At 46.8% G+C, this 57,671-nt stretch carries 33 protein-coding genes (2 of these 33 only partly in view); 19 read left to right on the forward strand and 14 right to left on the reverse strand.

Translation table 11 applies throughout. The annotated features are described in order from the left end of the window. Together KXD37_RS16430 and KXD37_RS16435 are read left to right on the forward strand one after the other, a co-directional pair. A protein-coding gene (locus KXD37_RS16430; protein WP_188323512.1) for a bacteriocin-associated integral membrane family protein crosses the window boundary here: on the forward strand, positions 1 to 1,918 show its 3' portion. The gene continues 290 nt to the left of window position 1, outside the view; 1,918 of the gene's 2,208 nt are visible here — the last part of the coding sequence; its start codon lies beyond the left edge, outside the window; its stop codon occupies positions 1,916 to 1,918. 4 nt (positions 1,919 to 1,922) lie between these two features. Then, positions 1,923 to 2,567, forward strand: coding sequence for a putative bacteriocin export ABC transporter (locus tag KXD37_RS16435; protein ID WP_188323513.1), 645 nt, complete (start codon positions 1,923 to 1,925; stop codon positions 2,565 to 2,567). Between the two features lie 96 nt (positions 2,568 to 2,663). On the opposite strand, the gene KXD37_RS16440 is transcribed toward KXD37_RS16435, so the two are convergent. Then, positions 2,664 to 3,515: a TIGR03943 family putative permease subunit gene (locus tag KXD37_RS16440; RefSeq protein ID WP_106021082.1), complete on the reverse strand. Its 852-nt coding sequence runs from the start codon at positions 3,513 to 3,515 to the stop codon at positions 2,664 to 2,666. 4 nt (positions 3,516 to 3,519) lie between these two features. Beyond that, on the reverse strand, positions 3,520 to 4,404 hold the full coding sequence (locus KXD37_RS16445) for a permease (RefSeq protein ID WP_082687818.1): 885 nt from the start codon (positions 4,402 to 4,404) through the stop codon (positions 3,520 to 3,522). Between the two features lie 286 nt (positions 4,405 to 4,690). Between KXD37_RS16445 and KXD37_RS16450 the strand changes: the two genes are divergently transcribed. After that, the gene (locus KXD37_RS16450) at positions 4,691 to 5,701 is read left to right on the forward strand and encodes an NAD(P)/FAD-dependent oxidoreductase (RefSeq protein WP_188323514.1); all 1,011 of its coding nucleotides are present in this window, start codon (positions 4,691 to 4,693) and stop codon (positions 5,699 to 5,701) included. A gap of 29 nt (positions 5,702 to 5,730) precedes the next feature. Here the strand turns inward: KXD37_RS16450 and cobA are convergent, their stop codons facing one another. The 5 genes from cobA to nirB all read right to left on the reverse strand — a co-directional run bounded on the left by cobA (position 5,731) and on the right by nirB (position 14,589). Continuing rightward, positions 5,731 to 7,182 carry a uroporphyrinogen-III C-methyltransferase gene (gene cobA / locus KXD37_RS16455; protein ID WP_263463660.1) on the reverse strand — a complete coding sequence of 484 codons (1,452 nt, stop codon included), beginning with the start codon at positions 7,180 to 7,182 and terminating at the stop codon, positions 5,731 to 5,733. 59 nt (positions 7,183 to 7,241) lie between these two features. Continuing rightward, positions 7,242 to 7,562: a nitrite reductase small subunit NirD gene (gene nirD / locus KXD37_RS16460; protein WP_024120163.1), complete on the reverse strand. Its 321-nt coding sequence runs from the start codon at positions 7,560 to 7,562 to the stop codon at positions 7,242 to 7,244. 31 nt (positions 7,563 to 7,593) lie between these two features. Further along, positions 7,594 to 10,011, reverse strand: a complete 2,418-nt coding sequence (nasD, locus tag KXD37_RS16465) for an NADPH-nitrite reductase (RefSeq protein ID WP_188323516.1) — start codon at positions 10,009 to 10,011, stop codon at positions 7,594 to 7,596. Positions 10,012 to 10,131: 120 nt separating this feature from the next. Beyond that, positions 10,132 to 12,264, reverse strand: a complete 2,133-nt coding sequence (nasC, locus tag KXD37_RS16470; protein WP_263463661.1) for an assimilatory nitrate reductase catalytic subunit NasC — start codon at positions 12,262 to 12,264, stop codon at positions 10,132 to 10,134. A gap of 6 nt (positions 12,265 to 12,270) precedes the next feature. Beyond that, entirely contained in the window at positions 12,271 to 14,589 is a 2,319-nt protein-coding gene (nirB, locus tag KXD37_RS16475; RefSeq protein ID WP_127696020.1) for a nitrite reductase large subunit NirB, read from the reverse strand. A 181-nt stretch (positions 14,590 to 14,770) separates the two neighbouring features. Here nirB and KXD37_RS16480 point away from each other — a divergent pair, with 181 nt between their 5' ends. The 6 genes from KXD37_RS16480 to zinU all read left to right on the forward strand — a co-directional run bounded on the left by KXD37_RS16480 (position 14,771) and on the right by zinU (position 20,067). Continuing rightward, the gene (locus KXD37_RS16480) at positions 14,771 to 15,976 is read left to right on the forward strand and encodes an MFS transporter (protein WP_127696018.1); all 1,206 of its coding nucleotides are present in this window, start codon (positions 14,771 to 14,773) and stop codon (positions 15,974 to 15,976) included. 128 nt (positions 15,977 to 16,104) lie between these two features. Next, on the forward strand, positions 16,105 to 17,013 hold the full coding sequence (gene folE2 / locus KXD37_RS16485) for a GTP cyclohydrolase FolE2 (protein ID WP_038954144.1): 909 nt from the start codon (positions 16,105 to 16,107) through the stop codon (positions 17,011 to 17,013). A gap of 2 nt (positions 17,014 to 17,015) precedes the next feature. After that, entirely contained in the window at positions 17,016 to 17,591 is a 576-nt protein-coding gene (locus KXD37_RS16490; protein WP_106022567.1) for a L,D-transpeptidase, read from the forward strand. A gap of 84 nt (positions 17,592 to 17,675) precedes the next feature. Beyond that, positions 17,676 to 18,209 carry an FAD/NAD(P)-binding protein gene (locus KXD37_RS16495; protein WP_223203904.1) on the forward strand — a complete coding sequence of 178 codons (534 nt, stop codon included), beginning with the start codon at positions 17,676 to 17,678 and terminating at the stop codon, positions 18,207 to 18,209. Further along, a complete protein-coding gene (locus KXD37_RS16500) occupies positions 18,146 to 18,844 on the forward strand; it encodes a lysine N(6)-hydroxylase/L-ornithine N(5)-oxygenase family protein (RefSeq protein ID WP_223203905.1) in 699 nt (232 codons plus the stop codon). Before KXD37_RS16495 ends, KXD37_RS16500 begins: the two co-directional genes overlap by 64 nt. A gap of 29 nt (positions 18,845 to 18,873) precedes the next feature. After that, complete coding sequence (zinU, locus tag KXD37_RS16505; RefSeq protein WP_255004799.1) at positions 18,874 to 20,067, forward strand: zinc metallochaperone ZinU; 1,194 nt, start codon at positions 18,874 to 18,876, stop codon at positions 20,065 to 20,067. Positions 20,068 to 20,114: 47 nt separating this feature from the next. On the opposite strand, the gene KXD37_RS16510 is transcribed toward zinU, so the two are convergent. After that, entirely contained in the window at positions 20,115 to 20,795 is a 681-nt protein-coding gene (locus tag KXD37_RS16510) for an amino acid ABC transporter permease (RefSeq protein ID WP_026014657.1), read from the reverse strand. 9 nt (positions 20,796 to 20,804) lie between these two features. Further along, on the reverse strand, positions 20,805 to 21,668 hold the full coding sequence (locus tag KXD37_RS16515; RefSeq protein ID WP_127696010.1) for a transporter substrate-binding domain-containing protein: 864 nt from the start codon (positions 21,666 to 21,668) through the stop codon (positions 20,805 to 20,807). A gap of 167 nt (positions 21,669 to 21,835) precedes the next feature. Here KXD37_RS16515 and KXD37_RS16520 point away from each other — a divergent pair, with 167 nt between their 5' ends. The 5 genes from KXD37_RS16520 (at position 21,836) to KXD37_RS16540 (ending at position 26,243) form a co-directional block, all read left to right on the forward strand. Then, entirely contained in the window at positions 21,836 to 22,972 is a 1,137-nt protein-coding gene (locus KXD37_RS16520) for a zinc-dependent alcohol dehydrogenase (protein WP_255004798.1), read from the forward strand. 42 nt (positions 22,973 to 23,014) lie between these two features. Further along, complete coding sequence (locus KXD37_RS16525; RefSeq protein ID WP_198098571.1) at positions 23,015 to 23,440, forward strand: RDD family protein; 426 nt, start codon at positions 23,015 to 23,017, stop codon at positions 23,438 to 23,440. An 81-nt stretch (positions 23,441 to 23,521) separates the two neighbouring features. Beyond that, complete coding sequence (locus KXD37_RS16530; RefSeq protein ID WP_101863959.1) at positions 23,522 to 23,857, forward strand: YckD family protein; 336 nt, start codon at positions 23,522 to 23,524, stop codon at positions 23,855 to 23,857. A gap of 151 nt (positions 23,858 to 24,008) precedes the next feature. Further along, entirely contained in the window at positions 24,009 to 24,737 is a 729-nt protein-coding gene (locus KXD37_RS16535; protein ID WP_106021062.1) for an AAA family ATPase, read from the forward strand. 72 nt (positions 24,738 to 24,809) lie between these two features. Next, positions 24,810 to 26,243: a glycoside hydrolase family 1 protein gene (locus KXD37_RS16540; RefSeq protein WP_255004795.1), complete on the forward strand. Its 1,434-nt coding sequence runs from the start codon at positions 24,810 to 24,812 to the stop codon at positions 26,241 to 26,243. A gap of 35 nt (positions 26,244 to 26,278) precedes the next feature. Here KXD37_RS16540 and KXD37_RS16545 read toward each other — a convergent pair whose 3' ends face one another. The 5 genes from KXD37_RS16545 to hxlA all read right to left on the reverse strand — a co-directional run bounded on the left by KXD37_RS16545 (position 26,279) and on the right by hxlA (position 30,359). Beyond that, positions 26,279 to 26,677 carry a competence protein ComJ gene (locus tag KXD37_RS16545; RefSeq protein WP_255004793.1) on the reverse strand — a complete coding sequence of 133 codons (399 nt, stop codon included), beginning with the start codon at positions 26,675 to 26,677 and terminating at the stop codon, positions 26,279 to 26,281. A gap of 26 nt (positions 26,678 to 26,703) precedes the next feature. Further along, positions 26,704 to 27,141, reverse strand: coding sequence for a DNA-entry nuclease (gene nucA, locus KXD37_RS16550; protein ID WP_024120178.1), 438 nt, complete (start codon positions 27,139 to 27,141; stop codon positions 26,704 to 26,706). Between the two features lie 197 nt (positions 27,142 to 27,338). Then, positions 27,339 to 29,051, reverse strand: coding sequence for a methyl-accepting chemotaxis protein TlpC (tlpC, locus tag KXD37_RS16555; RefSeq protein ID WP_095714427.1), 1,713 nt, complete (start codon positions 29,049 to 29,051; stop codon positions 27,339 to 27,341). Between the two features lie 112 nt (positions 29,052 to 29,163). Next, positions 29,164 to 29,721: a 6-phospho-3-hexuloisomerase gene (hxlB, locus tag KXD37_RS16560; protein WP_101863966.1), complete on the reverse strand. Its 558-nt coding sequence runs from the start codon at positions 29,719 to 29,721 to the stop codon at positions 29,164 to 29,166. A 5-nt stretch (positions 29,722 to 29,726) separates the two neighbouring features. Next, complete coding sequence (gene hxlA, locus KXD37_RS16565) at positions 29,727 to 30,359, reverse strand: 3-hexulose-6-phosphate synthase (protein WP_003224929.1); 633 nt, start codon at positions 30,357 to 30,359, stop codon at positions 29,727 to 29,729. A gap of 231 nt (positions 30,360 to 30,590) precedes the next feature. Between hxlA and hxlR the strand changes: the two genes are divergently transcribed. The 5 genes from hxlR to srfAD all read left to right on the forward strand — a co-directional run. Beyond that, entirely contained in the window at positions 30,591 to 30,953 is a 363-nt protein-coding gene (gene hxlR / locus KXD37_RS16570) for a transcriptional activator HxlR (protein WP_003241118.1), read from the forward strand. Positions 30,954 to 31,528: 575 nt separating this feature from the next. Further along, positions 31,529 to 42,292, forward strand: coding sequence for a surfactin non-ribosomal peptide synthetase SrfAA (gene srfAA, locus KXD37_RS16575; RefSeq protein ID WP_263463662.1), 10,764 nt, complete (start codon positions 31,529 to 31,531; stop codon positions 42,290 to 42,292). Between the two features lie 12 nt (positions 42,293 to 42,304). Further along, on the forward strand, positions 42,305 to 53,059 hold the full coding sequence (gene srfAB / locus KXD37_RS24140; RefSeq protein WP_411910721.1) for a surfactin non-ribosomal peptide synthetase SrfAB: 10,755 nt from the start codon (positions 42,305 to 42,307) through the stop codon (positions 53,057 to 53,059). A gap of 37 nt (positions 53,060 to 53,096) precedes the next feature. Beyond that, positions 53,097 to 56,924, forward strand: coding sequence for a surfactin non-ribosomal peptide synthetase SrfAC (srfAC, locus tag KXD37_RS16600; protein ID WP_263463663.1), 3,828 nt, complete (start codon positions 53,097 to 53,099; stop codon positions 56,922 to 56,924). A gap of 27 nt (positions 56,925 to 56,951) precedes the next feature. Further along, on the forward strand, positions 56,952 to 57,671 hold the 5' portion of the coding sequence (srfAD, locus tag KXD37_RS16605) for a surfactin biosynthesis thioesterase SrfAD (protein ID WP_095714068.1). 9 nt of this gene lie beyond the right edge of the window; the window shows 720 of its 729 coding nt (coding positions 1-720); its start codon is at positions 56,952 to 56,954; the stop codon falls past the right edge of the window.

The raw sequence follows: 57,671 nt of genomic DNA on the forward strand, positions 1-57,671 counted from the left end.
TGACTATTTTAATGGCATTGAACTTTCAAAAGGGAAATTTTTAAGTAAGTTGGATACTCAATCTAAAAATTTTTACATAAGTACTCGTGATTCAAAGGATAAGAATCAGATAGGACAAATAGAAAAATTCGGTATCACTTCTGAAATAACAATTAAACCACTAAAAAAGTCATTTGATTATCTTCCTGTAAACGGTACATATTATGCTGAAACTAAAGGGAAGTATTCTTTTGAAGATTTTTTAAAAGGGTTTGTTAATGATATAAATGAAAAATTTGATTCGTCGTTTAAAGTAAATGACTTTTTACAAACTCGAGAAGTTAATGATAGTTATGCGGAAATCTCTACCTCATCATTACAACAGTATAACTATTTGATTCTTATTGTAACATTATTTCTTCTTATTTATTATATCGTTAATGAGTCAAAAACAATAGGTGTTTTAAAATTGCATGGGTATTCTAATTTAAGAATTTGGTTTCAAATAGTAGGGAAATTATTAATATTCACTTTTTGTTTTTCCTTGTTATTATCAATCATATGTACAATTTTCTTACCTGGTTCTACCTTATCTTTTTTTATGAATACCGTTATGAAACAAATTATTAATTATTTGATTATAGGCTCATTGTCAATACTTACTTATTTTTATATAAGAAAGGTAAAAGTTAATCTAGCAATAAAGAATAAGAAAGATACAAACAGCATCTTTATTTTTAATTCTATTTTAAAAATAGTTTGTTCGATCTTAATAATTGTGATAGGTAGTTCAACTTTAAATCAATATGGCGAAGTGAAAAAAAAACAATCCCATTTAGAAGATTGGAAGGTCAGTAAAGATTATGGGGTTTTCAATCCTTTGTATATAGGTCATGATATTGAGGATGTAAATAACGGGAAGCCGCAACTTACGAATGACATTGATAATATTTACCCTGTTTTAAACAAAATGGGAGCTCTCTTAGTAGATACAAGAGAATATGAAGAAGAATTTATTCGATTAAACTCCCGATATAAGGGAATCAGGTCTATCATTGTAAATGATAATTATTTAAAACAATTTCCTGTATACAACTCTGAGAAAAAAACAATATCAATCAATGAGAGAGAAAAAAGATTAATATTGCTTGTCCCGGAGACATATAAACAACAAAGAGAAAAAATAATAAAATTTTTTAAAGAAGATAGAAATGAATCTGCAGCAGCTTATGATGAGGAGTTTTTAGGGAGACATGTACCAAAGTATTTAAAAGAACCTGAAATACATATTATTTGGACGGCTAGTGGCCAGAAAATTTTTAGTTTTAACCCAGAAGTTTTTAAAGCTGAGGATAATTTAATTATAGATCCTATTATACAAGTTGTTACAGAGAATAATAGTTTGGTAGGTGATAGAAATACAATTCTAGGAAACGGAAGTCGAGATCCGCTTAAAATTAAATTAAATGATAGAGATTCAAAAAAGACAATGAATATATTAGAGCCTTATTTGAAAAAATATCATCTTGATGATAATTTGAAGTATTTGGTCTCTTTAAATCAATATGCATTGGATGAAATCAAGAAGTTACATAGCGAAATTAGCTCATTTTTAGCTTTAGCTGCTGTATTAGCTATCGCTTTGGTTCTTCTGATCGTGCAAAATTCTGTAATATACTTCAATAAAAAGCAACAAAAATTTGTAGTCTATAGATTGTTTGGTATTGGTTTTTTTAGAACATTTAAAGATTATATGACCTTGTTTTTCATACTATGGCTCATTCAATTTATATCTTGTATTGTTGTCAAAAGAGGAATAACTTTAAACCTATTAATTTGTATTTTATTTCTTTTAATTTTAGAATCGGTTACTTCGATAATTGCATTAATTATTATAGAACGAAGAAACAAGATTAAAGTTATGAAAGGAGGTTTCTGATTAATTGAGTTATGTTATGGAATTGCAAAATATAAGAAAAGCTTACGGGAAACATATTGTATTGGAAAACGTCAACATTGCTATAGAAAAAGGGGAAATGGTTGCAATTACAGGTAGCAGTGGTTCCGGAAAAACAACAATACTTAATATTATGGGTATGCTCGAAAAGCCAGATGGTGGAATTGTTAAAATACTTGGAGATGTTGCTCCGAGAATTGGTTCTGGAAGAGCCAATGAATTGTTGCGTTCTAGAATATCATATTTGTTCCAAAATTACGCCTTGATTGATAATGCCAGTATCAGTGCAAATTTAGATGTCCCATTAACTTATAAAAAGTTAAAGAGAGAAGAAAAGGAAAAATTGAAGGTTGAGGTTCTTGAAAAAGTGGGTTTGCAAAAAGTATCCTTAACCCAAAAAGTCCATGAGCTTTCTGGGGGCGAACAACAGAGATTAGCAATAGCAAGAATCATATTAAAACCATGTGATATTATTCTTGCAGATGAACCGACAGGATCTTTAGATGTAAATAATCGTAATGAAGTTATCACTCTATTAAAAGAATTAAATCAGATGAATAAAACAATAATAATAGTAACTCATGATCCTTATGTGTCAAATCAATGCAGTCGAGTGATCAAACTTAACTGACAAAAGAAACTGAATTAATATTAAAAGAGATAAAGTAATATATAAAATATGTAAGTAGATTTGAGGAACCAATATAGTTTGGTTCCTCAAATCTTTTTAAAATCCTCTGTAAACATACGGATCATCAGGTTTTTTAATGGTGTTCCAGTCCGTCACTTTCACGACAGGGAGGGTGGATTTGAATGGCTGATAGTATTCTGAGGACAAAGTGCCTTTGATATGAATCCATTCATCATCCTTAATATCCATGTCCTTCGGAAATTCCACTAGCATCCCGTAAACGCCGGAATCAGCGATACAGTGAATAATGCCAAACCGCAATACGAAGAGCTGGTTTTTGCTAATTGCGTTTCCTTTATACGCAAATCCATGAAATTCAATCGTACGGCCGAGAAATTCGCCCGGATAGTTATAAATGGTTTCCATACCCTTTAAGAAATCATCATCGGTCAGAGAAATCTCTTTTTTACCAGAATATTTTTTATACAGCTGTTTCATCTGCTTGTCATAGCTGTCTTGCGCATAATAAAGGCTGGCATCAGGCCGCAGATACTGGGTTTGGGAGTAGTGATCTCCGCTTTCCATGGCCTTAAACGAGAATCCTTTCGTTTTGACGATGGATGAGTCAAGCGTCGCAATCGGAAAAAAGATGCCTGACACCAAAGGGAAAATAAAAACAAGATAAATAAAATACCGCTGATAAAATGGTTTGTTTTGTTCATGGTCATGATCATGGCCGCAGCCGCAATCATCGTCATGATGATGCCCGCCTTTTTCAGGCGATTTGATAAATAAATACGCTTGAACAGCTGTCAAAATGGCCAGCAGGAAGATCGCAATAAAGGACAGATAGGCATATTTCATATTGATATATTTTGTTAGATTTCCTGAGGTGTGCAGATGATAAAAGAAAAACGTAAATCCCATCAGCACCAATAGACGAAACATCCAATCACCCCTTTACCAGTAGTGATCCCGCTAAGACGATCACGACAATATACGTAATCAGCAGGAAAACAAATCGTTTTTTGAAGGCCGCGAGCATCATCAAGAGATTCTTAATATCAACCATCGCACCGAAGACGAGAAAGGCGATGAGCGAGCCTAAAGAAAATGTGCTGCTGAAGGAAGACGCAATAAATGCATCCACTTCTGAACAAAGCGACAAGACAAACGCCAGGCCCATCATCACGAGGGAAGATGATACATCATTCTGTCCGATCGCAAGCAGAGTGGATGTTTTGACGTACGTCTGCATCGCAGCTGCGATAAAGGCGCCGATGATTAAATATTTCCCCACGGAGAAAAATTCATCAATGGCGTGACGCAAGGTCCCTCCCAGCTTTTGCAGCAGGGTGTGGTGATGATGATGGCGATGCCCGGGTTCATCAGGCTTTAAAAGCTGGTTATCCTTAAATTGATAGGATAAGATGATGCCGATGATCACCGAAACGGCGAGCGCCAGTCCGCCCCGGTAAAAGACAACGCTCCATCTATTCCCGAACGCAATATACGTAGAAAACAAAACAATGGGATTGATGATAGGAGCAGTCAGCATAAAAGCAACGCCTGCATGAAGAGGAACCCCTTTTAGCAGAAGCCGCCTCGTAATCGGGATAATGCCGCATTCGCAGGCGGGAAATAAGATGCCGGCAAGCGCACCAAATAAGACTGCGAGAAACCGGTTTTTCGGCATGATCCTTGCAATCATTTCTTCAGAAACAAACATTTGAATGATTCCGGACAAAATGACGCCAATCAGAATAAACGGAATGGCTTCTATTAAAATACTGATAAAAATAGAATTCAGCTGAAGAAAAGACGATTGTGCTGTCACAATAAAACCTCCGCTCATGGTAAGCTGCCTCTGATTATATCACGAAAAAAGGCACTGATTGTTTGACGGAAGAGGAGGAAGGATCGTTTCACCTTGTTTAGGATTCTAAGAAATCCAGTGGTGAACTGCGGCACCTTTGCGGCAAACATCATGCGCGGGAATTATTATTCAGGGCCGACGAAATGGTTGAACACAGGCTATTAAAATATGATATACTTTGTATTGATATTCATTCTCAATTAAATGATATAACGTTAATGATAGATTGGAACGGGAGGCAGGACGGATGGCTGAAAATCATGAGGTGTATGACGTCACGATTATAGGCGGGGGACCGATCGGGCTGTTTACGGCTTTTTACTGCGGCATGCGGGAGCTGAAAACGAAAGTGATCGAGTTTTTGCCGCGGCTCGGGGGAAAGGTGTCTTTATTTTTCCCTGAGAAAATCATTCGCGATATTGGCGGGATACCGGGGATTGCCGGGGAGCAGCTGATCGAACAGCTGAAGGAGCAGGCGGCGACGTTTGACCCTGATATTGTGCTGAATCAGCGAGTGACCGGATTTGAGCGTCTGGATGACGGAACCATGGTGCTGACTAGCTCTGAGGGGGAGAAGCACTATACAAGAACCGTTATTTTGGCTGTCGGAATGGGCACGCTGGAGGTCAATGAGTTTGACAGCCAGGATGCAAGCCGATATGCAGGAAAAAATCTTCATTATAAAGTGGAGAAGCTTGATGCGTTTAGAGGCAAACGGGTTGTGATTTCTGGCGGGGGAGATACTGCGGTCGATTGGGCTAATGAGCTGGAACCGATTGCGGCGTCTGTTACTGTCGTGCACCGCAGGGAGGAATTCGGCGGACTGGAAAGCAGCGTGACGAAAATGAAGCAGTCATCTGTGCGGGTGCTTACTCCTTATCGGCTGGAACATCTCAGCGGCACTGAAGAACGCATCGAAAGCGTCGCCGTTTGTCATGCTGAGTCTGGACATACCGAGGAAATCGAGCTTGATGAGCTCATTATAAATCACGGGTTTAAAATTGATCTCGGCCCGATGAAGGATTGGGGTCTCGAGATTGAAGAAGGCCGGATTAAAGCTGACAGACATATGCGGACGAATCTTCCGGGCGTGTTTGTTGCGGGGGACGCGGCGTATTATGAAAGCAAGCTCAGATTGATTGCCGGCGGCTTTACGGAAGGCCCGACTGCCGTCAACAGTGCGAAATCTTATCTGGACCCTCAGGCAGAAAATATGGCGATGTATTCCACCCACCACAAAAAATTGGTTCATAAATAAAAAAAGCCCTTTGGAAAAGGGCTGTATCATCAGCTGTGGAGGAGCTTTTTCTCCACTTGCTCATTTTGTATAAACGCAAATAATTGCTCTTGGTCTTGTACGGCAGTAAACCCGTATGCAGCGGCGGGCGCGCCATCGCCTATACAGATGACAGGGGGGCGGCTTGCTGACGGTTCTGGTGAAATGCCGATTTCTTCTCCTGCGCTGATCAATTGCTGAGCGGACTGCTTGCCGGGGCAAATGATCATGTGCAGAGGAGACTCACTGATCGTCCGTTCGGTCATTCTGGTGAATCGCTCATCTATGACGTTTTCATGGGTGATATAGCACAAACAGGACTCTGATTTCTGCATTTCTTCTACTGAATGACGGCTGCCGACATTCAGCTTTTTAGGTGAATTGTGATGGTGCTCGGATATGATGAAGCCGCGTTTTATAAGCTCTGCCTTTCCTGCTTCTGACGCTGCACTCAGGCGTGCGGTCAGCTGGCGAATGTCGATTCGTTTGGACGCGAGCGCTTCAAAAAATTCGCAAACCGCACGGCGTGATGTGAAGAAAATATCCTCAAAGGTGCTGATCTGTCCTAGAATATCCTCGTTGGCAGGCATTTTTTCAGTCCGCCATTTCGGCCATTCGATGACATCGGCACCATAATCGCGCAGCTTGTCTGCCAGCGTATGCTCATCTTCGCCATGAGTGACTATCATCATATGCTGCCCGATGAATGGTTTGCTTTCAAACCAGCTGTGTGTTTGAACGTTTACAATATCACCGATGACGATAATGGCGGGATTTGTGATTTGCTGTTCCTGTATTTTTTTTTGGATATCCTGCAGCGTTCCTTTTACGCTCCGCTGGCGGCCCCACGTTCCCCATTGAATCACGATGACAGGGACAGAAGGAGATTTTCCGTACGCGATGAGCTGCTGGCAAATAAATGGAAGGTTTTTGACACCCATGTAAAACACAAGCGTTTGAACGCTTCGGGCAAGCCCTTCCCAGTCAAGGTTCGGCGTTCCTTTTAAGGATTTATCATGTGCGGTAATCATGGCGAAAGACGAAGCGAAATCCCGATGCGTGACGGGGATTCCCGCATACAGCGGCGCTGCGATTCCCGAGGTGATGCCCGGCACCATTTCATAGCGGATGCCATGCTGGTGGAGAGCGTCTGCTTCCTCGCCGACTCTGCCAAACACGCTGGGATCTCCGCCCTTTAAACGGACAACAGTTAATCCCTCCGACGCTTTTTCAATCAGCAGGGCATTGATCTCTGCTTGTTTCATAAAATGGCGGTCCGGCAGTTTTCCGCAATAAATGAACTGGCAGTCTGGTGATGCGTATTCGAGCAGCTTTGGGTTTGCGAGCCGGTCATACAAAATGACATCCGCTACCTCCAGCGCCTGTTTTCCTTTTATGGTGATGAGCCCTGGATCCCCAGGTCCGGCGCCCACAAAATATACGATTCCGTTTTTCATGATCATGTCATCCTTCCGTCACTGTAAAAAATGAAGGATCACTTTGAAAGTGATCCGGTCTTTGATCAATATACGAGATAAACGTATTCTCCTTCGATCAGCGTTTCGTATGTTTTGACACAGCCGTGATCCGGCTCTTGAACGATTCCGTCTTCCAAGGAGATTTTCCAGTCGTGCATCGGACAGAAGACATATTCGCCGCTGACAATACCTTCTGCAAGGACGCCGCCCTTATGGGGACAGCGGTTTTCAATGGCGCGGATGCTCCCGTTTGAAAGCTTAAAGACCGCAAGCTCCTTATCTTCAATATACACTGTTTTTCCTAATTGTTCAGGCAATTCTTCGATTTTTCCGATACATACTTTTGTGACGTCTTTGTTCACCATGTCCATTCCTCCTCAATGTTTGTTTCTGTCATTATGATGTGGTCACGACATTTTCAAATAATTCTTTAGAGGTTTGTTTATCTTCCAGGAAGTCCTTCCACGGATCTTTGCGGACAGAGAGCGTTTCATTCATTCGGTCGTTCAGCTCCTGCCGTTTTTCCGGATCGTTTAAAATATCTTGGACATGGGATAAACCGACGCGCTCTAGCCATGCGGACGTGCGTTCTAAGTAGTTTGCCGTTTCCCGGTAGTATTGAAGATAAGCGCCTGCGTATTCCAAGACTTCTTCATTTGTTTTCACCTTCACCAGCAAGTCGCCGGCACGCAGATGGGTTCCGCCGTTTCCGCCGACGTAAAGCTCCCAGCCTCCGTCGATGCCGACAACGCCAAGATCTTTAATGCCGGACTCTGCACAGTTTCGCGGGCAGGCAGATACGGCCATTTTCACTTTATGAGGCGTGTTGAGTCCTTCAAATTTTTTCTCAAGGTCGATGCCTAAGGCCATGGAGTCTTGTGTGCCGAAGCGGCAGAATTGTTCGCCTACACATGTTTTTACCGTGCGGAGTGTTTTTCCGTACGCGTAGCCTGACGGCATATCAAGATCGGCCCATACCTTTGGCAGGTCTTCTTTTTTCACGCCGATCAAGTCAATTCGCTGGCCGCCTGTCATTTTGACGAGCGGGATCTCGTATTTGTCGACGACATCAGCGATTTTGCGAAGATCTTGAGAGTTGGTTACACCGCCGTACATCCGCGGTACGACAGAGTAGGTTCCGTCTTTTTGAATATTGGCGTGCATCCGTTCATTAACAAAGCGGGATGTTCTGTCATCCTCATATTTGGACGGATTGATCATGCCTAAGTAGTAGTTCAGAGCCGGACGGCATTTGGAACAGCCTTCTGGCGTTTTCCAGCCGAGCACGTTCATGACTTCTCTTGTATGTGACAGCCCTTTGGCTTTGATTTCTTCGACTACCTCGTCTCTCGACAATGAGGTACAGCCGCAAATCGCTTCTTTTTGGGCTGATGCGTCAAAGTCTGATCCCAGCGTATACTGAAGGATGTCTTCTACGAGCGGCTTACAGCCTCCGCATGAGCGGGACGCGCCGGTGCATGCTTTGATTTCATCTGTTGATGAACAGCCCTGTTCCTGGATGGCCTGAATAATTGCTCCTTTTGACACGCCGTTACAGCCGCAGATGATTTCATCATTGCTCATGGCAGCGGTCAGACTTGTGCCGGCTTCTTGGTTGAGAGGCTGTAAAATTGAGATTTTAGAGGTTTCAGAGATATCTGCTTCTTTTTGAATCATCGAAAACAGGCGGTTGCCCTCACTGCTGTCGCCGAATAAAACGGCTCCGACAATCTGATTGCCTCGCAGCACGACTTTTTTATAAATGCCATCCTGTTCATCAAAAACCTTAATCGCTTTTTTCTCGTCTGATTCGTTAAAGTCACCGGCAGAAAAGACCTCGACTCCTGATACTTTCAGTTGAGTGGAGAGAACGGAGCCTTCATAAGGTTTCGTTTCAACACCGCAGATATGTTTAGCGAGCACTTTCGCCTGTTCATAGAGCGGCGCCACGAGTCCGTATGCGATTCCTCGGTGCTCGGCGCATTCACCGACCGCATAAACGTGCGGGATTTCGGTTTGCATATAATCGTTGACAATGATGCCGCGGTTGACTGGAATTCCGCTTTCGGCCCCAAGCGCTGTATTCGGACGGATGCCGACGGCCATGACGACTAAATCGGCTTCAACACTTGTGCCGTCTTTGAATCTGACGCCCTCGACCCGGTCATCTCCGAGAATTTCTTCTGTTTGCTTTTCAAGCAGAAAGGTCATTCCTTGTTTTTCTAATTCGTTTTGCAGCAGGCGTCCGGCCGTTGCGTCAAGCTGGCGTTCCATCAGGAAGGGAGCGAGATGGATAACGGAGACTTCCATACCGAGATTCAGCAAACCGCGCGCAGCTTCTAAGCCAAGCAAGCCTCCGCCAATGACGGCTGCTTTTTTATATTGTTTTGACGCGGCGAGCATCGTGTCTGTGTCTTTTATGTCCCGGAAAGCTGTGACGCCTTTTTTGTCTGCACCTGGAATCGGCAGGATAAAAGGGACAGAACCCGTAGCCAGGATCAGTTCATCATAAGGCTGTATTCTGTCTGCATCGGTGATGACGGTTTTGTTTTCGGTGTCCACTTTAATAACTGTTTCATTGGTATACAATTGTATATTGTTTTCTTCGTACCAGTTCCAATCGTTTAACGTAATATCTTTGATATCTGTATCACCTTGCAGCACTTTTGACAAAAGGATTCGGTTGTAGTTGGGATGCGGTTCGGAACCAAAAATTGTGATTTGAAATTCGTCTTTTGAAACATTCAGTATCTCTTCAATGGCCCTTACCCCGGCCATTCCATTACCAACAAGAACTAGCTGTTTTTTTCCCATCAGATGATCCGCTCCTTATCAATGTTTTTTTCAGCGTAGCACAGCAAAAAGAAATATTTAAGATGCATGTTATAAAATGTAACAAAAAATACGAAAATTTCTAAAAATTTTATGAAAATTTTAAATAGGTCTGACTCGGACGGCGCATACCTTAAAACCGGGCATTTTACACGCTGGATCTAGGCTGTCGCCAATCAAATCATTTACGTTTTGGGCATTCGCCCAGTGGATGGGAACAAATACTGTGTCTTTTCTGATGTGTTCTGACCATTTGCTGCGGACGGTGATGCTTCCGCGAGGAGATTCGATGTTCACGAGAACGCGGTCTTCGATATTGTAGGCTGCTGCTGTTTTCGGATGGATTTCCATAAATGATTCAAAATGTCTTGCGGCCAAAGAGGCGCTTTTTCTCGTTTGGACACCTGTTAAATAATGAGACATGACCCTTCCGGTCGTTAAAAACAACGGATATTCGGCGGTCGGCTTATCTTTTGGAACAACGGGTTCGTTTGGGATCACACTTAATGCCGCTTTTTGATCCGGATGTGCAAATGAGTCCTCAAATAAGCGCCCGGTTCCGGGATGATCAGGCTCCGGACACGGCCAGTGAATCCCGCCTTCTTGTCTGAGCCTGTCATATGTGATGCCGGAATAATCGGCGATTCCGCCGCGGCTCGCTTCTCTCAATTCGTTAAAGATATCCTCCGCAGACGTGTAGGAAAAATAACGGCCTTTTCCGAGAACGGACGCGATTTCGCAAATGATCTGCCAATCATGCTTTGCTTCTCCCGGGCAGGGGCGGCTCGCTTCCCTCAATGTCACGCGTCCTTCGACATTTGTCATCGTGCCTTCGTCTTCTAAGTAAGAGGATGCGGGCAAAATGACATCAGCGAATTTCGCAGTTTCAGATAGAAACAAGTCGATCGCAACAAAGAATGTCAGTTTCGACAACGCCTGTTTGACAAGGTTGGCATTTGGGCTGGAGACTGCTGGATTGGAACACATTAGAAACAGTCCTTTAATGTCTCCATCGTTGATTTTTTCCATCATTTCATAGGCTGAGATGCCTTTTCGCGGGAGCTCATCCGGATTGACTCCCCACACTTTTGCAATATAAGCCCGATGTTCTTCGTTTTCGATGGAACGGTAGCCGGGAAGCTGATCTGCTTTTTGGCCATGCTCTCGGGCGCCTTGCCCATTGCCCTGTCCGGTGATCGCTCCGTAGCCCGAGTAAGGCTTGCCGATTTTTCCTGTGATCAGCACCACATTTAAGAAGCCTTTCACAGCTGCGGTTCCGTCGGTTTGCTGTTCAATGCCGCGGGCTGTAAACAGTATGCCGGACGTTTCCTTGGCAAACTTCATAGCGGCCTTTCGTATTTGCTCTAAAGGAACACTTGTCTGCTCGGCGATGTCTTCCAGATTTAAAGCGCCGGTATGCTGTTTGAGCTCATCAAATCCGTTTGTGCGCGTGCGAATGAAGTCTTCGTTTATCAGCTGTTCGTCTATGATGATTTTGACTAAACCGTTGGCAAGGGCTGCGTCTGTTCCGGGTTTGATTTTCAGATGAAGGTCAGCTATTTTTGTCGTCGCTGTTTCCCGGGGGTCAATAGCAATGAGATAAGCCCCGTTTTCTTTCGCTTGTTCAAAATACGGCATGATGGTCGGCTGGCATTCCGCGATATTGGTGCCGGCCAAAATGATCACTCGGGTGTGGGGGATTTCCGCTAAGGGATTCGTCAAGCCTCTGTCTGCTCCGAATGTTTGGTTGGCTCCGGTTGCTGCGGCGGACATACAGAGCCGGCCGTTGTAATCGATGTATTTTGTCTGTAAGCCGACTCGTGCGAACTTTCCTAACAGATAAGCCTCTTCATTCGTAATCGAGGCGCTTCCGTAGACAGCCATCGCATCATGACCGTGTTTGTCTTGGATCAGGGTGACTTGCTCTTTTATATAGTTCAGCGCTTCAGCCCAGGAAACAGGCACAAACTCACCGTTTTTTTTGAGCAGCGGCCGGGTGATGCGGGAGGAGTGCAGGGCATGCTGGTGGGCGTTCATCCCTTTCATGCATAAACGACCTTGTGTCGTGGGATTGTCGATGCCGATGGCTGTATACTTTTTCCGTGTGACGACGGTTTGTTCCACAAGCTGCATTTTGCATTGCATGCTGCAAAACGGACATTGGGTGTCGTATGTTTTTTCTGATTGGACGTCTTGCTGTTTTTCGCGGAAATATCTAAGCAGTCGTTCAGTCAAAATGCCTCATCCTTTCTTAAGTGCGCCAGCCTGTATAGGCTGATCTTGTATCAATGACAGGTCAGTTTGAAGGTTTTCCAGCAGCTGCGTACGCAAATCCTGTTCAAATAATACCTCTCTGATATGAATGATGCCGAGGCGGTCAATCCACTGATGAACCGCTTCCGCGTAGTGAGCCGTTTCGCGATAATATTGAAGAAGGCCTTTCATCATAATGGCAGTATTTTCTTCGCTATCCGTCACACAAAACAGCATTCCGGCACGGGCATGCGCTCCCCGGATGCCGCCAGTGTAAATGTCCCAGCCCTCTTGTGTTCGAATGGCGCCGATATCCTGTATAGCTGCGGCGGTGCAGTCTTTTTCACACGACAAGCTGATGGATATGTGATCAGGCATGGAAAGCACGTCAGTATGTCTTTCGATGTGGCTTGCCAGCTTTTGAATAGAGCGATCATCCCCGCACGTACATGCTATGACACTTTGCAGCGAGCGGCGGTGCTGATGAGTGAAAACTGGCATGTGCAGTTCTTTTCTGATGTTTGCAAGGTCATTCGGCCGGATTCCGGAAAGCTTCAGCCTCTGGCCGTGAGTTATTGAAACATTGGGGATGCCGTATGTCTCGATGATGTTTGCGATGTTTCTGAGTTCCTTTGCATTTGTCAGCCCGCCGTACATTTGCGGAATGAGGGTGCATGTATCCTTGGGCGATGTTTCAGGAGACTGGATATACCCAGGCTGCAACAATTCCATGTAATAGTGAAGCGCCGGAACACAAACGCGGCAGCCGTTTTTCGTTTTCCAGCCAAGCTGATTCATTGCCTCAGCAGGATCGGGGAAATGACATCGGTGCAGTTCGGCGATGACTTCATCTTCCGTCAAATCAGTGCAGCCGCAAAACGAAGGCTGGCCGGCTGGTTCTGTATATTCGCTGCTTTCCATGTATTTCAGAAGGTCTTCAACGAGCGGCTTGCAGCCTCCGCAAGAGCCGGATGCTTTTGTGCACTGCTTAACTTCTTCGACCGTTGTTAAGCCTTTCGTGTGCACCGCTTCTTCAATCAAACCTTTTGTCACCGAGTTGCATTGGCAAATGGGTTCAGCGGAAGGCATAGATGCAAATGAAATGCCGCTTTGATCCGGTTCGATCAGCTGCTTTTTGACAATGGAAATGTCTCTTTGTTTAAGCAGGCTGTCGAGAAGCCGCTGTTTATCACATGTGTCTCCGAATAAAATTACACCAGCCAGTTTGTCGTTCTCAAAGAGGACTTTTTTGTAGCAGCCGGCATGTTCATCATGAAGCTTAATGCTCGTCGTGCCTGCGTCTTCGTGCACCTTTCCTGCCGACCACACATCAATTCCCGCTATTTTTAAGGCTGCAGATTGGGCAGAGCCACGATATCCTTCACATGGAGCGCCGCAGATGTGTTGTGCGAGGACTTTTCCTTGTTCATAAAGAGGCGCGACCAATCCGTATACCATTCCGTTGTGCTCGGCGCATTCCCCGACGGCATACACATTCGGTTTGCTCGTCTGCATGAATTGATTGACGATGAAGCCGCGGTTTGCGGCGATTCCTGCTGATGCAGCCAATTGGATATTGGGTCTTACACCAGCCGCCATCACAATCAAGTCTGCTTTTATCGAAGAGCCGTCGCTAAACCGGATACCATCTGCCCGTGGGCCTCCTGTAATGGTTGCTGTGTCTTTCTCTAAAAGAAAGGTTAAGCCTTTTCGTTCAAGCTCAGACTGAAGCAGACGAGACGCTGTTTGATCGAGCTGTTTTTGCATAATGCTGGGAGAGTGGTGAATGACGCTGACATCCATGCCCAAATGCCGCAGGCCTACAGCCGCCTCAAGGCCTAATAAGCCGGCGCCGATGACCGCTGCTTTTTGATAACGTTCCGCCATGCTGATAAAAGCTTGGCAGTCTTCTATTGTCCGAAAGCCGTAAACACCTTCTTTGTCTGTCCCGGGTATGGGGAGTATATGAGGGGAGGAGCCTGTTGCCAGAATCAATTTGTCGTAGGACAGGCTGCGTTTTTGATCTGTGATGACTTGCTGCAAGTCTGTGTTGATTTGAACGACTGTTTCTCCTGTGTAAAGTGTTATGCCTTGCTTGGCGTACCATTCACTGCTGTTCAGCACAATGTCATTGAGCGATGCCTCCCCCTGTAAAACGGAGGATAAGAGAATGCGATTATAGTTGGGATGCGGTTCGCTGCCGAAAATGACAATCTCAAACATGTCACGATGAAGCTTTAATATTTCTTCAATACAGCGAATTCCGGCCATTCCGTTCCCTGCTACAATTAATCTTTGTTTCTTCATTTGCCAGACCTCCTTTGCCTCAGCTTGTAAGTTTTGCTCCTATCAAAAATTATGGCACAATGCTCAGTTAACGCATTAAACGTGTCACATTAGCTTACACATGTCTTTTCCGAAAAAATAAGGTCATATATTCTTGATTCAGAAAATTGAAATTTTTATAGGGTCAAGAAAGGGGAATGTTATGAAGCTGTTGGAACTGAAAACAAGCGGTCACCCGTCCACTTTGCTCTGCTCGTTTTTATACTTTGATGTAAGTTTTATGATATGGGTTATGCTTGGGGCGCTTGGTGTTTATATTTCTCAGGATTTTGGCCTGTCTCCCTTTGAAAAAGGGCTTATCGTGGCTGTGCCGATTTTATCGGGATCTGTGTTTCGGATCATATTAGGCGTATTAACGGACAGAATCGGGCCGAAAAAAACAGCTGTGACCGGAATGCTGGTGACAATGATCCCGCTGCTTTGGGGAACTTTTGGCGGCCGTACGCTGACTGAGCTTTACGCGATCGGCATTCTGCTTGGCGTGGCAGGCGCGAGCTTTGCTGTTGCGCTTCCTATGGCAAGCCGGTGGTATCCGCCTCATTTGCAGGGACTGGCGATGGGAATAGCGGGTGCGGGTAACAGCGGCACCTTGTTTGCGACACTGTTTGGCCCCCGGCTTGCAGAGCAGTTCGGCTGGCACAGTGTGATGGGAATTGCGCTTCTTCCTCTGATCATCGTCTTTATTCTGTTTGTTTTCATGGCGAAGAATTCTCCTGAACAACCGGCGCCGCAGCCGCTCAAAAACTACTTGCAGGTGTTCGGACAGAAGGAAACGTGGTTTTTCTGTCTGCTGTACAGCGTTACTTTTGGAGGGTTTGTCGGGCTGTCCAGCTTTTTGGCGATATTCTTCGTTGATCAATATCAGCTGTCAAAAATTCACGCGGGAGATTTCGTCACATTATGTGTAGCAGCGGGCAGTTTTTTCCGGCCTGTAGGGGGCTGGATTTCCGATCGAGTCGGGGGCACGAAGGTTCTTTCTGTTCTGTTTGTCATCGTGGCTCTTTGCATGGCCGGAGTCAGCAGTCTGCCGTCTCTTTCAATGGTTATCATCCTTTTATTTGTCGGAATGATGGGACTCGGAATGGGCAACGGAGCAGTGTTTCAGCTCGTCCCGCAGCGCTTCCGGAAAGAAATCGGAATGGTGACGGGAATCGTCGGCGCAGCAGGAGGCATCGGAGGTTTCTTTCTGCCAAACATTTTAGGGTCATTAAAACAGATGACAGGCACATATGCCATCGGATTTATCACGTTTTCCTGTATCGCATTGCTGGCGTTTGTGCTTGTGATTGCCGCAGGATATTACTGGAGAAAAAGCTGGAGCGCGGAAAGCAGCCCGGCGGATGTTTGATGTTGGATGGGAGACACGCGCTTGCGCGTGTCTTTTTTTGCTGTTTTCAACTTTCTCTTGATTTTAACTCGTGAACCGATCAGAATAAATAGTAATTATTACGATTTAAAACGGAAGGAGTTTTCTGATTGGAACAACACATTCTGCTCCCGGAAAAAACGGAGCGTCTTCAATATTTTGGGTCGGTCAGTCCCGTGAAAGGGCAAAAGCCTGTGGAAAAGGAGAACATGAAGGATCTTCAGAATATCAGAAAAGACTATTTTTTTGATATTCAGCAAGTAGGTGTCACCAATGTGTCTCACCCGGTCACTGTTGCCTCAGCGATGAAGCCTTGTCAGCAAACGACAGCAGCGAATTTTACCATGACCGCCAGCCTGCAGCGGAATCAGAAAGGCATCAATATGAGCCGATTAACAGAGCAGCTCCAACGCTATCATCAAAACGGCTGGATTCTCACATTTTCTTCTCTTCAGCAATTTACGAAAGAGCTTGCAGAAAACATGGATCAAATCTCGGCTTGCGTCGAAGTGCGGTTTCCATGGTATTTCGAAAGAAAGAGTCCAATGCTTGGGAAAGCGGGGCTGATGCATGCTGAGATGTTGATGTCTGTCACCTATCACGAAGATCAGCCGTTTAAACAGCGGGCCGGTATCTCGGCGAAAGTAACGACTCTTTGCCCTTGCTCTAAGGAAATCAGTGAATACAGTGCCCACAATCAGAGGGGAACGGTCAGCATTTTGGCCGATATTCATCCAACGGCACTGCTCCCAGTCGATGTAAAAGCCGATTTGCTTCACGTTGCAGAATCAAATGCCAGCGCGAGACTGCACCCGGTGCTAAAGCGGCCGGATGAAAAGGCCGTAACGGAAACCGCATATGAAAATCCCAGATTTGTTGAGGATCTGGCCCGTCTCATTGCAGCAGACTTATATGAGCTTGAATGGGTGTCGGCCTTTGATATTGAATGCAGAAATGAAGAATCAATTCATCTGCACGATGCCTATGCGAAGCTTAGGTTTTCGAAACAGGAGGAATGACTATGAAACTTTCATTCTTATTAATTGCTGTTTTTGCGCCGGCAATTCTGCTGTCAGCCTGTTCTTATCATGCGGACGAGAAACCGGGAGCTCAAATGAAGAAAACAGACAAACACATAGCGGCAGAGAAAACAAGCATTGATTGGACAAAGCCTTCCGGCGGAGAATACCCCGATATCAAGCAGCTGAAAAATGTCTGGATTGATGTGGACGTGAAACAGCAGAAGGCTTATATCAATGCCGGAAGCAAAACCATCTATACCATGATCGTTTCATCAGGACTCGATCAAACCCATGATGATTCCACACCGAAAGGCACATTTCATATCGAGCCTGAACGGGGAGAATGGTTTTTCTCTGAAGGATATCAGGAAGGGGCGGAATACTGGGTCTCATGGAAAAACCATGGAGAATTTCTTTTTCACAGCGTACCCATGACAAAGGACAAAAAAGTCATTGAAAAGGAAGCAAAAAAATTAGGGACAAAAGCATCCCATGGCTGTATCAGACTATCCATTCCAGATGCGAAATGGATATACGAAAACATACCTGAACACACAAAAGTTGTGATCAGCTGAATAGAAAGCAGTTGACAAAAAGGAAAAAAGAACATACGATTTAAATCGTAATAATTACGTTTTGTGCAGAAAGGAGTTACTCCTATGTATAAATGGCTTATCATCGGCGGCGGAATTCAAGGATCGACCTTGGCTGTGCATCTGGTGAAGAGCGGAAAGGTGCCTATCCAGGATCTTGCGGTCATTGATCCTCATGAACAGCCCCTTGAGTGCTGGAAGCGAAATACGGCCCGCATTCGGATGAATGATTTACGCTCTCCACCGGTCCATCACATGGATACCGAGCCGTTCAGCCTGCAAACGTATGCGGATAAAAGCCAGTGGCCGGAGGTATTCTTCGGGAGGTATAAGCGTCCCTCTTTATCGCTTTTTAATCAGCATTGTGAAACTGTATTGGATGAGATACATATTGATCAGGCGTGGAAGACAGGCATGGTGACAGACTTGAGAAGAAAAAACGGATTGTGGGAAGTGAGGACAGATGCCTCCGAAACAATCAGGGGCGAAAGAGTTGTACTAGCCATGAGTTTTTCACAACAGCCTTGCTGGCCGGAGTGGGCACAGCATTTCAGAATGACGGCATTTATCATGTGTTTGACAGGGATGTGCAAGGGTTAAAACAGGAAGGCGTAAAAGCGGCGGTTGTGGGCGGAGGGATCACGGCGGCTCATTACGCCATAAAGCTCTCAGATGACGGGCGCGACGTGACGATGTTCGTGAGGCATCCGTTCCGCACCTATGATTTTGACAGTGATCCGGGCTGGCTTGGCCCGAAGTATATGAAAAGATTCAGCAAAACGCCAGACTATCAAAAGAGAAGACAATGGATCACAAATGCCAGACATCGCGGCTCCTTCCCGAAGGACATCTCAAGAAAGCTTGCTGTCTATAGAGAAGAGGGCAGGATAAAGGTCATTCAGGATGAAGTGATATCATGTCAAAAAACAGCTGACGGCCGGCTGCAGATACAGCTGAAGAAAAATGAATCGTCATACACATTCGAACATATCGCGCTGGCAACAGGCTTTGCCTCTGACATCAGCCGATTCGAGTGGGTTCAAAAAGCAGCGCAAGCAGAGCAATTGCCTTTTGCCGGCTGCGGCTTTCCGATTGTCGGCAAGGATTTGCAATGGGGGAACGGGTTATACGTGATGGGTGCCTTTGCGGAACTTGAAATCGGGCCGACAGCGAGAAATATTTCTGGGGCGCGAAAAGCTGCATTCACCATTACACATACGGCATTTAAATCGTAATGATTCTATTTTGAGAGGGTATGATCACAATGAAAAAAATTCCGGTTACAGTACTAAGCGGCTATCTTGGCGCGGGAAAAACAACACTGCTCAACAGCATTTTGCAAAATCGCGAAGGCTTAAAAATAGCCGTTATTGTAAATGACATGAGCGAGGTAAACATTGACGCGGGGCTGGTCAAGCAGGAAGGCGGGCTTTCCAGAACAGATGAAAAGCTAGTGGAAATGTCAAACGGCTGCATTTGCTGCACACTTCGCGAGGATTTGTTAGTCGAAGTGGAGAAGCTGGCAAAAGACGGACGGTTTGATTATATCGTAATCGAATCGACGGGAATCAGCGAACCGATCCCGGTGGCCCAGACATTTTCTTATATTGACGAAGAGCTGGGAATCGATCTCACCAAGTTTTGTGAGTTAGATACGATGGTGACAGTGGTCGATGCGAACCGTTTTTGGCATGACTATCAGTCGGGTGACAGCCTTCTGGACCGCAAAGAAGCACTTGGGGAAGAAGACGAAAGAGAAATTGCCGACCTGTTAATCGATCAAATTGAGTTTTGCGATGTTCTGATCTTAAATAAATGTGATTTAGTCAGCGAGCAAGAGCTTGAACAGCTTGAGAAAGTCCTTCGTACCCTGCAGCCAAGGGCTAAATTCATTCGTGCTGTCAAAGGGAACGTCAAGCCGCAGGAGATTTTACATACGGGGCTATTTAACTTCGAGGAAGCGAGCGGATCTGCCGGCTGGATAAGAGAGCTGACGGCAGGCCATGCAGCCCATACCCCGGAAACCGAGGAATACGGCATTTCTTCATTTGTTTATAAAAGACGGCTGCCATTTCATTCAACGCGCTTTTATCACTGGATGGATCAAATGCCTAAAAATGTTGTCCGCGCCAAAGGTATCGTCTGGTGCGCATCGCATAACAGCCTCGCTCTTTTGATGTCCCAAGCCGGCCCGTCCGTAACGATTGAGCCGGTATCCTATTGGGTGGCGGCAATGCCGAAGCTTGAGCAGGAGCAAATCAAACAGCAGGAGCCGGAAATATTAGAGGATTGGGATCCGGAATTCGGAGACCGTCTGACGCAGCTGGTGTTTATCGGAACAGATTTGGATGAAGACGCCATTACGAAGGAGCTGGATCAATGTTTGCTGACTGAATATGAGTTTGATTCCGATTGGTCGCTGTTTGAAGATCCATTTAAATGGAAGCTGAATCAATAGGAAAAAGCCGTCTCCTGCGGAGCGGCTTTTTTTAATGAAACGTTTGTTTAAAGATAATGTGCGTATTTCTTCTCAAGGATATTCTGAAAAGCCGCCGCAACGGAGCAGATGGCCCAATAAATGAGCGCGGTCAGAATATACATGGTCATGTAATCAAACTCTCGGCCCCCGATAATTTTCGCATGCTGGAGCAATTCCGGCACCGTAATCATCGCGGCGAGCGAGGATGCCTTGATCAAATCGAGCAATACATTGGCGAGCGGAGGCAGCGCAATACGGATCGATTGCGGCAAAATGATGCCCCTCATCGTCTGCCAATAGGAAAGACCGAGCGAGGATGCGGCTTCCCACTGCCCTTTTTCAACGGATGAAATGGCTGAACGGTTAATTTCCGCAATATAAGCGGCGCTGTTGAGGCTAAAGCCGATCAAAGCGGCCGTAACGGCAGAAAATTCAATGCCGATATAAGGGAATCCAAAATAAAGGATAAACAGGATCACCAAAATCGGAACGCCGCGCATAAAAGAAATGTAAAGACGCGCCGGCCATCTCAGCAGGGCAATCTTAGACATTCTGGCGAGCGATATAAACAGCCCGATCACCGTTCCCGCAAACATGCTGACAAAAGAAATAAGCAACGTGTACCCTATACCCTTTATGACATAAGGGAACGATTCAATCGCCAGCTGTGTGTTGAAAATATATTCCCACTGAATGCTGTACATCATGGCGTCTGATTACAGGTCAACGTCTTGAACGTCGATATCCAGTTTCTTTGATACATCCGCTTTATTAAAGAATTGTTTCGACAGCTTTGTCAAAGTGCCGTCCTTGCTCATCTTTTTCAGCGTCTCGTTCATTTGTTTCTGAAGCTCAGTATTGCTTTTTTTCATGACAAGGGCCTGTTTGTTCGGCATGTACTTGATGTCAGGATGGATCGTGATGTTAAGATCCGGAAATGCCGCGAGTGCCAGTGTCTGCAGGTAATAGTCATTTAAGATGACATCAGTGCGGCCGTTGGCAACATCTTTTAAATACTGCTCGTTGGTCGCGTTATCATAAATGACTTCTTGGGCGCCGTATTTTCTGGCAACGTCCATATAGACAGTTGTCGCTGCGCCAGCCGCTTTTTTCCCTTTTAAATCTTTCAGTGTTTTAATCCCTGATAAATCATCTTTTCGGACAATGGCTGTGCCATATGAATATTTATAAGGAGAAGAAAACGCGAACTTCTTCTCGCGGTCCTTTGTCACATCTATATCATTGGCGGCAGCGTCAACCTGGCCGCTGTTCACCGCTGTCAGCATCCCGTCGATGCCCATTTCCTTGAACTCGACTTTGAGCCCGAGACGCTTAGCCGCTTCTCGAACAACTTCAACCTCATAGCCTGTCAGTTGATCCTTACCTGAATCGGTATCATGATAGGACGTAGGATAAAGTGTGCCGGACGTAGCAACGACGATTTTTCCTTTTTCTTTGATCTGCTCCCAGCCTGTATCCTTGGAACCGGCTTCATCTTTGCCGGAACAGGCTGCCAATATAAGAAAGAAAGCCATTGTAAAGCTAAAGATAACGGCTTTTGATTGTTTACATGATTTCACCTATGTTTCCCCCAATCTGTTAATCAACTAAAAAGATAGCATTGAACATAAGGGGTTGCAATATGTTGATGGCGTTTTCAAAAAGTTCGAATTGTGTATACAAATGAAGCTGCGAGTTTAAAAGCAGCCGGGAAGGGAAGGAGTCATAAAAAAGGAGTTGGCCAAGGATGAAAGCACTGACACACCAAGGGAAAGAGCATGTGGTAGTGAAAGAGGTTGAAGCTCCCCGGATTCAGGATGCAAGAGATGCTATTATCCGCATTACGGCAACAGGTATTTGCGGCTCTGATCTACATTTGTATAAAAACGGGATTCCGGCTGCGCCGGATTATATTATCGGACATGAACCGATGGGAGTAGTTGAAGAGACCGGAAGCGAGGTTCAATCACTAAAAAAAGGCGATCGTGTCGTGATTCCGTTTAACATTGGGTGCGGCGAATGCTTTTATTGCAAGCATCAAATGGAGAGCCAGTGCGACGAATCAAATCCAAACCCGCATACCGATGCCGGCGGTTTATTTGGTTTCTCTGAAGATAACGGCAATTTTCCCGGAGGACAGGCTGAATACTTGCGGGTGCCGTTTGCTGATTTTTCATCCTTCAAAGTTCCTGCCGACAGTGAGCTTAAGGATGAACAGGTCTTGTTTCTATCCGACGTGATGCCGACAGCATATTGGAGCGTGGAGCACAGCGGAGTGAAAAAAGGCGATACCGTCTTGATTCTGGGAGCGGGGCCGATTGGATTAATGGCGCAAAAATTCGCTTGGATGAAGGGAGCGAAACGCGTCATCTCCGTTGATCAAGTTCCTCATCGACTGGAGCATGCAAAACGGACAAACAGCGTGGAAACGTTCAACTTTACAGAACATGATGAGATCGGGAAGCTTCTTTATGATGAAACGGACGGCGGAGCGGATGTCGTTATTGATTGTGTCGGAATGGACGGGACCCCGCTTTCGAAAGAAAAAGCGTCTGAAAAACCGAACCAATTCGGAACCATCAGCCCGATTCTCACCGCGTCTGAAGCAGTCAGAAAGTTCGGCACAGTTCAGCTGACAGGGGCATATATTTCTCAAGCGGACGGTTTTCCGCTCGGCGATTTCTTCACCCGCAATGTCTCTGTCAAAATGGGACAGGCACCGGTCATTCATCTGATGCCGATGCTGTATCAAATGGTTGATCAGCAAGAAATTGATCCTACTGATATCATTACGCACAAATTAAGTCTTGCTGATGCCCCTAGAGCATATGATATATTCGATAAGAAAGAAGACGGCAACATCAAAGTCATATTGAAACCATAATGGGGGAGTTACATGAAGAACTATAAACCGGCCGGATTTTAGATCAGACTAGGAGCTTCATTACTGGATTACATTATTGTCTCGGTGCCCCTTTTGTTGATCTATTGGCTGATCACAGGAAAAGACCCGAACGACAGCATGATCATCAGCCTGGTCGTTTTGCTGTACTCTATTTTGCTGCCGGTATTTTGGCAAGGCTATCTCATCGGAAAAAGGATTTGCGGAATCAGAATCGTAAAAAAAGACGGGTCACAGGTCGTCCTGGTAACCATGATTATGCGAGTCATCATTGCAGGCCTGGTTTACGGCATAACCTTCGGGCTTGGCTTAATTGTCAGCCTTTTTATGATTGGGCTGAGAGAAGACAAACGGACGCTGCATGATTTTATCGCAGGAACATACGTGACTTACGCATCACCGGGAGAAGAAGAACTATATACGGACGAACAGATCAGAAAGAGCGAATAGTGGTTCGCTCTTTTTATTTTGTATACATAAAAAACCAAAAAGAAGCAAAATATATGAAAAAAGCTAGGAGGAATAAACTGGATGAAAAAAGTGAAAGTCAATATCATCGGAATGCTCATTGCCGCGGCTGTTATTTCTTTAACTGGCACAGCGGAAGCAGGGGAAAAACAGAATCAGCAGCCGCTTGCAAACGTTACACTGACTGAACAGCAAAAGAAAGAAATTGAACAGCTGGAAGCAGATATATTAAAAAAACGCAAGGATGTCATCTCAAAGTATGTAGAATACGGAGTTCTGCCTAAAGAAAGAGGAGATCACATCAAAAATCACATGGTCAAACACTTTGAAATGATGAAACAAAACGGCTTTGTTCCGAAGCCTCATCCTCATCCGCATAAATTTGAAAAGAGACATTAGGCTGTAAGCATCCAATTAAGGTTGGGTGCTTTTTCATTATCGTTAAAAAGAATATACTGACAATATAATATATAATTTGGAATATGAGAACGCATTCTTATGGCTCAAAAGATTTTACTTAATATATTCATTTAACGCGAGAGGAGAAGCTATGTTTTTAAAAAGAGTAACACTCCTTAGAGATAAGATCCCGTCCTTTAACAGATACCCATTCACTATCCCTGCTGTAAGTCAATTACACGACATTTCATTCACCAGAGAAGTGACTTTTTTTGTCGGAGAAAATGGCTCGGGGAAATCAACGTTGCTTGAAGCAATTGCTGATAAGTGTGAATTTAATACAGCGGGCGGCAGCCGTAATAATATCTATGAATTGCAGGAGTCAGACTCTCATTTGGGAGATTACATACGTTTATCATGGCTTCCTAAGATCACAAATGGTTTTTTCTTAAGAGCAGAATCGTTTTATCAGCTTTCTCTTCATCTTGATGAAGTGGAACGGGATGCTCCGCAGCCATATCTCTCCTATGGCGGAAGGCCGCTGCACAAGCAATCGCATGGTGAGTCTTTTATGTCGCTGTTCCAACATCGTTTTAAAGGAAAAGCCATTTATCTTTTAGATGAACCTGAAGCTGCTCTTTCTCCCTCACGGCAGTTAGCTTTTTTGAGAGTCATACACGATTTAGTGAAAGGCGGAAATGTACAGTTCATCATTGCCACTCACTCTCCAATTTTGCTGGGTTATCCGAATGCTGACATTTTCAGCTTTGACGGGGGCAGTATTCATCATACAGAATACGAAAGCACTGAACACGTTCAGTTAACCAGATATTTTATTGAACAAAGAGAGAAAATATTAGCTGAGCTGTTCCGGGATTAACATCGTGTTGCTATGAAACGCGTTTCATAGCCTATGATAGGCTTATCAAATATTTCAGGAGTGATTAACACAATGATCCATCAACATCCAGAATCTTTTCCGAAACATTTTTTATGGGGCTCGGCTTCAGCAGCTTACCAGGTTGAAGGAGCTTGGAACGAAGATGGCAAAGGCCCTTCTGTATGGGACGTGTTTACGAAAATCCCCGGCAAAACGTTTAAGGGCACCAATGGTGATGTTGCAGTTGACCATTATCACCGTTATAAGGAAGATGTCGCTCTGATGGCTGAGATGGGGCTGAAGGCATATCGATTCTCTGTCAGTTGGCCGCGTATTTTTCCAAAAGGAAAAGGAGAAATCAATGAAGCCGGTCTGGCATTTTACGATAACCTGATTGATGAATTGCTTTCTCATAACATTGAGCCGGTTTTGACTTTATATCACTGGGATTTGCCTCAGGCGCTTATGGACGAGTATGGCGGATTTGAGTCGAGAAACATCATAGAGGATTTTAATCATTACTGCATTACTCTTTATAAACGCTTTGGGCAGAAAGTGAAATATTGGGTAACGTTAAATGAACAAAACTACAATTTTAATCACGGCTTTCTAACAGCTATGCATCCGCCTGGCGTGAAGGACAGAAAACGATTTTACGAAGCAAATCATATTGCGTTTCTGGCAAATGCGAAAGCCATTGAGTCCTTCAGAAAATATGTGCCCGAAGGCAAAATAGGACCAAGCTTTGCTTATTCTCCCGCATACCCTTTAACCAGTCATCCAGAGGACATTACGGCATTTGAAAATGCTGAAGAATTTATGAATAATTGGTGGCTGGACATGTACTGCTGGGGAACCTACCCGCAAATTCCTTTCCGCTATTTAGAAAAACAGGGATGGGCGCCGACAGTCGAACCGGGTGATATGGAGCTGCTTGCCAAAGGGAAGCCGGATTTTGTAGGTGTCAACTATTATCAAACGATTACTTACGAACGAAATCCGCTCGACGGTGTCTCAGAAGGGAAAATGAATACGACGGGACAAAAAGGGACCAATCAGGAAACAGGGATGCCGGGACTATTTAAAACTAAGAAAAATCCTAACCTAACAACGAGCAACTGGGATTGGACGATTGATCCGGTAGGATTGCGTATCGGGCTTCGCCGTATTACGACACGTTATCAGCTTCCTGTGTTTATTACAGAAAACGGTTTAGGAGAATTCGATAAAGTTGAAGACGGCACTATACATGATGATTATAGAATTGATTATTTGCAATCGCATCTTGAGCAATGCAGACAGGCCATTAGTGATGGAGTCGATTTGATTGGATATTGCAGCTGGTCATTTACTGATCTGTTAAGCTGGCTGAACGGTTATCAAAAAAGATACGGCTTTGTTTATGTGAATCGTGACGAAGAGAATGAACATGACTTAAAACGATTGAAGAAAAAAAGCTTTTATTGGTATCAGGACGTTATTAAGAAAAATGGAGCAAATATATAAAGAGTCCCTGAGAGTATTCCTCTCAGGGCTTTTCATTAGACTGAAACAGCATCAATGATGTAAGTGTCAGCATGCAGATCTGACAGCTCAGCCGGTACAGTGTAGCATGTAAATTGATAGTCCCCTTTAGGAAGGTCAAAGGAGAGCCGTTTGGACATGATGCTTTCAACTTCAATTCCGTCATTTGTGACGTGAAAAGGAACAGTCACTTTTTTTTCATAGGATGCTACTGTTTCTGAACTGTTAAGGCGCAAAAGAATATATACCTTTGAATTTCGCTGTGCCTCAAACGAAATGGCTTCGTCCGCTTCCGCATATCCTTTTTCAATTGCTTCATCTGTCCAATCGATGACTGGCGGTGCGGAACCCTTTTGAAATACAGTAAATTGATGATATGAAACCGTCAGTTCTTGCGGCTTCCATGATTTGATCAATGTGCTGTTCCTCCTCTTTTAACTGTTTACTGAATCGTAAATAAAACCTTTGTGCCGTCAGGGTAATCGGTCAGCTGATGCCCGACCCAGGAGCCTGCGCCGCGATTGTCAGCGGGAGAAATATATTCTACAGAAGCCCCTTCACCGCCTTCTTTGCACATGGCCATTGGCCATTCATCTCGGTCATACCCTGTTTTGGAAGGTACGTCTTTTAATGATTGTTCGCGGCGTTCCTCAGCTCCGTCTCTGTCTATGGTGCACACATCTGAATGCCCCTCACTTATTGCGTCCTTGATATGATTTGCTGTCTCAGGGTAACGCTCAGAAGGGAAGGCCAGTGTTTCGTCATATTCTTCTGTTTGAGACGTTTTTTGATCGTCTGAGAAAAAGTCTCCCTTAATCAGGCCAACAGCTGCAGCTGCTATGACGACTATTACGAGAAGTAAAGTTTTTATAATGTCCATTCGTGATGATCACCTCCCGCGTCAGCAACTTTAAAACTGCTCCAAGAGTAATGCAGAAAGGGCTGGGTGTAAAGATTAAAATTTTTTGTTTTGCCTTAGGTTTATTGCAGAAATCGTAATTTTAGCAGATCGAAATATTCATTTTTAAAAAAATAACGTTATCAAATTGAAATATTGATACTAGATTATAGGCTGTTTTAAGGTTGATCAATCATTTTAAATTGGCTTATGATACCGGTAAGCTCTTCAGCCAATTGAGATAACGTTTCTGAGGCTGCAGTAATCTCTTCCATAGCGGCAAATTGCTCTTCTGTTAAAGCTGCCGCCTGCCGGGTACTCTCTGTTGATTCTTTAATGTCTGTTGTATTGGCGGCAAAGGATTCATTGATTTTTTGCGTACTTGCTGAAATGTTGGTAACAGATGCTGATAAATCGCTGATTTCCGCAGTGATTTCATCTGTTGCGGCTGCAATTTCTTTAAATGCGTCTCTGGTGCGGTGAATCATGTTTACACCTTCAGCAGCTTCTGTTTTCACATGTTCAACAGACTGCGCAGATTCAGTCATATCATTTTTTATCTCAGCGATTAATTTGGAAATCTGTCCGACAGACCGTTGAGATTCCTCTGCTAATTTGCGAACTTCATCAGCAACAACGGCAAAGCCTTTACCGTGTTCTCCGGCTCGGGCAGCTTCAATTGCTGCATTAAGAGCAAGCAGGTTTGTCTGATCGGCAATTTGGGTGATAACGGATAAAATTTGTTCAATTTGTTTAGAACGGCCGTCCAGCTGCTGAATGATCTCTCCGCTTTTTTCAATCGAATGGTGAATGGTATCCATTTGTGCCTGAACATTTGAAATTTCATTTTGGCCAATGTCTGCTTTTGATTGCGCAAGCTGTCCTTTCTCAGCAATGGCAGCAGTATTTGAAGAAATATGCCGTATGTCAGCTGTTGTTTGCTCCAGTGATTTTTCACTGTTTTCGATTCGTGTGATTTGATGCTTGGCACCGTTTGCAATTTGCTGAACAGCTTCTGTGATCTTTTCGGAGGCTTGATTGGTTTCTTCTGCTCCGGCTGAAAGCTGCTGAGAGGCTGATGCAAGCTGAAGGGCGGATTGCTGTACCGTTTGGATTGTCTGATTCAGCTTCATTCTCATCTTATTATAGTAGACACTCAGTTCTGCTAACTCATCAGCGGACTTGTCTGAAACTTCTATTGTCATATCTCCGTTTCCGGCGCTTTCAAAGGCGTATTTTAATACGTTCAGCCGCCGGTTGATTCTTCTGGTGAAAAGCAAAACAAGGATGACAGATATAATAATAACTACAGCAAGAACGATAGCGAATTGAGTGAACAGCGATTGGGTAAGCGATGCTAAAATGCTTTGATTGGCTCCTGTATACAGCATACCGATAATGTTGCCTTCCTTATCTTTTAAGGGCATATATGCTGTTTGATAAGAGGAGCCTGCCACATCTGCTTGTCCGTAGAATTGCTTCCCGTTTTTTAAAACAGCGTCAGTGACCTCAGCAGAAGCTTGAGTGCCGACAGCTCTTTCGCCGTCTTTCATTACGTTGGTTGCGACCCGAGTATCTCCTTGGAAAATCGTTACGGTATCACCTGTTTTTTTGCCAAGCAGATCAACAATTTCTTCATTTCCGTTTATTTGTGTCTCGCCTTTATACAGCTTATCGTTTTTTACCTCCCAGTTCCCTAAAATCACGTCATCAATATACGTGCTGCTTAAAGCAAGATCGCCTTTGGCTTTTTCAGTGGCCATTTTTTTCATGCTGCTTGTAATGTCTTTTAGCATTACGGCGCCGACTGATAGAGAAAACAATAGAATAACTGCGAAGACCAAGCTGAGAATTTTAGTTCCAAGCTTCAGCTTTATTTGTTTTTTCAACATAATTCCTCCCTCTGTTTGTTTGTAGGTCATATTACTTATCGGGTTTTTGGGTGTAAAGTTTTATTTTAGGGGATATTAAAACCGGCCTGATCTCCAGGCCGGCTGTGTGACGCTATTCAAGGTTTGCGTGGTAAGTGAACATGGTTTCAGAATCGAGTCCTTTTTTCTCCATGAGTTTTAAAATTATTGCATCATAGAACAGCAGCAATGTTTGCTCAAATAATGAACCCATAGGTTGCATCGTTTTATAGCTTCCGTTTGACTGGTCTTTAGGAGAGCCAGGCATTTTGACGATGAGATCCGATTGTTTTCCAATGCTCGAATCCGGATTGATGGTTAAAGCGGCAACAATTCCGTGTAAGCTTTTTGCTTTGGCTGCTGTATTGATCAGGCTCTTTGTCTCGCCTGATCCTGAGCCGATAATGACGAGGTCTCCTTTGCGGAGCGGCGGAGTGAGAACCTCACCGGCAATATGAGCGTTAAAGCCCATGTGCATCAATCTCATCGCGAAGGATTTTGCCATCAGGCCAGACCGCCCCGCGCCCGCAGTGAAAATTTGATTGGACGAAAGAATGTGATCGGCAAGCTGATCAGCTTCTTCATTAGAAATATAAGCCGCTGAACGGTGTAATTCATTGAGAATTTCCGTTACGTATTCAGTCGTTTTCATTTTATTTATCCTTGGGCAATAAGCTGTTTCATTTTTGAAGCTGTTTCTGCTTTATCGGCTGCGCTTGTAATTCCGCCCCCAACAATGACAAGGTCAGGGTTTTGTTTGATCACTTCTGGCAGTGTATCAAGTTTGATGCCGCCCGCAATTGCGGTTTTTGCGTTTTTTACGGTATTTTTGATGGTCGTTAATTCTTCGAAAGAGTTTTTGCCCTCTGCTTGAAGATCATAACCAGTGTGGACGCAGATGTAGTCAACACCGAGTGCGTCAATTTCTTTCGCACGGGATTCAATATCTTTCACGTTAATCATGTCCACTAAGATTTTCTTCTTCTGTTTTTTGGCTTCTTCTACTGCGCCTTTAATTGTTGCATCGTCTGTAGCCCCTAAAACGGTGATGATGTCAGCCCCAGCTTCCGACGCTTTCATAATTTCGTATCCGCCGGCATCCATGATTTTCAGGTCTGCCAGGACCTTCAATTGCGGAAATGTTTCTTTTATTTCTTTAACGGCTCTAAGGCCTTCATTAATGACAACCGGTGTTCCGATCTCAACCACGTCGATGTATTGTTCCACTTCTTTGACAAGCTCGATGGCTTCCGGGATATTTACTAGGTCTAATGCCAGCTGTAATTCCATTGTTGATCCACTCCCTTATTCGAATTATTTTTCATTCTATAGGTTCCCTCTTCAGCTGAGAAGTAGGCACTTTGAAGTCAACTAGTTACTTGGAGGATACTGTGAGAAGAGGCAATCAGATTTCTTTCGCTTGGTTTTATGAGTGAGTATAATGAAAAAGAGTCTGCCAAAAAGTAAGTAAGTGATGATACGTATCTAACATACAAAAAGGATACTAAGGGGGGATTTCTTTTGAGCCGGATGGACGACAAAAGGTTTAATTGTGAGAAGGAATTAACGCTTGCGGTGATCGGCGGCAAATGGAAAATGCTCATTTTGTGGCATTTGGGAAAAGAAGGCACAAAACGTTTTAATGAATTGAAAGCTTTGATTCCTGATATTACGCAGAAGATCCTCGTGAATCAGCTGAGAGAGCTTGAGCAGGATATGATTGTTCACAGGGAAGTGTATCCGGTTGTCCCGCCGAAGGTTGAATATTCCTTGACCCCGCAAGGAGAAAGCCTGATGCCTATTCTTGATGCCATGTATGAGTGGGGGAAAGGCTATATGGAATTGATTGATATCGACAAAAATGTCATTAAGGAATCGTTGTAAGGCGCTCTTGGCTAAGGGTGTCTTTTTTTGCCTGTTTTTCGGTTTTTGCGCGGTAAACATATGGGATGTAAAGATTGTAAATGGCTTTCAACAATAAATGGGAAATAGCGTGAGAGCGCATTTTAAAAATTTTTATTTTTCTGTAAATAATGTTTAGTGGAAATTATTGCGGCATCCCGCAAAAATATCCCAGTGAATAAACTGGAATCTTTTCGGTATCCCGCATGAAACTTTTCACCCATTTTTCGGTGATAAAAACATTTTTTTCATTTAAAGTGAACGTTAGAAAGGTTAAAAATATTGAAAACAATGAAGAAATAGGCAAAAATGTTTCACTTTAGGGCAAGAGGGCTTGCGGTCTTTATCTGCCTGTGCCTGACACCGCAATCAATGCTTACGGCTGGCTATTTTTAGGTCGCTTTGTGTTTTTTGTTTAGATGCAACGCTTTTGAGAAGTAGTACTTTTGGCTTTTTGAGCAGTTAGTTCATTAGATTCAAAAGCTGTCAAAGGATACGAAATAGAAATAATCCTGCACATGTTACAGATTATTGAAGATTAGGGGAGGTAAGATAATATGGAAATAACTTTTTATCCTTTAACGGATGCTCAAAAACGAATTTGGTATACAGAAAAATTTTATCCTCATACGAGTATTTCAAATCTTGCGGGGATTGGTAAGCTGGTTTCAACTGAAAAAATTGACTGGAAGCTTGTGGAGCAAGCGATTCAAGAGTTTGTCCGCAGAAATGACGCAATGCGCCTTCGTTTGCGTCTCGATGAAAATGGAGAGCCCGTTCAATATATAAGCGAGTATCGGCCTGTTGATATAAAACATACTGACACCACCGGAGATCCGAATGCGATAGAATCTATTTCACAATGGGGCCGGGAGGAAACGAAAAAACCTCTGCCTCTGTACGATTGTGATTTATTCCGTTTTTCCCTGTTTACCATCAAAGAAAATGAAGTATGGTTTTATGCAAATGTTCATCATGTGATTTCTGACGGGATCTCCATGAACATCCTCGGAAACGCCATTATGCACATTTACTTGGAATTAGCAGGCGGATCAGAAACAAAAAAAGGAATCTCGCATTCATTTATCGATCATGTTTTGTCTGAACAGGACTATGCTCAATCGAAGCGGTTTGAAAAAGATAAAGCGTTCTGGAACAAGCAATTCGAAAAGGTGCCTGAACTCGTTTCCCTGAAACGGAATGCCCCTGCAGGCGGAAGTTTAGATGCTGAGAGATTCTCTCAAGATGTGCCTGAGGCGCTGCATCAGCAAATTTTATCCTTTTGTGAGGAGCACAAGGTCAGCGTTTTATCGGTATTTCAATCGGTGCTTGCCGCCTATTTGTACAGAGTCAGCGGCCAGAATGATGTGGTTACAGGAACATTTATGGGCAACCGGACAAATGCGAAAGAGAAGCAGATGCTCGGCATGTTTGTTTCTACGGTTCCGCTTCGGGCAAACATTGACGGCGGACAGGCGTTTTTTGATTTTGTTAAAGACCGGATGAAGGATTTAATGAAAACTCTTCGCCATCAAAAGTACCCGTATAATCTTCTCATCAATGATCTTCGTGAAACAAAAAGCTCTGTGACAAAGCTGTTTACCGTTTCTCTTGAGTATCAGGTGATGCAGTGGCAGAAAGAAGAAAATCTTGCCTTTTTGACTGAGCCTATTTTCAGCGGAAGCGGATTAAATGATGTTTCGATTCATGTGAAGGATCGATGGGATACTGGGAAACTTACAATTGACTTTGACTACCGTACTGATTTAATGACGCGCGAAGAAATCAAAATTGTTTGTGAACGCATGATGACATTGCTTAAGAACGCACTTACGCACCCGAATCATACGATTGATGAATTGACGCTGATTTCTGAGGCGGAGAAAGAGCGGCTGCTATTGCGGGCTGGCGGTGAACCGGTCAATTACCGCAAGAACATGACGATTCCGGCGCTGTTTCAAGAAAAGGCTGAATCGCTTGCTGATCAGCCTGCGGTTGTGTTTGAAAATCGAGCATTGTCCTATCGAACGTTACATGAACAATCATCACGCATTGCCAGTGTGCTGAAAGATAAGGGTGTCCGTGCAGACAGCCCGGTTGCCGTTTTGCTCGGACGTTCTGAACGAATGATCACGGCCATTATGGGGATTTTAAAAGCCGGCGGAGCCTATGTGCCGATTGACCCCGAGTTTCCGGCAGAGCGCATCCAATTTATTTTGGAGGACTGCGGTGCGGATTTCGTCTTGACTGAATCGAAGGTTGCGTCTCCAAGTGCATCTGCTGAGCTTATTGACTTTGATCAGGCGATTGCAGGCGGTACAGATGCTATTTCGGATGTCAATCTGAACGCTGGTGATCTTGCCTACATTATTTATACGTCGGGAACAACCGGACGTCCAAAAGGAGTGATGATCGAGCATCGCCAGGTTCATCATTTGGTTGAATCTCTGCAGCAGACCATTTATCAGAGTGAGAGTCAGACCCTGCGGATGGCATTGCTTGCGCCGTTCCACTTTGATGCGTCAGTGAAACAGATTTTCGCGTCGCTCCTTTTGGGACAGACCCTTTATATTGTACCGAAGAACACGGTGACGAATGGCGCTGCTCTTGCTGAGTATTACCGCAGATACGGGATTGAGGCGACGGACGGAACACCGGCCCATCTGCAAATGCTGATTGCTGCGGGAGATTTGACTGGTCTTAAGCTCAAACACTTACTGATTGGCGGGGAAGGTCTTTCTTCTGTTGTGGCGGACAAGCTTCTGACATTGTTCAAAGAAGCGGGTGCCGTTCCTCGTTTGACCAATGTGTACGGGCCGACTGAAACGTGTGTGGATGCTTCCGTTCATCCGGTCCACCCGGACAGTTCAGTTCAATCAGCGTATGTGCCAATCGGTAAAGCACTTGGGAATAACCGCTTGTATATTTTGGATCCAAAAGGCCGTCTGCAGCCGGAAGGCGTGGCGGGCGAGCTTTATATCGCGGGTGACGGTGTAGGACGAGGCTACTTAAACCTTCCGGAATTGACAGCTGAGAAATTTTCACAAGACCCGTTTGTGCCCGGTGACAGCATGTATCGTACCGGAGATGTGGTGCGCTGGCTTCCAGATGGAACGATCGAATATTTAGGAAGAGAAGATGATCAGGTCAAAGTTCGCGGATACCGCATTGAGCTTGGAGAAATTGAAGCCGTGCTTCAGCAGGCGCCTGATGTTGCCAAAGCTGTCGTCTTGGCGAGGCCTGACGACCAAGGGAATCTTGAGGTTTGTGCGTATGTTGTGCAAAAGGGGGGAAGCGAATTTGCTCCAGCACGTTTGCGGGAACACGCGGCAAAACAGCTTCCTGACTATATGGTGCCGGCTTACATCACAGAAATCACAGAAATCCCGCTCACACCAAGCGGTAAAGTTGACCGCCGCAAGCTGTTTGCGCTTGAGGTAAAAGCGGTAAGCGGAACAGCTTATACCGCACCTCGAAACGAAATGGAAAAAGCAATCGCTGAGATTTGGCAGGATGTGCTGAACGTTGAGAAAGCCGGGGTCTTTGACAATTTCTTTGAAACGGGCGGTCATTCATTGAAGGCCATGACGCTTTTAACAAAGATTCATAAGGAGACGGGCGCTGACATCCCGCTGCAATATGTGTTTGAGCATCCGACCATCGCCGCTCTTGCTGAGGCGGCCGAGTGTAAAGAAGGCAGGACGTTTGCGGCAATTGAGCCAGCTGAAAAACAGGAACATTACCCGCTTTCTTTGGCGCAGCAGCGGACGTATATTGTCAGCCAATTCGAAGATGCGGGAGTCGGATATAACATGCCGGCGGCAGCTATTTTAGAGGGGCCTTTAGACATTCTAAAACTGGAACGCGCATTTGACGGATTAATCAGCCGCCACGAGTCGCTGAGGACGTCATTTGTGCTTGAAGGCAGTACGCCGAGACAGCAAATTCATGACAGTGTTCAGTTCAACATCGAGATGATTGAAAGAAGCGGCCGCTCAAATGAGGAGGTTATGACTTCTTTTGTCCGCCGGTTTGACTTATCGAAAGCGCCGCTGTTGAGAATCGGATTGATGGAGCTTGAAGAAAACCGTCATATGCTTCTGTTTGATATGCACCATTTGATTTCTGACGGTGTTTCCATCGGCATTATTTTGGAGGAACTGGCACAGATTTACCGCGGTGAACAGCTTCCTGAGCTCCGTCTTCAGTATAAAGATTACGCCGTCTGGCAAAGCGCGCAGGCTGCTGAAGGATACCAGGAGGATCAGGCGTATTGGAAGGAAGCCTTTGCGGGTGAGCTTCCAGTGCTTCAGCTTCTATCCGATTATCCGAGACCGCCTGTCCAAAGCTTTGAAGGAGACCGGGTTTCCATCAAGCTGGATGCGGAGTTAAAGAATCGCCTGTATCGTTTAGCTGAAAAAAATGGAGCCACACTTTATATGGTCATGCTGTCAGCCTACTATACGCTCCTGTCTAAATATACCGGGCAGGATGACATCATTGTCGGCACTCCTTCAGCGGGCAGACATCATTCTGATACAGAGGGCATTGTCGGCATGTTCGTCAATACGCTCGCGATTCGCAGCGAGGTGAAGCAGGATGAGACCTTTAACAGCCTGCTCACACGTGTGCGCCAGCAGGTCCTGAATGCTTTTTCTCATCAGGATTATCCATTTGAATGGCTTGTTGAAGACCTGAATATACCGCGTGATATCAGCAGGCATCCATTGTTTGACACGATGTTCAGTCTCCAAAACGCAACGGCGGGCATTCCGGCTGTCGGTGATTTGACATTGTCGATTCATGAGACCAATTTCAACATTGCCAAATTTGATGTAACGGTTCAGGCAAGAGAAACGGACCAAGGCATTGATCTTGATTTAGACTACAGCACCAAACTGTTTAAACGAAGCACGGCAGACAGGCTGCTCACGCATTTTGCGCGGTTGCTTGAAGATGTAGCGGCTGAGCCTGAGAAACCAATTTCTGAATACAATCTTCTATCTAAAGAGGAAGCCGCTTCACAAGTTCAGCAGTTTAACCCGGAAAGAACGCCTTATCCGAAAGACAAAACGATTGTTCAGCTGTTTGAGGAGCAGGCTGCCAAAACGCCGGATCGTCCGGCACTTCAATATGAAGGACAATCGCTCACATATCGTGAGCTGAATGAACGGGCCAACCGTTTAGCGCGCGGCATTCTTTCAATGGGAGCAGGCGAAAGCAGGACAGCGGCCGTCCTATGTGAACGGTCAATGGATATGATTGTGTCAATCCTGGCGGTATTAAAATCCGGTTCGGCTTATGTACCGATTGATCCGGAACACCCGATTCAGCGGATGCAGCATTTCTTCCAAGACAGCGGAGCGAAAGTGCTTCTCACCCAGAAGAAATTAAAGGCGTTAGCGGAAAAAGCGGAATTCGAAGGCGTCATCGCGCTCGCTGATGAGGATGATAGCTATCACGACGATGCGCAAAACCTCGCTCTGCCGTTTGATTCGGCGGCTATGGCCAACCTGACGTATACATCCGGAACGACAGGAACGCCAAAGGGGAATATCGTGACACATGCCAATATTATGCGCACGGTTAAGCAGACGAATTATCTCAGCATTACGGAACAGGATACGATACTCGGCCTCTCAAACTATGTATTTGACGCATTTATGTTTGATGTGTTCGGTTCTCTTTTAAACGGCGCGAAGCTTGTCATCGTTCCGAAAGAAACAGTTCTGGACATGGCTCGTCTTTCTCGTGTCATTGAGCGGGAGAACATCAGCATTCTCATGATCACGACAGCTCTGTTCCACCTTCTTGTGGACTTGAATCCGACATGCTTGTCGACTTTGCGCAAGATTATGTTTGGAGGAGAACGGGCTTCTGTAGATCATGTGAAAAAAGCGCTGCAGACCGTTGGAAAAGGCAAGCTGCTTCACATGTACGGCCCATCTGAAAGCACGGTTTTCGCGACGTATCATCCGGTTGATGAATTGGATGAGCACACGATGTCCGTTCCGATTGGAAAACCGGTCAGCAATACGGAAGTATACATTCTTGACCGCGCGGGACATGTTCAGCCTGCCGGCATCGCCGGAGAACTGTGTGTCAGCGGGGAGGGCCTCGTGAAAGGCTATTACAACCGACCTGAACTGACTGAGGAGAAATTTGTGCCGCATCCGTTTAAAAAAGGCGAACGCATGTATAAAACAGGTGACTTGGCAAGATGGCTGCCGAATGGCGATATCGAATTTATCGGAAGGATCGACCACCAGGTGAAAATCCGAGGACAGCGCATTGAGCTCGGAGAAATTGAGCACCAGCTGCAAAGCCACGATCGTGTGCAGGAGAGCGTTGTGCTTGCCGTCGATCAAGGTGCGGGAGACAAACTGCTTTGCGCGTATTTTGTCGGACAGGGTGAAATTACAGCGCAAGAGCTGAGAGAGCATACGGCAAAGGATCTGCCGGCTTACATGATTCCTGCGGTATTTATCCAAATGGATGAGCTGCCTCTGACCGGAAACGGAAAAATCGACCGTCGGGCGCTTCCGCTTCCTGACGCCAACATCTCAAATGGTGTTTCATATGTTGCGCCGCGCAATGAAATAGAACAAAAAGTGGCAGACATTTGGGCACAGGTGCTTCAGGTTGAACAGATCGGCATCTATGACCAATTCTTTGATATCGGCGGACACTCGTTAGCGGGCATGAAGATGCTTGCCTTGATTCATCAGGAACTGGGCGCCGAGCTTTCTCTGAAGGATCTTTTCCAATCACCGACCGTTGAAAGCTTAGCGCAGGCTATTGCCGCCGCTGAAAAAGGAACAGCGATCAGTATCAGACCGGCAAAGAAACAAGAGACTTATCCTGTTTCTTCTCCGCAAAAACGGATGTACGTGCTTCAGCAGCTTGAAGGAGCGGACACAAGCTACAACATGCCGTCGGTTCTGCGCCTGAAGGGTCATCTGGATGTTGAAAGGCTCAAATGCGTAATGAATCAGTTAATGGAGCGCCATGAAGCCTTCCGAACAACCTTTGAAATAAAAGACGGAGAAACGGTGCAGCGAATCTGGGATGAAGCAGCGTTTGATATGGCATATTTCGAAGCTCCAGAAGAAGAGACCGAGCGGCTCGTTTCTGAGTTTATCCGTCCGTTCACACTTGACCGGCTGCCGCTGTTCAGAATGGGGCTGATCAAGCTTTCAGAAACTGAGCATCTGCTGCTGTTTGATATGCACCATATTATTTCTGACGGAGCGTCTGTCGGCGTGCTGATTGATGAACTCTCGAAGCTGTACGACGGAGAAAGCCTTGAGCCGCTTCATATTCAATATAAGGATTATGCCGTGTGGCAGCAGCAGTTTATTCAGTCCGAGCTTTACCGGAAGCAAGAGGAGCATTGGCTGAAGGAGCTTGAAGGAGAGCTGCCGGTGCTGACTCTTCCAACTGATTACAGCCGTCCTGCGGTTCAAACGTTTGAGGGAGACCGGATTGCATTTTCATTAGATGCAAGAAAAGCAGATGCTCTTCGCAGGCTTGCGAAGGAAACGGATTCCACATTGTATATGGTTCTTCTGGCATCTTACAGTGCGTTTTTATCAAAATTGAGCGGGCAAAACGATATCATTGTTGGCTCGCCGGTAGCCGGACGCTCTCAAGCAGACATCAGCCGCGTCATCGGCATGTTTGTCAATACGCTGGCGCTGCGCACGTATCCGAAGGGCGATAAGACGTTTGCGGATTATCTTGGCGAAGTGAAAGAAACAGCACTTAGCGCATTTGAAGCGCAGGATTACCCGCTTGAGGAACTGATCGGAAAAGTTCAGGTTCACCGTGACACAAGCAGAAACCCTTTATTTGACGCAGTATTTTCTATGCAAAATGCGAACATTAAAGATTTAACGATGAAAGGGGTCGAGCTTGAACCGCATCCGTTTGAGCGGAAAACGGCCAAGTTTGATATCACGCTGACAGCTGACGAAACCGGCGAGGGGCTCACATTTGTTCTTGAATACAATACGGCGCTGTTTACAACGGAAACGATTGAACGATGGAAGCAATACTGGATTCAGCTTTTAGGAGCAGTAACAGAAAATCCAAACCAGCCGCTTTCCGGCCTGTCACTCGTCAACGAAACAGAAAAACAAACGCTCTTGGAGGCATGGAGAGGGAAAACACTGCCTGTGCCGACAGACAAAACGGTTCATCAGCTGTTTGAAGAAACGGCTCAGCGCCACAAAGACCAACCGGCTGTTACGTATAACGGGCAGTCATGGACGTACGGTGAGCTGAATGCGAAGGCGAACCGTCTGGCGCGGATTCTGATTGACTGCGGCATCGGCGCGGATGAGCGCGTCGGCATTCTCACGAAGCCGTCGCTTGAAATGTCCGCTGCGGTGCTCGGCGTCTTAAAGGCGGGAGCGGCATTTGTGCCGATTGATCCTGACTATCCGGATCAGCGGATTGAATATATCCTACAGGACAGCGGCGCGACGCTTCTCTTGAAACAGGAAGGCATCACAGTGCCGGACAGCTACACGGGCGAGGTCATTCTTCTTGACGGCAACCGCACGATCCTGAGTCTGCCGCTTGACGAAAACGATGAGGAAAATCCGCAGACCGACACAACCGCGGATCACCTTGCTTATATGATTTATACGTCAGGAACGACCGGACAGCCGAAGGGTGTTATGATCGAGCACCATGCGCTTGTGAACCTGTGCTTCTGGCATCATGACGCGTTCGGCATGACGGCGGAGGACCGCAGTGCGAAGTACGCGGGCTTCGGGTTCGACGCTTCCATTTGGGAGATGTTCCCGACCTGGACGATCGGCGCCGAGCTTCATGTCATTGATGAAGCGATCCGCCTTGATATCACCCGCCTGAATAATTATTTCGAAACGCATAACGTCACAATCACGTTCCTGCCGACACAGCTGGCGGAACAGTTCATGGAGCTTGAGAACACGTCACTCCGCGTGCTTTTGACCGGAGGGGACAAGCTGAAGCGTGCGGTTAAGCAGCCGTACACGATTGTCAACAACTACGGGCCGACAGAAAACACTGTCGTTGCCACAAGCACAGAAATCAACCCGGAGGAAGGCTCGCTTTCCATCGGAAGGGCCATCGCCAATACGAGAGTGTACATTCTCAGCGAAAGCCATCAGGTTCAGCCGGAGGGCGTGGCCGGAGAGCTTTGTGTGGCGGGACGCGGACTGGCGCGCGGCTATCTGAACAGGGAAGACGAAACCGCGAAGCGGTTTGTCGCCGATCCGTTTGTGCCGGGTGAACGCATGTACAAAACAGGCGATTTGGTGAAATGGACGGGCGGCGGCATTGAATACATCGGCCGTATCGACCAGCAGGTCAAAGTCCGCGGCTACCGAATTGAGCTGTCAGAAATTGAAGTGCAGCTGGCCCAGCTTTCTGAGGTGCAGGATGCGGCAGTGACAGCTGTAAAAGATAAAGGCGGCAATACAGCGATCGCGGCGTATGTCACACCGGAAACAGCTGACATAGAAGCGCTGAAGTCAGCGCTCAAGGATACCCTGCCGGACTACATGATCCCGGCGTTCTGGGTGACATTAAACGAGCTTCCGGTTACCGCAAACGGCAAAGTAGACCGCAAAGCGCTGCCGGAGCCGGACATCGAAGCAGGGGGCGGAGAATACAAAGCGCCGTCCACCGACATGGAAGAGCTGCTTGCCGGCATTTGGCAGGACGTGCTCGGTATTTCTGAAGTCGGTGTCGGTGACAATTTCTTCTCGCTCGGCGGAGATTCTATTAAAGGAATCCAGATGGCGAGCCGCTTGAACCAGCACGGCTGGAAGCTGGAAATGAAGGATCTCTTCCAGCACCCGACGATTGAAGAACTGACACAATATGTGGAGCGTGCCGAAGGCAAACAGGCAGACCAAGGCCCGGTGGAGGGCGAAGTTATCCTGACGCCGATTCAGCGCTGGTTCTTTGAAAAGAATTTCACGAACAAACACCATTGGAATCAGTCGGTCATGCTTCATTCTGCGAAGGGCTTCGATCCTGAACGGGTTGAAAAGACATTGCAGGCACTGATTGAGCATCATGACACGCTGCGCATGGTCTACCGCGAGGAACAAGGGGAGATCGTTCAGTTTAATAAAGGGCTTGATGCTGTGTCTGTCCACTTGGAGATCGCCAAGCTTGAGGGGCAGGCTATAGATCATGAAGACCGCATAGAGAGAGAAGCGGAGCGTCTGCAAAGCAGCATCGATTTGAATGAAGGCGGCTTGTTAAAAGCAGGCTTGTTCCAAGCAGAAGACGGAGATCACTTGCTGCTTGTGATTCACCACTTAGTGGTTGACGGTATATCGTGGCGGATTTTACTGGAGGATTTCGCCGCGGTTTATACACAGCTGGAGCAAGGGAACGAGCCGGTTCTTCCGCAGAAAACCCATTCGTTTGCGGAGTATGCGGAGAGATTACAAGACTTCGCAAATTCTAAGGCCTTTTTGAAAGAAAAAGAGTATTGGAAACAGCTTGAAGAACAGACTGTCCCGGTGAAGCTTCCGAAGGATCGCGAATCTAGTGATCAGCGAATGAAACATACAAAGACAATCGAATTTTCGCTGACTGCTGAAGAGACAGAACAGCTTACCACCAAGGTGCATGAGGCTTATCATACAGAAATGAATGATATTTTGCTGACGGCATTCGGATTGGCGATGAAGGAGTGGACAGGTCAGGAGCAAGTGAGTGTTCATTTAGAGGGGCATGGACGTGAAGATATAGTAGAAGGCCTGACCATTTCCCGGACAGTCGGCTGGTTTACGAGTATGTTCCCGATGGTGCTGGATATGAAGCACGCGGATGATCTGGCTTATCAGCTGAAGCAAATGAAAGAAGACATCAGACATATCCCGAATAAGGGAGTGGGCTACGGCATTTTGCGCTATTTGACGGCGCCGGAGCATAAAGAAGGTGTGGCGTTCTCCATTCAGCCGGATGTCAGCTTTAACTATTTAGGTCAGTTCGATGAAATGTCGGATGCAGGTTTATTCACGAGATCAGAGCTGCCGTCAGGACAGTCATTAAGCCCGGAAACGGAAAAACCGAACGCGCTTGATGTTGTCGGATATATTGAAAACGGAAAACTGACGATGTCACTGGCCTATCACTCTCTCGAATTTCATGAAAAAACGATACAGACATTCAGTGACAGCTTTAAGGCCCATCTTCTTAGAATCATTGAACATTGCCTATCTCAAGATGGCACGGAACTGACGCCGAGTGACCTTGGCGACGACGATTTGACGCTGGATGAGCTTGATAAATTAATGGAAATTTTTTAATAGAGGTGGCATATGAGCAAAAAATCGATTCAAAAGGTGTATGCACTTACACCGATGCAGGAAGGAATGCTGTATCATGCGATGCTTGATCCGCATTCTTCCTCTTACTTCACACAATTAGAGCTTGGCATTCAAGGTGTTTTTGATCTAGAAATCTTTGAGAAAAGCGTCAATGAACTGATCCGGTCATACGATATTCTCCGTACGGTATTTGTGCACCAGCAGCTGCAAAAGCCGCGTCAGGTTGTGTTAGCGGAACGCAAGACAAAGGTGCACTATGAAGATATCAGTCATGCAGACGAGGATCGCCAGAAAGACCACATCGAGCGTTACAAACAAGACGTTCAGCGCCAAGGCTTTAACCTGGCCAAAGACATTTTGTTCAAGGTGGCAGTTTTCCGCCTTGATGCAGATCAGCTGTATCTTGTCTGGAGCAATCACCATATTATGATGGACGGCTGGAGCATGGGCGTGCTGATGAAAAGCCTGTTCCAAAACTACGAAGCGCTCAGAGCAGGCCGCACACCTGCAAACGGGCAGGGTAAGCCATATTCCGACTATATTAAGTGGCTTGGAAAACAGGATAATGAAGAAGCGGAAGACTACTGGAGCGAACGCTTGGCGGATTTTGAACAGCCAAGCGTGCTCCCGGGCCGCTTGCCGGAGAAAAAAGACGAGTATGTGAACAGAGAATACTCATTTACATGGGATGAGGAACTGGTTGCACGCATTCAGCAAACGGCGAACCGCCATCAAGTGACGGGGCCTAACCTGTTTCAGGCGATCTGGGGAATCGTCCTCAGCAAATATAACTTTACGAATGATGTTGTCTTCGGCACGGTCGTATCGGGACGGCCGTCTGAAATCAACGGAATTGAAACAATGGCGGGGCTCTTTATCAATACCATTCCGGTGCGTGTAAAGGTTGATCAGCAGTCTACATTCGCTGATATTTTTACAGACGTTCAGCAGCATGCGGTGGAGGCGGAGCGCTACGATTACGTGCCGCTTTACGAGATTCAAAAACGTTCAGCCTTGGACAGCAGTCTTTTGAACCATCTCGTCGCTTTTGAAAATTATCCGCTTGATCAAGAGCTTGAAAACGGCAGCATGGAAGACCGGCTCGGGTTCTCTATTAAGGTTGAGAGCGCATTTGAACAAACAAGCTTTGATTTCAACCTCATTGTTTACCCGGGTAAAACCTGGACCGTCAAAATCAAATATAACAGCGCTGCATTTGATTCTGCTTTTATTGAACGGACAGCAGGACATCTCACCCGCATGATGACAGCCGCTGTTGAGCGGCCGGACGCTTTTGTGCGTGAGCACGGGCTTGTGGGAGAAGAAGAGCAGCGGCAAATTGTGGAGACCTTTAACAGCACTTCATCAGAACTCCCTGAAGGAATGGCTGTTCATCAAGTATTTGAAGAACAAGCAAAGCGGACACCGGCAAGTACTGCCCTCGTATGTGAAGGAGCCGAGCTGACATACCGCGAGCTGAACGAAGCAGCGAACCGCCTGGCGAGAAAGCTCATCGGGCAAGGTCTTCAAAAGGGTGAAACAGCAGCCATTATGAATGACCGTTCGGCAGACACTGTTGCCGCCATGCTGGCTGTTTTAAAAGCAGGCGCCGCATATGTGCCGCTTGATCCCGCACTTCCGGAGGATCGGCTCCGTTTCATGGCGGAGGACAGCTCAATTCGGATCGCTTTAGCTGGAGAGGCATATACAAAACAGGCAAATCAGCTGCAAGTACCGGTTCTCCCGCTGGAAGGCGTCTTTGAAGGGAATGAAACGGCAGACAATCTGAATCTGCCCGCCGATCCGTCTGACCTGGCTTACATCATGTACACGTCAGGTTCGACCGGAAAACCGAAAGGCGTCATGATCGAACATAAAAGCATTCTGCGTCTCGTTAAAAATGCAGGATACGTTCCTGTTCATGAAGAAGACCGCATGGCGCAAACGGGAGCTGTCAGCTTTGATGCCGGTACATTTGAGGTCTTTGGCGCGCTGCTGAACGGCGCTGCGCTTTATCCGGTGAAAAAAGAGACACTGCTTGACGCGACACGGTTTTCAGCGTTCCTCCGTGAACAGAGAATTACGACGATGTGGCTGACCTCGCCATTATTCAACCAGCTGGCTGCAAAGGATGCCGGCATGTTCGGCACACTGCGCCATTTAATCATCGGCGGAGACGCGCTCGTGCCGCATATTGTAAGTAAAGTGAAACAGGCATCGCCGTCGCTTTCTCTGTGGAACGGGTACGGCCCGACAGAAAATACGACATTTTCTACAAGCTTTCTGATTGATCGCGAGTACAGCGGTTCAATTCCAATCGGGAAGCCAATCGGAAATTCCACTGCATACATCATGGATGAGCAGCAGCGCCTGCAGCCCATCGGCGCGCCCGGTGAACTGTGTGTCGGGGGAAGCGGCGTGGCACGGGGCTACGTCAACCTCCCAGAGCTGACGAAGAAGCAATTTCTCGAAGATCCATTCAGACCGGGTGAAAAAATGTATCGAACTGGCGACTTGGCGAGATGGCTTCCGGACGGGAATATCGAGTTTTTAGGAAGAATTGATAACCAGGTGAAGGTGCGCGGGTTCCGGATTGAGCTTGGGGAGATCGAAACCAAATTGAACATGGCCGAACATGTGACAGAGGCTGCCGTGATCATTCGCAAAAACAAAGCGGATGAAAATGAAATCTGCGCGTACTTTACAGCGGATCGCGAAGTGTCTGTGAGCGGGCTGAGAAAAACGCTGTCTCAATCATTGCCTGACTATATGGTTCCTGCCCATTTGATCCAGATGGACAGCCTGCCGCTCACGCCAAACGGAAAAATCAATAAAAAAGAACTGCCTGCGCCTCAATCAGACGCTGTGCAGTCTGAATATGCAGCACCCAAAACAGAGAGTGAAAAGAAATTAGCGAAGATTTGGGAAGGGATACTCGGCGTTAAAGCAGGCGTTACAGATAACTTCTTTATGATCGGCGGACATTCTCTGAAAGCCATGATGATGACTGCGAAAATTCAAGAGCATTTCCACAAGGAAGTACCGATTAAAGTGCTTTTTGAAAAGCCGACCATTCAAGAACTGGCACTGTATTTGGAAGAGAGCGAAAGCAAGGAGGAGCAGACGTTTGAACCGATCAGGCAAGCACCTTATCAGCAGCATTATCCTGTTTCCCCGGCCCAGCGGAGAATGTACATCCTCAATCAGCTTGGACAAGCAAGCACAAGCTACAACGTCCCTGCTGTACTTTTGCTGGAGGGAGAAGTAAACAAAGACCGGCTTGAACATGCGATTCAGCAATTAATCAGCCGGCACGAAATTCTCCGTACGTCGTTTGACATGATAGACGGAGAAGTCGTACAGACCGTTCATAAAAACATATCGTTCCAGCTGGAGGCTGCCAAGGGACGGGAAGAAGACGCGGAAGAGCTGATCAAATCGTTTATTCAGCCGTTTGAGTTAAACCGCGCGCCGCTCGTCCGTTCGAAGCTTATCCAGCTTGAAGAAGAACGCCATCTGCTGCTCATTGATATGCACCATATCATTACAGACGGCAGCTCGACAGGCATTCTCATCGGCGATCTCGCCAAAATCTATCAAGGCGCAGATCTGGAGCTCCCGCAGATTCACTATAAAGATTACGCTGTCTGGCAAAAAGAACATGCGGATCATCAAAAGGATGAAGCATACTGGCTGGATACGTTTAAAGGCGAGCTGCCGGTTCTTGATCTTCCGGCGGATTTCCCGCGGCCTGCAGAACGGAGCTTTTCCGGGGAGCGCGTCATGTTCGGGCTGGATAAACAAATCACAGCTCAAATCAAATCGCTGCTGTCAGAAACAGACACAACAATGTACATGTTCCTTTTAGCCGCATTTCATGTACTGCTCTCTAAGTACGCGTCACAGGATGACATCATCGTCGGCTCACCGACTGCGGGCAGAACGCATCCTGATCTGCAAGGTGTGCCGGGTATGTTTGTCAACACGGTGGCATTACGGACAGCGCCTGCGGGGGATAAAACCTTTGCACAATTCCTAGACGAAGTCAAAACGGTCAGTCTGCAAGCATTCGAGCACCAAAGCTATCCGCTTGAGGAACTGATTGAAAAACTGCCGCTCACAAGGGACACAAGCCGAAGCCCGCTGTTCAGCGTCATGTTCAACATGCAGAACATGGAGATTCCTTCTTTGAAATTAGGAGATTTGAAGATTTCTTCCTATTCCATGCTTCATCACGTGGCGAAATTTGATCTGTCCTTGGAAGCTGTCGAACGGGAAGAAGAAATCAGTTTAAGCTTTGACTACGCAACTGCCTTGTTTAAAGACGAGACGATCCGCCGCTGGAGCAGCCACTTCGTCAATTTGATCAAAGCAGCTGCGGTTAATCCGAACGTACGGCTGTCTGATTTGGAGATTCTTTCACCAGTTGAAACGGCAGCTTTGCTTGAAGAGAAAAAACAAACCACTCATTCTGGCAATGACACGTTTGCGTCACTTTTCGAAAAACAGGTGCAGCAAACACCTGATCATCCGGCTGTGATTTCTGGCGGAAACCAGCTGAGCTATCGTGAACTCGATGAACAGGCGAACCAGCTGGCGCATCATTTGCGCGCGCACGGGGCAGGAAGTGAAGACATCGTAGCCGTCGTCATGGATCGTTCAGCTGACCTAATGACAGCTGTTCTTGGTGTCATGAAGGCGGGAGCAGCTTTCCTTCCGATTGATCCAGATACGCCTGAGGAACGAATCCGCTATTCATTAGAAGACAGCGGTGCGAGATTTACAGTCGTGAATGAAAGAAATATGACTGCCATAGGGCAATATCAAGGAACCGTCATCAACATCGATCAAGCGGATTGGCGGAACGAAAGCAAGGAGCGTCCGGAACCGATTTCTGGGCCTAAGAATCTTGCATATATCATTTACACATCCGGCACGACCGGGAAGCCGAAGGGTGTGCAGATTGAGCATCGCAATCTGACAAACTATGTTTCTTGGTTTAGCAAAGAGGCAGGGCTGGCTGAAACGGATAAGTCTGTCTTGCTTTCGTCTTACGCATTCGACTTGGGGTATACAAGCATTTTCCCTGTGCTTCAAGCAGGCGGTGAGCTTCACATTGTGCCGAAAGAAACATATACGGCGCCCGATCAGATTGGCCGTTATATCAAGGAGCACGGCATCACGTATATCAAGCTGACACCGTCCCTGTTCCATACGATGGTGAACACAGCCAGCTTTACAAAGGAGCCGCACTTTGAATCCCTGCGCTTGATTGTGTTGGGAGGAGAAAAGATCATTCCGGCTGATGTTTTAGCTTTCAGCAAGGTATATCAGCATACCGAATTTATCAATCACTACGGTCCGACCGAAGCAACGATCGGCGCCATTGCCGGACGGGTTGACCTGAGTGAACCTGACACATTCGCGAAACGGCCGACAATCGGACGGCCGATTGCCAATACCGGCGCACTTGTCTTAAATGAATCATTGAAGCTTGTGCCTTCGGGAGCAAGCGGCCAGCTATATATCACGGGGCAGGGGCTTGCCAGAGGATATCTCAGCCGTCCTCAGCTCACATCCGAGAAATTTGTGGAAAACCCGTATGCGCCGGGCAGCCTGATGTACAAGACCGGAGATGTCGTCCGGAGACTGGCTGACGGCACGATTGAATTTATCGGCCGGGCTGATGATCAGGTGAAAATCCGCGGCTACCGCATAGAGCCGAAAGAAATTGAAACGATCATGCTCAGCCTCAGCGAAGTTCAGGAAGCGGTTGTGCTTGCGGTTTCTGAGGGCGGGCTTCAGGAGCTTTGCGCGTATTATACGTCGGATCAAGCCATTGAAAAAGCAGAGCTCCGGAAACAGCTTTCACAAATACTGCCGTCTCATATGATCCCTGCCTTCTTTGTGCAGGTGGACGCTATCCCGCTCACGGCAAATGGGAAAACCGACAGAAACGCATTGCCGAAGCCGAACGCAGCGCAATCCGGATATGAAGCGTCAGCTGCTCCGGAAACAGCGCTTGAAGAAAGCCTTTGCCGCATCTGGCAGAAAACACTCGGCATTGAAGCGATCGGAATCGATGACAACTTCTTCGATTTAGGCGGCCATTCACTAAAAGGAATGATGCTCATCGCCAATATACAGGCAGAATTGGAGAAAACCGTGCCGCTTAAAGCGCTGTTCGAGCAGCCGACTGTACGCCAGCTGGCGGCTTATATGGAGGAATCGGCAGCATCAGGCGGCTATCACATGCTGAAGCCTGCTGACAAACAGGATGTGTATCCATTGTCATCCGCGCAGAAACGGATGTACGTGCTCAATCAGCTTGACCGGCAGACGATCAGCTATAATATGCCATCGGTTCTTCTTATGGAAGGCGAGCTTCATATTTCGCGCCTGCGGGAATCACTCAACCAGCTCGTAAACCGTCATGAATCATTGCGCACGTCATTTCCGGAAGCAGACGGAGAGCCTGTCCAGCGCATTGTTGAGGAGGCTTCAATTGATCTTCACGTGTTTGATGCAGAAGAGGGCGAGGCGGAACAGAAGATTAAAGAATTTATCCGGCCATTCGACTTAAGCGGCGCTCCGCTCATTCGCGCGGCATTACTCCGAATCGCAGACCAAAAACATCTGCTTCTATTGGATATGCATCATATTATCGCGGATGGTGTATCAAGAGGTATTTTTGTTAAAGAATTGGCACTGCTTTATAAAGGCGAACAGCTTCCGGAGCCGAAGCTTCATTATAAAGATTTCGCTGTTTGGCAAAATGAAGCCGGACAGAAAGAACGGATGAAGGAGCATGAGCAATACTGGCTTTCAGTTCTCTCAGGCGAACTGCCGGAGCTTGACCTTCCGCTCGATTACACCCGACCGCCTGTTCAAAGCTTTGAAGGGGATACCGTCCGTTTCCGTACGGAAAGCGGAACGGCAAAGGCGATTGAGAAACTGCTAGCAGAAACGGGAACGACTTTGCATATGGTGCTTCACACCGTCTTCCATGTCTTTTTAAGCAAAATCTCCGGACAGCGGGATATCGTGATCGGCTCGGTTACAGCAGGCCGCACGAATGCCGACGTGCAAAACATGCCGGGGATGTTCGTCAATACGCTCGCACTGAGAATGGAAGCAAGGGAAGAGCAGACGTTTGCAGAGCTTCTGGAGCAAGCGAAGGAGACAAATCTGTCAGCACTTGAGCATCAGGAGTATCCGTTTGAAGACTTGGTCAACCAGTTAGACCTCCCTCGGGATATGAGCCGGAATCCTTTGTTTAACGTGATGGTTACGACAGAAAACCCTGATAAAGAACAGCTTGAGCTGCAAGATCTCACGATTTCACCTTATGAGGCACATCAAGGAACATCCAAGTTTGACCTCACATTAGGCGGTTTCGCTGACGAAAACGGCATCGGTCTGCAGCTGGAATATGCGACTGACTTATTCTCAAGAGAAACTGCTGAGCAATGGAGCGAATACGTCCTGCGATTATTGCGGGCTGTGGCGGAAAATCCAAACCAGCCGCTTTCCGGCCTGTCACTCGTCAACGAAACAGAAAAACAAACGCTTCTGGAGGCATGGAGAGGGAAAACACTGCCTGTGCCGACAGACAAAACGGTTCATCAGCTGTTTGAAGAAACGGCTCAGCGCCACAAAGACCAACCGGCTGTTACGTATAACGGGCAATCATGGACGTACGGTGAGCTGAATGCGAAGGCAAACCGTCTGGCGCGGATTCTGATTGACTGCGGCATCGGCGCGGATGAGCGCGTCGGCATTCTCACGAAGCCGTCGCTTGAAATGTCCGCTGCGGTGCTCGGTGTCCTGAAGGCAGGAGCGGCATTTGTGCCGATTGACCCTGACTATCCGGATCAGCGGATTGAATATATCCTACAGGACAGCGGCGCGACGCTTCTCTTGAAACAGGAAGGCATCACAGTGCCGGACAGCTACACGGGCGAGGTCATTCTTCTTGACGGCAACCGCACGATCCTGAGTCTGCCGCTTGATGAAAACGATGAGGAAAATCCGCAGACCGACACAACCGCGGATCACCTTGCTTATATGATTTATACGTCAGGAACAACCGGACAGCCGAAGGGTGTTATGATCGAGCACCATGCGCTTGTGAACCTGTGCTTCTGGCATCATGACGCGTTCGGCATGACGGCGGAGGACCGCAGTGCGAAGTACGCGGGCTTCGGGTTCGACGCTTCCATTTGGGAGATGTTCCCGACCTGGACGATCGGCGCCGAGCTTCATGTCATTGATGAAGCGATTCGCCTTGATATCACCCGCCTGAATGACTATTTCGAAACGCATAACGTCACAATCACGTTCCTGCCGACACAGCTGGCGGAACAGTTCATGGAGCTTGAGAACACGTCACTCCGCGTGCTTTTGACCGGAGGGGACAAGCTGAAGCGTGCGGTTAAGCAGCCGTACACGATTGTCAACAACTACGGGCCGACCGAAAACACGGTCGTTGCGACGAGCACAGAAATCAATCCGGAGGAAGGCTCGCTTTCCATCGGGCGCGCGATCGCCAATACGAGAGTGTACATTCTCAGCGAAAGCCATCAGGTTCAGCCGGAGGGCGTGGCCGGAGAGCTTTGTGTGGCGGGACGCGGACTGGCGCGCGGCTATCTGAACAGGGAAGACGAAACCGCGAAGCGGTTTGTCGCCGATCCGTTCGTCCCGGGTGAACGCATGTACAAAACAGGCGATTTGGTGAAATGGACGGGCGGCGGCATCGAATACATCGGCCGGATCGACCAGCAGGTCAAAGTCCGCGGCTACCGAATCGAGCTGTCAGAAATTGAAGTGCAGCTGGCCCAGCTTTCTGAGGTGCAGGATGCGGCAGTGACAGCTGTAAAAGATAAAGGCGGCAATACAGCGATCGCGGCGTATGTCACACCGGAAACAGCTGACATAGAAGCGCTGAAGTCGGCGCTCAAGGAAACTCTGCCAGACTACATGATCCCGGCGTTCTGGGTGACATTAAACGAGCTTCCGGTTACCGCAAACGGAAAAGTAGACCGCAAAGCACTTCCGGAGCCGGACATCGAAGCAGGAAGCGGAGAATACAAAGCACCGTCCACCGACATGGAAGAGCTGCTTGCCGGCATTTGGCAGGACGTGCTCGGTATTTCTGAAGTCGGTGTCGGCGACAATTTCTTCTCGCTCGGCGGAGATTCTATTAAAGGAATCCAGATGGCGAGCCGCTTGAACCAGCACGGCTGGAAGCTGGAAATGAAGGATCTCTTCCAGCACCCGACGATTGAAGAACTGACACAATACGTGGAGCGTGCCGAAGGCAAACAGGCAAACCAAGGCCCGGTGGAGGGCGAAGTTATCCTGACGCCGATTCAGCGCTGGTTCTTTGAAAAGAATTTCACGAACAAACACCACTGGAATCAGTCGGTCATGCTTCATTCTGCGAAGGGTTTCGATCCTGAACGGGTTGAAAAGACATTGCAGGCACTGATTGAGCATCATGACACGCTGCGCATGGTCTACCGTGAAGAAAACGGCGACATCATTCAAGCGTATAAACGGATAGACGAATGCGAGGTCAGCTTCGAAATCGTTGATCTGTACGGCTCAGATGAAGATATGCTGAAAAACCAGATTAAGGTTCTCGCTGACAGTCTGCAAAGCAGTCTCGACCTGCAAAACGGTCCGCTTCTGAAAGGGGAGCTGTACCGCACGGAAGCGGGGGATCACCTGCTCATCGCTGTACACCATCTCGTGGTCGACGGCGTATCATGGCGGATTTTACTTGAGGACTTTGCATCAGGCTACGTGCAGGCTGAGAACGAAGAGAAAATCGTCTTCCCGCAAAAAACGAACTCCTTCAAGGATTGGGCGGAAGAATTGGCGGCATTCAGCCAATCAGCACACCTTTTGCAGCAGGCTGAATATTGGGCGCAAATTGACGCTGAAGAGGTTTCTGCTGTACCGAAGGATGATGAAACAGAGGAGCGGATTGTCAAACATACATCATCCGTCATCTGCGAATTAAATGAAGAAGACACTAAACATCTCTTAACAGATGTTCATCAGCCATATGGAACCGAGATCAATGATATTCTCCTCAGTGCGCTCGGATTAACGATGAAAGAATGGACAGACGGTGTCAAAATCGGCATCAATCTTGAGGGGCACGGACGGGAAGACATCATCCCGAATGTGAACATCTCCAGAACGGTTGGCTGGTTTACGGCACAATATCCTGTTGTGCTCGACATGTCTGAAACAGATGTCTCAGCGGTCATCAAAGCAGTCAAAGAAAACCTGCGCCGCGTTCCGGATAAAGGCGTCGGATACGGCATTCTCCGCTACTTTACAGAACAAGCGGAAGCGCAAGGCTTCACACCGGAAATCAGCTTTAACTATTTAGGCCAATTCGACAGTGAAGTGAAAACGGATTTCTTTGAACCGTCCGCTTTCGATATGGGACGCCAAGTGAGCGAAGAATCAGAAGCCCTGTACGCTTTAAGCTTCAGCGGCATGATCCGAAACGGACGTTTTGTCCTTTCTTGCTCCTACAATGAGAAGGAATATGAAAGAGCAACGGTCGAAGCACAAATGGAGCGGTTTAAAGAAAATCTCCTCCTGATCATCCGCCATTGTACGGAAAAAGAGGACAAGGAATTCACACCGAGCGACTTCAGTGCGGGAGACCTTGAAATGGATGAGATGGGCGATATCTTTGACATGCTTGAGGAGAATTTGAAATAAAAACGCAAGGGAATTACAGAAGGCGGGAGCGAAACATATGAGTCAATTTAGCAAAGATCAGGTTCAAGATATGTATTACCTATCGCCGATGCAGGAGGGGATGCTGTTTCATACCATCCTTAATCCAGGCCAGAGCTTTTACCTTGAACAAATTACGATGAAAGTAAAGGGCGACTTCAATATCAAATGCCTTGAAGAAAGCATGAATGTCATCATGGACCGGTACGATGTATTTCGTACCGTGTTCATTCACGAAAAAGTAAAAAGGCCCGTTCAAGTCGTATTAAAAAAACGTCAATTTCATATAGAAGAAATGGATCTGACACGTTTATCCGAAAGTGAGCAAACGGACAAAATCAATGAATACAAAGCACAGGATAAGATCAAAGGCTTTGATTTAACGCGGGATATTCCGATGAGGGCAGCCATCTTCAAAAAAGCTGACAACAGCTTTGAATGGGTGTGGAGCTACCACCACATTATTTTGGACGGATGGTGCTTCGGCATCGTCGTGCAGGATCTGTTTAAGGTATACAACGCCCTGCGCGAACAAAAGCCGTACAGTCTGCCGCCTGTCAAACCGTATAAGGAATACATCAAGTGGCTTGAAAAGCAGGATAAACAAGCATCGCTCCGCTACTGGCGCGAGTACTTGGAAGACTTTGAAGGACAGGCGACGTTTGCGGAACAAAGAAAGAAACAAAAGGAAGGGTACGAACCGAAAGAACTTCTCTTCTCACTGCCGGAAGCGGAAACAAAAGCTTTTACAGAGCTTGCGAAATCTCAGCACACCACTTTGAGTACCGCTTTGCAGGCAGTCTGGAGCGTACTGATCAGCCGTTATCAGCGGTCTGACGATTTGGCTTTCGGTACAGTCGTTTCCGGGCGTCCCGCGGAAATCAAAGGCGTTGAACATATGGTCGGCCTGTTTATCAACGTTGTTCCAAGAAGAGTGAAATTGGCTGAAAACATGACATTCAACGGTTTGCTCAAGCAGCTTCAGGAGCAGTCACTTGAGTCAGAACCGCATCAATATGTGCCGCTTTATGACATCCAAAGCCAAGCCAACCAGCCGAAATTGATTGACCACATCATCGTGTTTGAAAATTATCCGCTTCAGGATGCAAGCAATGAAGAAAGCGGACAAAACGGATTCGATATGGAGGATGTCCATGTATTTGAGAAGTCAAATTACGATCTCAATTTGATGGCCTCCCCGGGTGAAGAAATGCTGATCAAGCTTGCCTATAATGAGAATGTGTTTGATGAAGCGTTTATGCTGCGCTTAAAATCCCAGCTTCTCACAGCGATTCAGCAGCTTATTCAGCATCCGGATCAGCCTGTCAGCACCATTGATTTCATTGACGAAAAAGAAAAAGAGTACTTGCTTAACGGCTTAAATCCGGCACCTCAAATGTGTGAGCCAAAACCTCTGACGGATTGGTTCAAGGAGGCGGTGGACGTCAATCCAAGTGCACCGGCGCTCACATTTGCAGGCCGAACGCTGTCCTATCACGAATTAGACGAGGAAACGAACCGCCTCGCACGCCGTTTGCAAAAGCAAGGGGCAGGCAAAGGCTCAGTTGTTGCATTGTACACGAAGCGCTCGCTGGAACTGGTGATTGGGATTCTCGGTGTGTTAAAAGCGGGAGCTGCTTATGTGCCGGTTGATTCTAAGCTGCCGGATGACCGAATTTCATATATGCTGACCGACAGCGGGGCGGCATGTCTGCTTACACATCAAGAGATGAAAGAGCAAGCGAGTCAGCTGCCGTTTACAGGCCAAACGCTTATCATTGATGATCCCATCCGTTTTGAAGAAGAGGCAAGCGATCCTGAAACCGCGATTGAACCAGATGATGCGGCGTATATCATGTATACATCAGGCACAACCGGAAAGCCAAAGGGAAATATCACGACGCATGCCAATATTCAAGGATTAGTAAAGCACGTTGACTACATGACGTTTTCTGAAAAAGACACGTTCTTATCTGTATCGAATTACGCTTTTGACGCATTTACCTTTGATTTCTACGCTTCCATTTTGAATGGAGCAAGGCTGATTATCGCAGATGAAAATACACTGCTTGATACAGACCGTCTCACGAGTCTCATCCGTCAAGAGAATGTCAGCGTCATGTTTGCGACCACAGCTTTATTTAATCTTCTCACAGATGCGGGAGAGGATTGGCTGAAGGGGCTTCGCTGTGTGTTATTCGGCGGGGAACGCGCGTCTGTGCCTCACGTTAGGAAAGCGCTGCGGATCATGGGGCCGGGCAAGCTGATTAACTGCTACGGTCCGACTGAGGGCACGGTGTTTGCAACGGCTCACGTCGTGCACGAGATTCCGGAGTCTATCTCCTCATTGCCGATCGGAAATCCGATCAGCAATGCGAGTATTTATATTCTCAATGAATCAAATCAGCTCCAGCCATTCGGAGCGGTCGGTGAACTATGCATCAGCGGAATGGGCGTATCAAAAGGCTATGTAAACCGTGATGAGCTGACAAAGCAGAAATTTACCGCCAACCCGTTCAAACCGGGAGAAACACTTTACCGCACCGGGGATCTCGCTCGCTGGCTGCCTGACGGTACGATTGAATACGCCGGCCGCATTGATGATCAAGTGAAAATACGGGGGCACCGGATCGAGCTGGAAGAAATCGAAAAGCAGCTGCAGGAATATCCCGGAGTAAAAGACGCGGTCGTCGTGGTGGACCGCCGCGAGTCTGGGGACGCATCAATTAACGCCTACCTTGTGAACCGGACACAGCTTTCAGCAGGAGACGTTAAGGCACACCTGAAAAAACAGCTTCCTGCTTATATGGTGCCGCAGACATTTACGTTCTTGGACGAGCTTCCTTTAACAACAAACGGAAAAGTCAATAAACGTCTGCTGCCAAAACCGGAGCAAGATCAGATATCGCAAGAATGGATTGGGCCTCGAAATGAAACGGAAGAAACAATCGCGCAAATCTGGTCCGAGATTCTCGGCAGAAAGCAAATCAGCATCCATGACGATTTCTTCGAGCTTGGCGGCCATTCCTTAAAGGCGATGACAGCCGCTTCTCGCGTCAAAAAAGAGCTCGGAATGGACCTTCCGGTGAAGCTATTGTTTGAAGCGCCGACGATTGCCGGCATTTCAGCATATCTGAAAAACGGAGGCTCAGAAGGACTTGAGGACGTTACAATCATGAATCCGGATCAGGATGACATCATTTTCGCATTCCCGCCGGTATTGGGATATGGCTTAATGTATCAGAATCTGGCCAAGCAATTGCCGTCATACAAGCTGTGCGCCTTTGACTTTATTGAAGAGGAAAACCGTCTTGACCGTTATGCCGCTCTGATCAAGGAACTTCAGCCGGAAGGTCCTGTGACACTGTTCGGTTATTCAGCAGGATGCAGCCTGGCGTTTGAAGCCGCTAAAAAACTTGAAGAGCAGGGACGCACTGTACAGCGGATTATCATGGTGGATTCCTATAAAAAACAAGGCGTCAGTGATCTGGACGGACGCACGGTCGAAAACGATGTAGAGGCGCTGATGAATGTAAATCGAGACAATGAAGCCCTCAATAGCGAAGCCGTCAAGCAGGGGCTCAAGAAAAAAACACATGCCTTCTACTCATACTATGTCAACCTGATCAGCTCGGGGCAAGTGAAAGCGGACATTGATTTGCTGACCTCTGATATTGACTTTGAAATGCCTGAATGGCTTTCGCCGTGGGAAGAGGCGACAACGGGCGCTTATCGTGTGAAAAAAGGCTTCGGTACACACGCCGAAATGCTGCAGGGCGAATGTCTTGATAGGAATGCCGGGATTTTGCGCGAATTTCTTAATAAACAAACCATAACGCTTTCTTAAGGAAGCGATGAAAGGGGGAGCCGGCCAATGAGCCAACTCTTCAGATCATTTGATGCATCGGAAAAGACGCAGCTCATCTGTTTTCCGTTTGCCGGCGGCTACTCGGCGTCATTTCGCCCTCTCCATGCTTTTTTGCAGGGGGAGTGTGAAATGCTTGCAGCTGAACCGCCCGGGCACGGCACGAATCAGACGTCAGCAATTGAGGATCTCGAGCAGCTGACTGATTTGTACAAGCAAGAATTACATTTGCATCCAGATCGGCCGTTTGTGCTGTTTGGGCACAGCATGGGCGGCATGATTACCTTCAGGCTGGCGCAAAAACTGGAGCGTGAAGGCATTTTTCCGCAGGCTGTGATTATTTCTGCGATTCAGCCGCCGCATATTCAGCGGAAAAAAGTATCGCATTTGCCTGATGATCAATTTCTCGATCATATTATCAAATTAGGCGGAATGCCCGCAGAGCTCGTTGAAAATAAAGAAGTTATGTCATTTTTCCTTCCTTCGTTCAGATCGGATTACCGGGCTCTTGAACAATTCGAGCTTAACGACATGACGCCGATCCAATCGCCGGTCCACGTCTTTAACGGACTGAATGACGAAAAATGCATCCGGGATGCGGAAGGCTGGAAGAAGTGGGCGAAACACATCATGTTCCATGAATTTGACGGCGGGCATATGTTTCTGCTGTCAAATACGGAGGAAGTGGCGGAACGGATTTTTGCGATTTTGAATCAGCATCCGATTTCC

The organism is Bacillus sp. XT-2 (genome assembly GCF_025696525.1).
GTDB classification, from domain to species: domain Bacteria; phylum Bacillota; class Bacilli; order Bacillales; family Bacillaceae; genus Bacillus; species Bacillus halotolerans.

Coding starts and splice junctions, on each gene's coding strand:
- hxlB (WP_101863966.1), bottom strand. CDS start 29,721: ATGAAAACGACTGAATACGTAACGGAAATTCTCAATGAATTACACCGT.
- cobA (WP_263463660.1), bottom strand. CDS start 7,182: ATGATCATGAAAAACGGAATCGTATATTTTGTGGGCGCCGGACCTGGG.
- srfAA (WP_263463662.1), top strand. CDS start 31,529: ATGGAAATAACTTTTTATCCTTTAACGGATGCTCAAAAACGAATTTGG.
- KXD37_RS16510 (WP_026014657.1), bottom strand. CDS start 20,795: ATGATGTACAGCATTCAGTGGGAATATATTTTCAACACACAGCTGGCG.
- KXD37_RS16540 (WP_255004795.1), top strand. CDS start 24,810: ATGATCCATCAACATCCAGAATCTTTTCCGAAACATTTTTTATGGGGC.
- nirD (WP_024120163.1), bottom strand. CDS start 7,562: ATGGTGAACAAAGACGTCACAAAAGTATGTATCGGAAAAATCGAAGAA.
- KXD37_RS16490 (WP_106022567.1), top strand. CDS start 17,016: ATGAAACTTTCATTCTTATTAATTGCTGTTTTTGCGCCGGCAATTCTG.
- srfAB (WP_411910721.1), top strand. CDS start 42,305: ATGAGCAAAAAATCGATTCAAAAGGTGTATGCACTTACACCGATGCAG.
- KXD37_RS16450 (WP_188323514.1), top strand. CDS start 4,691: ATGGCTGAAAATCATGAGGTGTATGACGTCACGATTATAGGCGGGGGA.
- zinU (WP_255004799.1), top strand. CDS start 18,874: ATGAAAAAAATTCCGGTTACAGTACTAAGCGGCTATCTTGGCGCGGGA.
- srfAC (WP_263463663.1), top strand. CDS start 53,097: ATGAGTCAATTTAGCAAAGATCAGGTTCAAGATATGTATTACCTATCG.
- nirB (WP_127696020.1), bottom strand. CDS start 14,589: ATGAAGAAACAAAGATTAATTGTAGCAGGGAACGGAATGGCCGGAATT.
- KXD37_RS16535 (WP_106021062.1), top strand. CDS start 24,009: ATGTTTTTAAAAAGAGTAACACTCCTTAGAGATAAGATCCCGTCCTTT.
- KXD37_RS16480 (WP_127696018.1), top strand. CDS start 14,771: ATGAAGCTGTTGGAACTGAAAACAAGCGGTCACCCGTCCACTTTGCTC.
- nasD (WP_188323516.1), bottom strand. CDS start 10,011: ATGGGAAAAAAACAGCTAGTTCTTGTTGGTAATGGAATGGCCGGGGTA.
- nucA (WP_024120178.1), bottom strand. CDS start 27,141: ATGGACATTATAAAAACTTTACTTCTCGTAATAGTCGTCATAGCAGCT.
- tlpC (WP_095714427.1), bottom strand. CDS start 29,051: ATGTTGAAAAAACAAATAAAGCTGAAGCTTGGAACTAAAATTCTCAGC.
- KXD37_RS16530 (WP_101863959.1), top strand. CDS start 23,522: ATGAAAAAAGTGAAAGTCAATATCATCGGAATGCTCATTGCCGCGGCT.
- KXD37_RS16440 (WP_106021082.1), bottom strand. CDS start 3,515: ATGTTTCGTCTATTGGTGCTGATGGGATTTACGTTTTTCTTTTATCAT.
- KXD37_RS16520 (WP_255004798.1), top strand. CDS start 21,836: ATGAAAGCACTGACACACCAAGGGAAAGAGCATGTGGTAGTGAAAGAG.
- hxlA (WP_003224929.1), bottom strand. CDS start 30,359: ATGGAATTACAGCTGGCATTAGACCTAGTAAATATCCCGGAAGCCATC.
- KXD37_RS16495 (WP_223203904.1), top strand. CDS start 17,676: ATGTATAAATGGCTTATCATCGGCGGCGGAATTCAAGGATCGACCTTG.